We start from the raw sequence: 52198 nt of genomic DNA on the forward strand, positions 1-52198 counted from the left end.
GATTCTGACGCCGTCTTCGTGGGTGCTCAGGCGCACGTCCACCCGTCCAAAACGGGTAAATTTAAGGGCGTTGGAGAGCAGGTTGCTGACAATCTGCCGAACCCGCATCGGGTCGCCGAGCACCAGAGACGGGAACTGCGGATCAATCAGGCATGTCAGTTCGACGCTGGGCGCGGCGTTCTGTGACAGCAGGTTGGCGGTGTCTTCGATCAGTGAGCCGAGGTCGAACGGAATGCGCTCCAGCTCAAGCTGACCCGCATCGAACTTCGACAGGTCGAGAATATCGTTGAGCAGTTCCACCAGTACTTTGCCGGAGTCGTGGGCAATCGACAGTTGCTGGCGTTGTTCGGCATTTAGCGGACTGTCCAGCGAGAGCGCGATCATCCCCAGCAAGCCATTGAGCGGCGTACGGATTTCATGGCTCATGTTGGCCAGAAACACAGAGCGTGCCTGGGCCATGTCCAGAGCGGTCTGGCGCGCGATTTCCAATTCTTCGTTCGATACCGTCAATCGGCTATTGATCGCTTTCAGCTCACCGGTACGCGCCGAGACGATGTTTTCCAGTTGCCCGAGGTAGTCGGTCAGACGGTTTTCGGCATTGCGGCGTTGCTGGATTTCCGTGGTCATGTTTTCGAATTGCTGGTTGGCCACCGTGACCAGGACGCCGATCTCATCGTTTTCATGTGCTACCGGACACTCCAGCGGTGGCTGCTCTGAACTGCTCGGGTCACGTGCACTCAGTTCGCGAATTACCCGCACCAGCGGTTTGGTGAGCATCACGTAGAACAGCGCCAGCAAAATCCCGGTCAATATCAGGCTGCGGACAAAACCGTTGATCAGAGTGACTTCGGCCCGGCGCAGAAAGCGGCTGCCAAACGTGTAGGTGTCAATATCCAGTTGCAAGGTGCCGAGGGACTCATCGGGCAGGTGGTCGAGGAACAGGCGGTCCTTGAACTGTCGATTGGCGCCGAACAGAAAGTCGCTGATCACCCGATAGCCGCCGTTTTGCGGGTCCGGGCGTTTTACGCTGGCGAGGATCGTATTGTTGTTATCGCTCAGTTGCGCACTGATCACTGCGGGTGAGCGCAGCAGGCCGAGGGTCAGTTCCTGGGCCAGTTCGGCATCGATGTTGTAGGCGATCCGCGAAGCCGGGTTATGGCTGATTTCCAGCAGCGAGTGTATTTCCCGGTTGATGGAGGCGTCTTCGCTGGCATAATCGATGCCTATTTGCACCAGGCTGAGCAGGGTTCCCAGAATGAAACCGACCAGCACTGTGAGCCTGGCTTGCTTGTAAGACAGTCGGTTGGTGAACTTGATATCCATGGTGTGCTGAACCACTTTCGTTTCCCTTCTGGGCGAAGCATAGCCGATCATCGGTGGGTTTCGGCATGACTGACGGGTGAGCCATTATCGCGATAATCCCGGCATTACGCGCTGTGCCTGGTTTTCTGTCCCCCATCATTACTGTGAACGTGCCTGAGGAGAAGTCGTGGATTCGCGATTGAATGCATTTCTTGAACGCGCCGATGCGGTTCTGGCTCGTATCGAGCCGTTACTGCCCGCGCAACGCACAGCCATCGACTGGACGCAGTGCCTGGCGGCACGCTGGCAGCGCGAGGGTCGGAGCGGATTTCTGTTGCCACTTGAGGTCAGCCTGGACATGCGTCTGTCTGACCTGATCGGGGTCGACAAGCAGTTGGAACAGTTGGGGCGAAACACCCGGCAGTTTCTCGACGGCATGCCTGCCAACCACGCGCTGCTCTGGGGTTCGCGTGGCACCGGTAAATCGTCGCTGGTGCGGGCCTTGCTGGCCGAGCACGCCAAGGGCGGTTTGCGCCTGATCGAGATTGAACGCGATCACCTGGCGGACCTGCCACGCGTCGTCGAGCAAGTCGCCAAGCTGCCTCAGCGCTTTGTGCTGTTTTGCGACGATCTGTCGTTCGAGGCCGGTGAGGGCGATTACCGGGTGCTCAAAAGCGTGCTCGATGGCTCGCTGGAACAGGCGCCGGATAACGTACTGCTGTACGCCACCTCCAACCGTCGCCACCTGGTTCCGGAAAAAGAAAGCGATAACGAAAACTGGAAAATGGTCGACGGCGAGCTTCATCCCAACGAGGCGGTCGAAGACAAGATTGCGCTGTCGGATCGATTTGGCCTGTGGCTGTCGTTTTATCCTTTTACCCAGGAGCACTTCCTCAATGTGGTCGAGCATTGGGTGGGAGCGTTGGCAGGCAAGGCCGGTCTTGAGTGGAAACGTGATGAAGAACTGGAGATTCTCGCCGTTCGCTGGGCGACCGGGCGCGGTAATCGCAACGGCCGTTGCGCGTATCAATTTGCCCGGTATTGGGTTGGACTGAAGTTGTTGGAGCACAAGGCATGATCGATTTGCAAAAGAGCGGTGCGGGACTTGAGGGCTATGGCCTGCTCTGCGCGCAGTTGGAGTCGTTGCTGGCGGATGAGCGCGACTTTATCGCCAACGCCGCGCAGTTTTCGGCGTTCTTGTTCAATCAGCTCGATGACCTGAACTGGGCCGGGTTTTACCTCAATCGCAACGAGGAACTGGTGCTCGGGCCGTTTCAGGGGCAGATCGCCTGCGTGCGCATTCCGTTCGGCCGTGGCGTTTGCGGCGCAGCGGCCGCTACCCTTCGCACTCAACGGGTTGAAGATGTGCACGCGTTTGCCGGGCATATTGCCTGCGACAGTGCCTCGAACAGTGAATTGGTGGTGCCTTTGGTCAAGGATGGTCGGTTGATTGGCGTGCTGGATCTGGACAGTCCTTTGCTGGCGCGTTTCACCGTTGATGATCAGGCCGGCATTGAGCAGTTGGCGGAGATTTTCTTGCGTTTGACCGAGTGCTGATCAAACCCGTAGCCGCTGCCGAAGGCGGCTGCTACGAGTTGCTTCAGGGCAGGTTCTACACGTTGGCGTGATGACGGATCTGTCGTTGTAGCGCCTGCTCCAGCTCAAGCATGGCGTGCTCTACGCCTTTGCAGCGGGCCTCGAGTTGGTCCGCACCGATGTTCTCATGACATACGCGCTCAAGCGCTTCGCAGCCGTCGATAAGCTTTGAGGCCTGAACGATACGGGCCGCACCTTTGATTTTGTGCGCCATATCGATGAAGGCTTGCGGCCCGCTTGCAGGTGGCAGTGCGAGGAGTTCCTGGCGGTCGAGGCGATTGCTGTTGAGCAGTTCGGCGAGCAAGCGCTGAACCAGTTTTGGATCGCCGCCGGTGAGTAACTGCAAGCCGTCCAGGTTAAAGGCTTGATCGTCAATGATCGGCTTGAGTGCTTCCAGTCGCTGGCCCAGCGCGGGCAGGCTGATGGGTTTGAACAGGCAATCGTTCATGCCTGCCTGTCGGCATCGCTGTTTTTCCTCCGGTTGAGCATTGGCGGTAAAGCCAAGCACCGTACAGGGCGGGCGCTGCTCATCGTGCTCGGTCTTGCGGATGGCACGGGTGAGTTCGTAGCCATTCATCACTGGCATGTTGCAGTCTGCAATCACCAGGTCGAAATGGCCTTCTTTCCATGCCTGGAAACCTGCCTCACCGTTGTTGGCCGTGACGGACCGATGCCCCAGAAAGCCGAGTTGCTGGCACATGAGCAAGCGATTCGCGGGATGGTCGTCGACCACCAGCACGTTCAGGGTGATCGTGGCGTTCGCGATGACCGGTTGTGGGGTGTCCAGCATCAGGGCGTCTGGCAGCACGGCCATCGGCAATGAAATCCGGACCTGAGTGCCGATCCCGGGCGAACTGGTCAGTTGCACGCAACCACCCATCATTTCGCACAGGTTGCGGCTGATCACCAACCCCAATCCAGCGCCGCTTCTGGCCAAATGCCCGCTGTTATCGGCCTGACTGAAAGGTTCGAACAAGCGTCGCTGATCGTCTTCGCTGATGCCGATTCCGCTGTCATTGACCCACAACTCCATCTGGAGGCTGCCGGGCTCCGAGGCCGGTTGCAGATTGACCTTGATCGTCACCTGGCCGTGCTCGGTAAACTTGATGGCATTACTGATCAGGTTGGACAGTATCTGTTTGAAGCGCAGGGGGTCGATCAATACATCGGGCTGTTCAGCGCTGGTGGGGTGCTCCAGCACGAGACAGAGGTTTTTTTGCCGGGCCAATCCATCGAAAACCCGCACGACCGATTCAATCGTCTCGCCAAGGTTCACCCGCTCTGGCGCCAGGCTCAAATGGCCAGACTCGATTCGGGCAATATCGAGTATGTCGCCAATCAACTCCAGCATGTCCTTGGCCGAGCTATAGGCCACTTCGATAGCCGGCCGATCCAGATGACCCTGATCGGCCCGTTTCAATGTCAGTTCGAGCATGCCGATCACCGCATTCATCGGCGTGCGGATTTCATGACTCATGGTGGCCAGGAAGGTGCTCTTGGCGCGATTGGCTTTGTCCGCCTGTTCTTTGGCGGACCTGAGCTCATCAAAAAGCTGCCGTCGTTCGCTGATGTCGATCCAGCCTCCAATGATCCCCTGGACCTCACCCGTCGAGTCCCGATAGGGAAGAATCCAGTGATAGATCGTCAGCCTTTTCCGGCCAATGTGCAGGGGGCGGTCGAGAATCAACGGGACACCTTCGGCCACCACACGCTGGTAGTCGGCCAGGTATTCCCTGGCTTCGAACTCATTGCTCATGGCGCCCTGCATGAGGTTTTTGCCAATCACGTCTTCGCGTTTGGCACAAAAGGCCTCCAGATAGCTGTCGTTACAACTTTGCAGCAGTCCTTCACGGTCCCGTACGTAGATGGGGTGAGGTGTACCGTTGACCAGCGTGCGCATGAATTCGAACTGGTCGTTGAGTGCGCGTTCTGCCTTCTGGCGTTGCTTGATCTGCCTGCGCATGTGGGCATTCCAGGCCAGCGAAATCAGCAACAAAAGACCGCTGCCAATGACCAGTTGATAGAACAGGCGATGGTAGTTGCGCCAGGTGCTATTGGCGGTGCCCGTGTAGCCGCGCCAGCGGCTGTTGATTATTCCCAGCTCGTCCGGCGCAATGCTGAGCAGGGCTTTGTCGAGGATGGAGTGCAGTTCTGTAGCGCTGCGCGCGGTTGCCAGTGAAAACGCGGCTTGCTGTGTCCCGACAGTCGCGCTGATTTGCAATGCATCCTCGAACACTTGCGATGAAATGAAGTAGTTGGCAATCACCAATGAATTGACTGCGCCGTCGACCTGACCTTTGGCGAGTAACTCCACCGCGCTGAAACTGTCAGGCGTTTCAATCAACTGGATCGTCGGGTATGTGCGGTGCAGATAGTCGAGGAGCGGATTGCCCTGAGTGATGGCGAGGCTCTTTCCATTCAATTGCTCAAGACTGATTGGGCTGGAGCTGCTCTTTCGGGTCAGTAGTACAAATGAATTTTCCAGGTAGGGCCGAGTGAAGCTCAATTGTGCCTCGCGTTCGGGGCTAGGAATCATCGCGCCAATCAGGTCAGCCTGGTTCCCTTTGACCTGGCTGATCATCTCGCTGTCACTTTGGCTGCGGTGAATCTCGAAGCGCAAACCGGTTCGAAGCCTGATCAGTTCGAGCAAGTCGGCGGTTATTCCCCGAAAGCTCTCGTCGGCGTCAAAGAACGTCAGCGGGGCGAAGGCATCGTTGACGACCACGCGAACAACGGGGTGCTGCGCAAGCCAGCGTTCCTCACGGTTGGTCAATTGCAGTTTGTGGTCAGTCAGAAGGATGTCGCTGCCCGCGCTCCAGCGTTTGGCAATGTTTTCCCGCTCGCCCGCGGGCATTTCCTTGAGTACAGCGTTGATGATTGCCAGCAGGTCCGGATTGTCCTTGCTGACCGCGAAGCTGAAGCCATAGGCCTCATGTTTGCCGAAGTTGGCCATCCGTATATTTTTCAGATAGCCCTTGTTGATCATGAAGTGGGTGGAAATGGTATCGCCAAGGAATACGTCTGCCTGGTCGAAGGCAACGGCATTGATCGCATTCTGGTAGGACGGGTAAGAGGTGATGATGGCCTTGGGGTATTGCGCCTTTACCTCTTCCAGCGGCAGATAGTGATAGACCATGCTCAAACGCATGTCGGCAAGACCTTCGGTCAATGATCGGTTTTCTGCATTCCGAGTGACCAGAACCGGTTGATCTATGGCGTAGGGGGCAGACAGTACGATGCTGGAACGTCTTCCTTCAAAGCTATTGGCCGTTCCGAGCAGGTCGACGTCGCCGTTTTCGAGTGCTTCGATGGCGGCCTCTCGGGAGAGGTAACGACGGACCTTGATCGACAGGCCCAGGGATTGTGCTAGGACCCCTGCGTAATCAGCCGTGAAACCCTCATAGTCGTGACCGCTGATCGTTAAATCGAAAGGAGGGTAGTCAGGCGCGGAGGTCCCCAGGACCAGTTCGCGCTTGTTGTGCAGCCACAGCCGTTGTGATTTATCCAGTTGAACGTCCATGTAACCTGCCGTTGAGCGACTGAGCAGCGTGTAATTTCCGATTCCGCTGTCTGCTCCGGACACAGAGGTGCTCAGACATAAACCTGCACTCAAATACAATAAATAGTCCTTTAAACACCTGGGCATCCTGTCTCTCACACTAGCGCGTTACGTTTTGCCATCTCGATAAGTTCTACCAGGGATTTGGCCTTGAGTTTTTGCATGAGTCTTTTTTTGTAGGTGCTGACGGTCTTGTTGCTGAGGAACATGCCTTTGGCAATTTCCTTATTGGTACGACCCTGGGCGAACAGTTGCAGGACCATCAGTTCGCGATCATTGACGGACTTGAACAAATCCAGTTCAGCGCAGAGCGCTTCGTCCCCGCGAACCGGGTTCAAGGCCTGGCTGGGGAAGTAGTTGTAACCGGACAGCACGGCTTTGATGGCACTGAGCAGTTCGCTGAGATCTTCCTGCTTGCAGACATAACCGGAGGCCCCGGACTGCATACAGCGGATGGCGAACAGTGTTGGGCTCTGGGCCGTCAACACCAGTGTTTTCAGCGGGGTACTCATTGCATTGAAGCGGGAGAGAACTTCCAGCCCGTCGAGTTTAGGAATGCTGATGTCAAGAATAATCAGGTCGGGCATGCATTCGCGAACCATCTGCATCGCATCGACTCCGTTGTCGGCTTCACCGACTACTTTGTAACCTTCATGTTCCAGCAACATACGAACTGCAAGGCGAATGACGGGGTGATCGTCGACAATAAAAACTGAGTTCATAATCATGTCCCATACGTGCGCAAATAAAGCGAGCACCTTAGCTCAGATAAGTGCGTTGACACATGAACTGACGGGGCTGTAGGTGCAATATAGGACATGTCCTACATTAAAAGAGGCATCGGACTACGCATGAACTAGGTTTGTGAGGAAGAGCGAGAATATTAGTCGGGCATGTAGGTGCCCTTATTCAGGGTGGATATATGCTTTTGCAATAAGTGCCAGATCTCTGTTTTCTGGTGCGTGGTAATACTGAGGCTTCTCTGTTTGTCGTGAGGTGTCTGAAGGTTTTCCATTAATAGTGTTTGTTTGTAAGGTCGGGAAGGGTCAATAAGTTTATAAATTCAGATTGTTTCAGCGGTTTCGCCAAATAACCCAGTAATGGCAGTCGTTGCTCGTGTGCGTTTTTTTTCAAGGTGTCCAGTTCGATTGAGTCAAGGCTGCTCAGGATGATTGCCTGTTGTATCAGGTGCTGGTGGCTGGCAATACCAATCAGGTCAAGACCGGAGAGGTCTGGCAGGCATTGATCGCACAGCAGTATTTCGAAGGGGCGTTGCACTTGTATCATCGTCTGTAATGCATTTTCGGCGTTATCTACGGCGGTGACCTGAGTAAAACCGTAACTTTCAAGTAAGTATTGGGTTGCTTTCAGCTGAAAAGGATGGTCCTCCACCAGCATGATGCGCAGATCGTAGTTGAACATATAGCTTTCCATGAGGATGGTCGAACTGCGGTGTGCGTCAGAAACAACCTTGTCGATTTAATCAGTACTGTCTTGTTTGCCATTGCTGGAGTTCTATCAGCTGTAAGGCCCCCAATCCTGTTGTTCAGGATAGAGTGATTATTTCGTGTGTATATAGAGCAAACGATCAGTTTACTCTGCACAGGATGTAGGGGGATTCTCCCGGTACTACAAAGTATTGGGGGGATCAGCCGTCACGGAATATTCCGGGCGACTGATCGATTGATTTAGTGGTGGCTGGAGCGTCCGGTCATTTCCAGTGCCATTTCGCTGGCATAGCTGTCGGTCATGCCGGCGATGAAGTCGATCATGCGTAAAAACGAGTTATGCAAAGGGCCGTGCGGGTCGGGTGCATTATTGCCCAGCAGATCGAGTATGCGCTGGTTCTTGAACGAAGCCGTGCGACCACCGTGCTGTTCCAGTGCCGCCCCACAAAAGCCATTCAGCAGAATTTCCAGTGTGGTGTAAGCGCCGATTTCATGCAGGGTTTTGCGTTTGTCCTGGAAGATTTTTTTACGCGCCATGTCCTTGGCATTCAGTACGCAACGCTTGGCGGGCCCGTGCATGTGTTCTACCAGATCGCCGTGAAGGGTGCCGGCCAATAGCGCGTCCTGCTGCTCGACGAATGCTCGTGCTGCAGCGTTGGTCAGGTGCTCGATGGCTTTGCCGCGAAGAATTGCCAGTTTGCGGCGACGCGAGTCATCGGGGCCGAGTTGACGGTAGGTTTCCGGCAGATCATCACCGACCAGGCCGAGCAACAGGGATTCCACCTCGGCGTACTCCAGAAGCTCCATCTCCAGGCCATCTTCAAGGTCGATCAAGGCGTAGCAGATGTCGTCGGCGGCTTCCATCAGGTAGACCAGAGGATGTCGGGCCCAGCGCTGTTCCTCGAGTTGAGGCAGGCCGAGTTTCTGCGCAATCTGCTCCAGCAGGGGCAGTTCACTTTGATAGCAACCGAACTTGTGTTTTTTGTAACCCAGCGAATCGGCATGGCGCGCGGTCCACGGATATTTCAGATAGGTGCCCAGCGTTGCGTAAGTCAGGCGTGTGCCGCCGTCAAACTGGTGGTATTCCAGTTGGGTCAGGACCCTGAAGCCCTGGGCGTTGCCCTCGAAGTTGAGGAAATCGTTGCGTTCGACTTCGCTCATGGCGTCCAGCCAGCCTTTATCCGCGGCTTGTTGGAACCAGTAGCGGATGGCGTCTTCACCCGAGTGGCCAAAGGGTGGGTTGCCAATGTCGTGGGCCAGGCACGCGGACTGCACCACCATGCCCAGATCGCTAGGCTCGCACCAGTCGGGCAGGGCGCTGCGGATGGTTTCACCGACGCGCATACCCAATGAGCGCCCCACGCAACTGACTTCCAGTGAGTGGGTCAGGCGCGTGTGGATATGGTCATTGCTGGACACCGGGTGGACCTGGGTCTTGCGCCCAAGACGGCGGAAGGCTCCGGAGAAAATGACCCGGTCGTGGTCTTTATGGAAGGGGCTGCGACCGAGCTCTTCCGGGCTATGCAGCGGTTTTCCGAGGCGTTCACGATTAAGCAGGGTATGCCAATCCAAGGCAGGTTCTCCGTCAGGTGGCTGATTTGGGTCTGTTGGTCTATGGGTCTTTGCGCGAGGAGCCTTGCAGCACCAGCTTGATCAGTGGCAACAGGCTGGTGCCTAGCTGGACTAACCGAGTGACACTGCTGATGCCACCGCCCTTGGCGCCCTTTGCGGTGAGGAAGCCCAGCAAGGTTACGGCGGCGATGCCCCAGAGTGGCGCGTGCTTGATGCCCAGACCCTCCTGAAAACTTTGCGTCATCCCACGTACGCGTTGCAAGGGCTCCAACAACTGCCGGGACTCGTGGCGAATTTCCTGGCGATGCATTTCCATGCGCAAGCGTATCAACGCCTTGCGCATCTCTTGTCGGGAACTGTTTTTGGGTATTTCAGGCAGGTTCATGGCAGCAGGCGCTCCCTGTCGTTCGCCAACTCTTCAAGGGTGGCGTTGAAAGGCGATGTTTCATCGAAGATCGCCGCTTTCAAGCGCATGCCACAAAAGAGTGCCGCGAGCGCATAGAAGACGCATAGGCCGATGATCCCCGACAGGCGATAAGTGTCCCACAGCAGGATCAACACCAGCGCCGAAAGCCCGATCAGCAGCAGTAAAGCGAAAACCAGTGCCAGGCCTGCGAACAGCAACAGGCTTACGGTGCGGGCTTTTTGCTCCTGCAATTCGATACCGAACAACTCGACATGGCTGCGCAGTAACCCGAGAAAAGCGGCACTCAAGCGTCGCGATGAAGACCCAGTACCTGGTTCGGACGAGCCGGATTCACCGATAGCCATATCAGCGCCGCGTCGTCAGCAAGCCAATCAAAAAGCCTACGCCGGCCGCGATGCCAACCGCTTGCCAAGGGTTGGCCTGAACATAGTCTTCCGTGGCGGTGACAGCAGCCTGGCTGCGTTGGCGCAAGGAGTCTTCGGTCAGTTTCAGGGTTTCGCGAGCCCGCTGCAGGCTTTCGTGAATCTGGCTACGTAACTCATCGGCTTGATCACCAGCCAGTGTTGCAGTGTGTTCCAGCAACCGTTCGGTGTCGCTGACCAATGTCTGAAAATCTTCCATCAGGATTTCTTGAGCAGTCTTTGCCGTTTTGCTAGCCATGATGAACTCCATAATTGGCGTGTGAAATGTTCGAGTATGAGCCTTGTTCGAAGGTTCAGTGTCAGGGGGCGCTCTCAATTGGTTCCCCCACCGCGTTATCGCCTTAAAGCGGGACTGGTACAGCTTTTGCTATGTCGTGGTGCGTCAGCCAGTGCTGTTGTGCTGAAACTGGGCGTGCTTCGCGAAAACCTTAACCTAAATAATAGAAACTCGCGCAAACACCCGAGCAACGATCGACCTCAATGAGTTTTTTGCGCCAAAACGGTTCGCCGGAATAAGAATGGATGCCAAGGCTGGTGTCAACTTGGTGCGTAAATTGTCTCGGTGAACCGCTTTGGTGCTTTTGCGACTTTAAGGTCTGCCAACTCGATGGAAAATTTGCAAAGTGCTGTGGACAGCCTGGTCCATAGCTCCAATACGCTGTTCATTCTGATCGGCGCTGTCATGGTTCTGGCCATGCACGCCGGTTTCGCTTTTCTGGAAGTCGGCACGGTTCGGCAAAAAAACCAGGTCAACGCGTTATCGAAGATCCTCAGTGACTTTGCCATTTCAACGCTGGCCTACTTCTTTATAGGCTACTGGATTTCCTACGGTGTCACTTTCATGCACCCGGCCGTGGTGATCAGCGCTGATCACGGCTATGGGCTGGTGAAGTTTTTCTTCCTGCTGACCTTTGCTGCCGCCATTCCGGCAATCATTTCCGGAGGGATTGCCGAGCGCGCACGATTCGTTCCGCAGCTGTGTGCGACGGCGTTGATCGTGGCGTTCATTTATCCATTTTTTGAAGGCGTGGTCTGGAACGGAAACTTTGGCCTGCAAGCCTGGCTGTTGATGCACTTTGGTGCCGGCTTCCATGATTTTGCCGGTTCCGTGGTGGTGCATGCCATGGGCGGTTGGCTGGCGCTGGCGGCGGTATTGCTGCTCGGTCCGCGCAATGGCCGGTATCGCGACGGGCGTCTGGTGGCGTTTGCGCCGTCGAGCATTCCGTTTCTGGCATTGGGTTCGTGGATTCTCATCGTCGGCTGGTTCGGCTTTAACGTGATGAGCGCGCAAACCTTGCAAGGCGTCAGTGGTCTGGTGGCGGTGAACTCGTTGATGGCGATGGTCGGTGGCACGGTGGCGGCGTTGATTGTCGGCCGTAACGACCCGGGGTTCCTGCACAACGGTCCACTGGCCGGGCTGGTGGCGATCTGCGCTGGCTCCGACCTGATGCATCCGGTTGGCGCACTGGTGACCGGAGCCATTGCCGGGGCCTTGTTTGTCTGGTGTTTCATTGCGGCGCAAAGCCAATGGAAGATCGACGATGTGCTCGGCGTATGGCCGTTGCATGGTCTTTGTGGCGTTTGGGGCGGGATTGCCTGCGGAATTTTCGGTCAGAGCGCCTTGGGCGGGATCGGTGGCGTCAGCCTGATCAGCCAGTTGATTGGCACAGCACTCGGGGTGGCCGTGGCACTGATCGGAGGCTTTGCGGTGTATGGCACGATCAAGCTGTTGCATGGGCTGCGCCTGAGCCAGGAAGAGGAGTATTACGGGGCGGATCTGTCGATCCACAAGATCGGTGCAGTCAGCCAGGATTGATTGCCTTCAGCCAATTGGCCAAGCTCGCGCAGGATATTTTCGGTTCTGCGCGAGCAATGCGACCACGGCTCATTACCCCGCCAACAGCCGTGCTTCACAGGCCTCGATGGCAGACAAGGTGCCTGACATCAACACCCGATCGCCCGCCAGCAATCGGGTGGCGCCCTCAACTGCCAAATCAGCGCCATTGCGCTGAATGGCTTGAACGTCCGCCCCCAACTCTTCAAGTGCCAGCTCATTCAAGGGCCGGCCGCATGCATGGGCATCCATTGTCAGGTTGACGGCATACATCAATACTTTCGGCTGCCCACGATTGTCCAGCAGGTTGCTTTGCGCTCCGTGATAGAAGCCGTGCAGCAGGCGATAGCGCCCATGTCGCACTTCGTCGATACGCTCCTGGACCTGCGGATGGGGCAAACCCAGCATGATCAACGCGTGAGAAGCGAGCATAAGACTCGATTCCAACAGTTCCGGGACAACTTCATTGGCTCCGGCCGCCTTCAGTTCGGCCAACTGACTGTCGTCACGGGTTCGAACCAGTATCGGAACCTGTGCGTTTACCTGCCGTGCGGCCTTGAGCACGGTCATGGCTATATCGGTCTTGTCCACAGCGATCACCAACAGTCGTGCGCGTTCAAGTCCTACGGCACCCAGCAGTTCCACGCGACGGGAATCGCCATAGTGCACGCAGCTTTCACCCGCCGCGGCTTGATGAACACGAACCGGGTCATCGTCAAGCGCAACGAAGGGCTGACCTTCGCGGCGCAGAAAACGCCCGATGGACTGGCCTACTCGGCCGTAGCCGCAAATAACCACGTGCCCGTGCAACTCGGTATGCAATGCTGCGATCTGATCGTGCTGGGCTTCCTCATTGGGTTTACGGTGCAAGCGCGCAGCAATGCCAGGCGCTGCGCGCAGCAACAGTGGCGTCAGCAACATCGAGCAAAAAGTCGCGGCCAGCAATAGGCTGCTCAACTCGGCTGGCATCAGTTTGTTCTGTTGCATCTGTGCCATCAGCGCAAAGCAGAATTCACCGCCTTGTGCCAATGCCAGGCCGCTGCGCCAGGCGGTTTCGCTGTCGCTGCCGCGCCATTTGACCAGTGCCGCGACCACGCTGCCCTTGATCAGCAGCAACCCCAATGTCAGGCCGAGAATCAGCAGGCCATGGCTAGCGAACAGCTGCAGGTCGATCAACATGCCGATACTGACGAAAAACAGCCCGAGCAGAATGTCACGGAACGGGCGAATATCGGCTTCGATCTGGTGCCGGTAATGGCTCTCGCCCAGCAACATGCCGGCAAGGAAGGCACCGAGGGCGGGGGAGAGTCCGAGCAGATGCGTCAGCCATGCTGTCAGCAATACAATGACCAGGGCCAACAGGACGAACAGTTCCGCGGAGTGCGAGGCGGCGACTTCATGGAACAGTCGTGGCAGTAGCCAGCGACTGGTCAGTAACAGACCGAAAAACAACAGCAGGGTTTTGCCCAGCGTGATCGGCAGCGCCCAATACCAGCTTTGATCGCTGCTGCCGGCGAACACCGGGACGAGCGTCAGCAACAGCACCGCAACTAGATCCTGAAACAGCAGCACGCCAATTGCATTCTTGCCGTAACGGCTGAAGATCTCGCCGAGACTGTTCAACTCTTTACTGACAATCGCCGTGGACGATAGCGCCAGACCGGCGCCGAGCAACATGGCCGGGGTGGCGGGCATGCCAAGTAGCATCAGCAAGCCGCCCAGCAGCACACCCGAGCACAGCACTTGCAGGCTGCCGAGACCAAATACCACGCGCCGCAGCGCAAGCATTTTCGACAGCGAAAACTCCAGCCCCAGGGAGAACAGCAGAAAGACCACGCCCAACTCGGCGAGGTCCGGTAGGTCCTGGTTGTCATTCACCCAGCCGAATGCGCCCGGCCCAACCATCAGTCCGACGCACAGGTAGCCCAGCACGGGAGGCAGCTGAAGCCGCCGAAACAGTGCAATCACCACCAATGACGAGGCGAGGATGATCAACAAATTGGCAAACACAACATTCCCCGTTTCGGTGCCGGGACGTACCCAGCGTAGAGGCAAAGAGAGCCGCGAGCATTGCGCAGCTGGAGTCGAGGCCGAATGATTTGCATCAGGGTTTTACCAGGCAGCTTAAATTGGCTGTCGTCACGGGGATCCCGTTGCTCGACGACTTTTCATCGTGAGCCTAGAATAGTCACCCAATCCTTGTTGGTCTGTTTGTCATGACTCCTGAATGCCAGTTGTTCGGCACCCTTGGTTGCCATCTCTGTGAACTCGCAGAAGCAGAGCTGATGCCGCTGGTAGAGCATGGGTTGTTGGTGGAACTGGTCGACATCGCCGACAGTGAGGCGTTGTTTGAAGCCTACGGTTTACGCATTCCGGTGCTGCGCCGTGTTGATACGGGGGCCGAGTTGGGCTGGCCCTTCGACGCCGAACAGGTCGTGGCATTCCTGCGCTGAACCCCTTCTCGTTTTCGGCGACAGTCGTTCCGCCTGTCGCGATCCCCAGGTAATGCGTTGGCGTAACCCCGATTATTCGTTTACTGTATGTGCATACAGTAATTCGCGTTAGAGGGAAATGCATGGTCAATGTCGAACAATTGAAAGCCGGCGTGAATCGCATGTCGGCTGATGTGGTCCGTGAGGCAGTGCTGGAGTTACGCCTGGATGGCCTGGTTACGGAAGGGAAAACGCCATTCAACAAATTGCACTTCAATACGTGCTTCGCTGAAATCGAAGCCTTGTTTCAGCGCGCGGGTTACCACCGTCAACTGGATGTCGTGGGTTATCAAGGGTTGCTGTATGCGCTTTATGATCCCGGCCGTTGGGAGGCTGTCGATGTATTGCGCTGGCTGAAGGAGTTTACCGAAGCGGCGGCGCAGCGAGAGTCGCTGACCGCGTGATAATCATGCGGACGCCTCGCATGGAATCTGTCCTAGGATCGCCCGGGTCCTTGTTGGATAATGCACACCTGCATTAAGGGCCAGAGCTTTCGTATGTCCACCTCATCTTTTTCCGCCGCACAGAACCAGGCCAGCACGCTGTACCTGCCGCCTGGCGCCTGGTTGACCGTTCTCGATTGTCTGTGCGAGCACTTCAGCGCCATTGGTCGCGAACAATGGCTGGACAGGATTGCCCGCGGCCGTGTCCTGAATGGCCAAGGTCATGCGATTACCGTTGATCTTCCTTACAAGGAAGGGCTGCGGATTCACTATTTCCGGGAAGTCCCTGACGAAAAGACAATCCCGGTGCTCGAGACGATTCTGTATGCCGACGAGCATCTGGTGGTCGCGGACAAACCACACTTTTTGCCGGTTACCCCAGCAGGCGAATATGTCGAGCAGACGCTGCTGCGGCGTTTGATCCGTCGCCTGGATAACCCGCACCTGGTCCCGTTGCACCGCATCGACCGACATACGGCAGGGCTTGTGCTGTTTTCGGCCAACCCCCAGAGTCGTTCGGCGTATCAGTCGTTATTTCCGACTCGACAGATCGAAAAGTGCTACGAGGCAATCGCTCGCGCCTTGCCTGAGTTGTCGTTTCCACGGGTGCACAAAAGTCGCTTGATTGATGGTGAGCCCTTCTTTCGGATGCAAGAAGGTCCGGGTGCGAGCAATACCGAGACAGCAATTGAAATCGTAGAAAAAAATACCGATCTCTGGCGTTATGCGTTGTATCCGGTGACCGGCAAAAAGCACCAGTTAAGGGTCCACATGACGGCGTTGGGGGCGAGTATCTGTAATGACCCGTTTTATCCCGACGCATTGAAAGACGTTGAAGATGATTACGCCAATCCATTGAAGTTGCTGGCCAAAGGGCTGCGTTTTATTGATCCGGTGACGGGGCTGGAGCGAAGTTTTGAAAGCAAGATCACCCTGCAGTGGTGATTCTGGAACTCAAGCGCGGAGCTCAGTAAGTAGTAACCTGCGCTGAGCAGGAATTTCTTTTGCCACACACGATAAAGCCCGCACACTGGCGGGCTTTATATGTACCTGGCTGTTGCCGTGAGGCTTACAGGTCTTTAACGGTACGAATCTGATCTTTGTTGATGCGGGTTTGCTTGCCATCCAGTTGCTCGAATTCGTAAAAGCCCGACTTGGAATCGAATTGGGGGGTGTCGACCGACTGGATCTCGCGACCGTCATTCAAGGTGATCACCGCGGGCGATGAGCAACCGGCGAGGGTAGCGAGGCCCAGTGCGAGCATGAGAGTGGCGAGGGTCCGATGAGTCATGAGATTTCTCCGAATATGAATTCTTTTGATTGCCGAAGTTCAGACGTATGCCTGGTATGCAAGTTCCTTGGTTGGCTTCATTCTGGCACGCTACCGTGCAGGCTTAACAGTTCCGGTGTATTCAGGTTGGCCAGGCGTCGATCGTTTTCGGGGCATTGCAGTGCGATGGCGCCCAGGTTGCGCATGATGCGTCCGGGGCTGCGCTCACCCTCGTTCCAGGCATTTTCAAACTCGCCTGCCAGCGCCACAGGGATAATGCACAGCAACGGCTCCCAATGCTCGCCCTGGCGTAGCATCAAGGGTTTGTCCGGCTGTTGGCAGGCGGCTTTTCGCATGGCCGTGAGCAGTTCGGCGTCAATGCGCGGCACGTCGCAGGGCAGTACCATCAGATGGGGATGTCGCGCGACTGCCAACCCGGCGCGAATGCCAGCCAATGGGCCCGGGAAGTCGCTATTGTCGTCATGCACCAACTGGTCGGCGTAAAGCGCGTATTTTTCCAGATTGCGGTTGCAGGAAATGATCAGGTCATCGCTCAAACGGCGAGTCTGGTGATGCAGGTGCGCAATCAAAGGCAGGCCTTGCCACACCAGCAGCCCCTTGTCCTGACCGCCCATGCGCTGGCCACGTCCTCCCGCCAGAAGCAGGATGGAGCAGGGCGGCAACTGGAAGTTCGAGGTCATGGCGCATCTCCATCGGTGCGGTGAAAAAATGAGGCGCTGTGATATAACACCGGGCTGTTTCTCCTACAACTGGACGAGCCTATGAAAGCCAAGGCTGATGTACCTTTCGCCCCGCTTAACATTGCGGTGCTGACTGTCAGTGATACCCGCACGCTGGAAACCGATACCTCGGGACAGGTCTTCGTTGACCGCCTCAGTGCCGCCGGTCATAACCTGGCCGCACGTATTCTGCTTAAAGATGACCTCTACAAAATTCGTGCGCAAGTCGCGACCTGGATCGCCGACGACGTCGTGCAAGTGGTGCTGATTACTGGCGGTACGGGTTTTACCGGTCGTGACAGCACACCGGAAGCTGTCAGTTGCCTGCTGGATAAGCAGGTCGACGGATTTGGTGAGTTGTTTCGGCAGATATCGGTTGCGGACATTGGTACCTCGACGGTGCAATCCCGTGCGTTGGCAGGGTTGGCCAATGGCACGCTGGTCTGCTGTTTGCCGGGTTCTACCAATGCGGTGCGAACCGGTTGGGACGGGATTCTCGCGGAGCAACTGGATTCGCGGCATCGTCCGTGCAACTTCGTCGCTCACTTGAAACAGGCGGCATCCTGTGAATCCCGTGGGTAAGCCGGGCAGGACCGGCAGCTTGATGCCCGTCGAAGTGGCACTGGCACGCTTGCTGGAAATGGCTGAGGCGTCGCCAATCCTTGAGCGCGAACGATTGCCGTTGGCTGCGACCCAGGGCCGTGTTCTTGCCGAGAACCTGCTATCGACCCTTGATCTGCCGCCGTGGCCCAACAGCGCCATGGACGGTTATGCCTTGCGCCTGGCCGACTGGACTGGCGAGCCACTGGTGGTCAGCCAGAAGATCTTTGCCGGGCAAGCCCCGGAGCCATTGGCCCCCGGTACATGTGCACGGATCTTCACCGGTGCCCCGGTGCCAGCGGGTGCAGACTGCGTTGAAATGCAGGAAAACGCCGAGGTCCAGATGGACCAAAGGGTAAGTTTTACCGAGCAGATGCGCGCAGGGCAAAACATTCGCCCGCAAGGTCAGGAAACCACGGTGGGGGAACAGGTATTGACCGCCGGTACGCGCCTGGGTCCCATTGAACAAGGTTTGGCAGCCTCACTGGGGTGTGCAGAACTTGAAGTCGTGCGCAAGGTACGGGTTGCGGTGCTGTCCACCGGGGACGAGTTGGTCGAGCCTGGGCAAGCCCTCGGCCCGGGTCAGATCTATAACAGCAATCGGGTATTGCTGTGCAGTTGGTTGCAGCGTTTAGGTTGCGAAGTGATCGATGCGGGGATTCTGCCGGACGATTTGCAGGCCACTCGCAATCGGCTCGCCGAACTGGGTGATGTCGACCTGATCCTTTCTACGGGCGGTGTATCGGTAGGAGAGGCGGATTTTCTGGGTATTGCCTTGCGCGAAGAGGGCGAACTGGCATTGTGGAAATTGGCCATCAAGCCAGGGAAACCACTGACATTCGGGCATTTTCGAGGCGTACCGGTGATTGGGTTGCCCGGCAATCCGGCGTCGACACTGGTGACCTTCGCCTTGTTGGCACGCCCTTATCTGTTACGCCGTCAAGGCGTGAGAGAGGTTCGGCCTTTGCAGTTTCAGGTTCCGGCAGGATTTGTCTGGTCCAAGGCCGGCAACCGCCGGGAATACCTGCGCGGTCGTCTGGAGCATGGGCGGGCAATTATCTACAAGAATCAGAGCTCGGGTGTTTTGCGCAGTGCCGCTTGGGCCGAAGGGCTGGTTGAAGTGCTGGAAGAGCGCACTTTGGTCGAGGGTGATTGGGTGAACTTCATCCCGCTGAGTGAAGTGCTGGGGTAGGTCTTTGCGCACTACAGCCTCACCAGCACCAGGCCCGGTATGGATCACGTCGGGCCTGGCGTTTCGTGGTGCAGGTTATGCGTTAAGTAGCGTCACGAGTTGATCGAAGCGGCTGTTGGCAATCCAGCCGAGCAGGCTGACGATCACCGCCGCAGCGCCTGCCGAGTAGGCAAGCCTGTGCTTGATGGATTTGACGTCGATTCGGACCTCTTCCATATCTCTGCGGATGTACTTGAGGTGGGTCTCCAGCTCTACAACGCGTGGTTCCATGTCGTTCCCTCCAGGTGTGTTGATGGTGCAATTGCATTCAGTCGGGTGAGCGGTGTGGCCGGTGTTTGGAGGCGCACCCCGGTTCGCTGGAAATCGGAAGTCATGGCTTTGCATTAAGTGCATGGCTCCCTGCCTGATAGATCCTGGTCATATTGCGTGCACATCCTTGTGTGTTTTTTGCTGTTGCCTGATAACTGCCGTCACAAGGTGTACCAATACCCAATGACCGTCAATTGGGCCTATTCATCATGACTTGTAAGAAAAAAGCCGGCATGTAGGACTCTTCTGAATGCCTGAGGGATCGGCGCTACAAGGCGTTGCATCTGGCCTAGTCGTCGAGATTGATAATTTGCTCGCGCACGGCAAACAGCACCAGGCCCGCGACATCGTAGATCTGCAAGCGCTTCATGATCTGAGAGCGGTGGGTTTCCACTGTTTTGATGCTCAGGCCCAAACCACTGGCAATCTCGCGAGTGGATTTGCCACGCACGATCAAGCGCAGAATCTCTAATTGACGAGCCGTCAGATTATGTGTGTCGACGGGTTCTGGATGGCTTTTCTGGGCACGGACCAGCGCCTGATTGATCACGGTGTGAGCGATGGCCGGGCTCAGGTAGCGTTCGTTGTTGCGCAAGGCTTCAAGCGCGTGTTCCAGTTCCGTGGCGGTGGTGTCCTTGAGCAGGTAGCCGTGAGCGCCTGACTCCAGGGCTTGCATGATCAGCGTCGGGTCGGTGTGCATCGACAGGATCAGCACTTTGCTTTGTGGGTGTACGGCCTTGAGTCTTTTCAGAGCCTCAAGCCCGCCGGTTTCCTTCATGGATATATCCAGCAGGATGATGTCGGGGCTTAGCCTCTCGACCATTTCAAGCAGTTGTGCACCGTCATTGGCTTCACCAATGACGGCGTAGCCAGGAATATCCAGAACCAGCGCACGCACGCCGGCTCTGATCAACGAGTGGTCATCCACCAAAAGCAAGTTACAAGTCAATGTTGAACCTTATTCGTACTGGCTCGTTCGAGCGCGCGGGGTGCCCAAGGGAAAAGTACTTCGATCTGCGTACCCTTGCCGGGCTCGCTGATGACGCTCAGGGTGCCGCCCAGTTGTTCGACCCGCTCCGACATACCGGCCATTCCGCGTTGCCCTTCACGGCCAGGATGGGTGGCTGGAGAAAAACCCAGTCCGTCATCGCTGATAAACAGCGCCAGTCCTTGGGGTAGACGTTGCAGGCGAATCAGCAGATTTTTGGCTTGGGCATGGCGCAGCATATTGGTGACGGCTTCTTGAGAAATCCGAAACGCCGCCACCGCCATTTCTTCTGGTATGCCGGTCAGGCGCTGGTGGCATTCAAGGCTCCAGTTCACGGCAGTATTGGCCAGCGTTTTGAGCAGATGTGCACGCAAACTGGCTTCAAGGCCAAGGCTGGTGAGTTGTCTTGGATTCAGAATGGCCGAGACATCGCGAACTTTGGTCAGGGTTTCTTCAAGCGTGTCGCAGAGCAGGGCGCAATGGCTTTGCAGTTCTTCGGGTTGACGTCGCTTGAGCCATTCACTTTGAAGCCTGGCCGCCGTCAGCAATTGGCCGATATCGTCGTGGAGTTCACGGCTGAGCCGATGGCGTTCGTTTTCCTGTACTTCCAATAAGCGGTCGGCCAGTTCCTGGGGCTGGAACCTGATCGATTTTCGCGAATGGCAATGCTGCCCCCAGACGCTGGTGGCTGCCGCGAGATTCAGTATCAGCAGTGCTACTGGAAATTGGCTGGACAGGCAGTAAACCAGCAGGCTGCCCACCGCCGAGCACAGGCACAGCAGCAGTGTGAACCGGCGAACGCTTTTTCGGGAGGGCGGCCAAGAGGCGACTGACTTGAGGCTGGCGTACATAGCGGATGGAGCCAATGAATGTTCGCTGCGGGCAGACCGGTCATGATGGCTGACGGGTCTGTGTGTGGATAACGCTGGTGATTGAACCGTGGGCTTCAAGTTAGCGCAGTCTGATTGTCAAAATCGAGTGTTGCACTGTCCGGGGGATAGGCTCCCGCCTGAAGTCAGAGTGCCATAACCTGGAGCCAACTAATTGGGCCGCATAATACCACTTAACATACCGTTGGTCGCGTTCGCTATATATGTCCAGGGGGGCAGGATTTTTATCGTTTCTGGACCTCTGTTGCACGTTAGCAGGCATGGGTTGGTGACTGAGCATCCAGCGTGACTCATTACGTTCCCAAGCAGTTAGCAGCACTCTGGGCGGGGTGTTCAGGAGGTCGGAAGTCGACAACTAATAGTTGGGTTACTAATTTTATTCTGTCGTTAAAAGATATGAGATGTTCAATTGCGACGCGACGGCGTTGTTGCTGGAAGTGCTGAAAATTATCAAACGATCCCGTGCATTATTTGATGCAACTCAGGCATGCCTTGCCGGAAGTGGGGCGCATGCAAATGGTTGGGTGGGTAATGCCAGGCGCGTCGGGGCGCGGCCAATTTCCATCGCGAAGGCTTCGATCAACGATATCTGTTCGGCGTCATCAAGGCTGAGTTGGCCGGTAGTCAGGTCGACGAGTTCAAGTTGCCAGGCCATCAATGTGAAGCACTCTTTCAGGGCACACAGTGCCTGGTCGTTCAGATCGATTCGATTGCGTGCACCGCTGAGCAATGCGTGAATGCACATCGAGAACTCGGATACCGCCCGCAGTGTCAATGCATCGGCCCGGTTGGCCAGGGTAAACAGTGCGTTCAGCATGCAGTCGATGGCGTCCTGATCATTGTTGATCAGTTGCAAGTGGCTAAGGCATTCCTCGGATTTGGCCAGCAGGGTTTCTGCCTCGATCAAGAATTCGGGCAGTCGCTGATTCCAGTGTTTACGATCGTTCAGCATGCTTTTCTCCACGACATCAAGTCAGGTGATGCAATCAGCCATATGGCGAACGGGCGTAAGGTACTGCCGGACCACGACCGGAATCTGTAGGGCAGTTCTGATTTTTTGCAGCTGACGATGAACGGTCTGCTTGCGTTCGACGCGAATGCCCCGATGGAGCGAGCCAGATTTACAGCGTAACGAGGTGCCGAACTCATTAGCCGTGAGGCATGAGCGGCGTAACCCGGCAGGCTGAAAAAAGAGCTCGGCAGCGGTACTTCGATCGCAAACAAAAGCCTGACTCCATTCTTGCGGTGAGAATGGCATCACATTAATGGCTATTGGATATCGCGAATATCAGGCTGGACCCGATTGCGGCTAGGGGATTCCCTTATGTGACGGAACTTGACACGCAAAGACGGGGCGCGCGCAGAAGAGTTGTGCAGTGGACGAAATAGCCGCTTCAGTAGAGCATGATGTTAATGTGGCATCAATTCCTATGCGTGGCATTTTGTTTGCGGGTCAAGATTGCGTGAGAACCGCCGATAACTTTCTTTAGTGAATTCATCAGAAAAGCCCAGGAGTCATCAATGGCCGGCATTCTCGACACAGTAGATCAACGCACACAGCTGGTAGGTGAGAATCGCCTGGAAATTCTCATGTTTCGCCTGGCCGGTCGGCAGTTGTTTGCGATTAACGTCTTCAAGGTGCAGGAAGTCCTGCAGTTGCCAAAGCTGACCTTGATGCCGCAGCGTCACCCGTTTGTCTGTGGAGTAGTCAATCTGCGTGGCCAGACGTTGCCGGTGATCGACCTGTCCCAGGCCATCGGCATGCGGCCGCTGGTGCCGGGGCCCAACAGCACCATCATCGTGACCGAGTACAACCGCTCGGTGCAGGCCTTCCTGGTCGGTGGCGTCGATCGCATCGTCAACATGAACTGGGAAGCCATTCTGCCGCCGCCAACCAGTGCCGGCCGCCAGCATTACCTGACGGCCATCAGCAAGGTCGATGACCAGTTGGTGGAGATCATCGACGTCGAAAAAGTACTCGCCGAGATCGTGCCCTACAACGCCAAGGTTTCGCGTGACAAGCTCGAAGACCCGGTGCTGGAGCGTGCTCGCGGTCGTGAAGTGCTGTTGGTGGACGATTCCAATGTCGCGTTGTCCCAGTTGCGCGACACCCTGGGTCAGCTCGGGGTGAAAATGCACATCGCCAGCGACGGCCTGAAGGCACTGAACATGCTCAAGGCCTGGGCCGATACCGGCGTGGTCATGACCGACAAACTGCTGATGATCTTCACCGACGCGGAAATGCCCGAGATGGACGGCTATCGTCTGACCACCGAGATTCGCAACGATCCACGCCTGCGCGGCCTTTACGTCGTCCTGCATACTTCGCTGTCCGGCAGCTTCAACGATTCGATGGTGAAGAAGGTCGGTTGTGACAACTTCCTCTCGAAATTCCAGCCAGACAAACTGGTCGACGTGGTGCGCCATCGCCTGATGCTCGACGCAGTCCCGGCCTGACGGAGCATCGCGGGCAGGCAGGGTGTCTGCCCGCGATGTGCTTCTTTGAATCGTCAGCCGGCTCGTATATCGTGGCGCTTTTGCCCACCAGGGAGCTGGCCATGTTGCGTCTGAGCGCGCTTTACCGTTATCCACTCAAGTCCGGCAAGGGCGAAGTCCTGCAACAGGCCAGCCTGGACAAACTGGGGCTGGAGGGGGATCGGCGCTGGATGCTGGTGGACGAGGCCAGCGGACGTTTCCTGACGCAACGTGCGGAATCGGGCATGAGCCAGTTGTCGGCGTTGTGGAATACCTCCGGTGGCCTGACGCTCAGTGCGCCCGGTCACTCGTCGATCGATATTGCCCTGCCTGCCAGCGATGCTGAACGGCGTGGCGTGACCATCTGGCGCGATACCTTGCGGGTTCCCGATGCGGGGGATGCAGCCGGTGCCTGGGTCAGTGAGTTCATCGGCAAGCCTACCCGGCTGGTGCAGGTTCCCGAGGCGCTGGCCCGTACCACTCAGGCCGGCTATGGCAAGGATGACGATAAAGTCGCCTTTGCCGACGGTTTTCCGCTGTTGTTGATTGGTCAGGCTTCGCTTGAGGACTTGTCGCAACGGGTCGGCCGTCCACTGGAGATGCTGCGTTTTCGACCGAATCTGGTGATTGAGGGCAGTGAGGCATTTGCCGAGGACGGCTGGAAGCGCATTCGCATTGGCGATGTCGAGTTTCGCGTGGTCAAGTCGTGTGCACGCTGCATCCTCACCACCATTGACCCGCAGACCGGTGAGCGCAGCGACGACCGCGAACCCCTGGCGACGCTGCAGAAATACCGTGCGCAAGAGGATGGCGCGATGTTTGGCCAGAACCTGGTCAACGACGGCAAGGGTCGGCTCGAAGTCGGCATGCCGGTAGAGATTCTCGAATGACGCTGTAATGCCGGAATGAAAAATGCCCGTGTCTTTCGACACGGGCATTTTTATCGCGGTGAAACGCTTAGCCGCGGTATTCGCACAGGTAAGCGGTGTCGACGGCGACTTTCAGCTGGAACTTGCTGTTGGCCGGTACGTTGAACTGGCTGCCGGCGGCGAAAGTTTCCCAATCGCTGCTGTCAGGCAGTTTGACGGTCAGGGCACCGGAAACCACGTGCATGATTTCACGCTGGCTGGTACCGAATTCGTATTCGCCCGGTGCCATGACGCCGATGGTGGCCGGACCTTCAGCAGTGCCGAAGGCAATCGACTTGACGGTGCCGTCGAAGTACTCGTTGACTTTAAACATGGGCGATTCCTCGAAATGGGCTAAAAAGGCCGGCCAGTATGCACAAGGCCTTTTCGCCCGTCACCTGTACTTCAAGGATCAGACCGGAAGAATCAGCGGTAACAAGCGTGCGGTATTACGTGCATCTTCCAGTGCCCGGTGCTGTTGACCGGTAAATTGCAGGCCCGCCAGTTGCAGAGCGCCGTTGAGCCCCAGCGGGCGCTCGAGTCGGCGGGCCTTGGCAAAGCGCTGCTTCAGATTCATATGGGGGACTCGGCTCAGGGCACTGTCGAGTTGCAGGCGTTGCCATTCCTGAAGCAGTTGTTTGCGGTCGTAATCGCCCCAACTGGCCCAGCCTTCGAGGCGCGTGTGATGCTGGCCGAGCCAACGCTCGAACAGCGGCCAAACCTCGGTCAGTGGCTGGGCAGCATCGATATTGGCTTGGGTGATGTGGGTCAGCTGACGACAGAAAGGGGTTAGCAGCGGTCGTCGCAAGGGGCGAACGAAGCGCTGGAAGTAGTCCAGTTCGCGGCCTTCGCGATTGACCAGGGTGGCGCCGATTTCGATGATTTCCATCTCGGTTACCGGCCAGCCACCGTCATCAGTTGTCGCTTCGAGATCAATTACCAGCCAATGAGGCATCGCAGGTTTCCTGGTTTCCGCGTCCTGATGAGGCAGAGCGTAGCCAAACGCGGTGGATCCGCCTAGCGGCTTATTCAACCTCCAGCAAAATCTGACGATTTTTTACCTGATCGCCGAGACTGACCTGCAACCGCTTGATCACACCGTCGATGCCGGCCTTGAGCGGATGTTCCATTTTCATTGCCTCCAGCACCAGCAACAGCTGCCCCTTGCTCACCGATGAGCCTTCACTGATCAGTACGTCGACGATCGCACCATCCATCGGGGCTTTCAACGTGCCGGTACGGGTGCCGACCTGGCCGCTGACGGGCGCCAGCGTCTGGTCTTGCAGCAGCAGGCTGCCGGGGCGAGTGAACAACCACAGTTGTCCGGCGGTCAGTTGCCAGGCGTAGCGGCGGCGAATGCCGTTGATTTCCAGGTTGGCCCAGCGTTCGTTGATATCGAGTAGTTTCAGTTGCAGCGTTTCTCCGGCCACTTGAATGCGCAATTGCCTGTCGGGCAGGACGCTCACTTCGGTTGACCAGCGATCGCCATTGAGGCCGATCTGTTGCAGCAGCGGCACGTTGGCGTTGTTGCGCCAACCAGCGAGTCGTGGTGGATGCGCACCCGCGGACTGCTGATAGAACAGCGCCGTGGCAATAGCCAGCTCTTCGGCCGTGGGCGCGTGCGGGTGAAGGCTTGGGTGATCGGCGAAGTGTTGCGCGATGAACCCGGTATTGAAGTCCCGGGCGATGAACTGCGGATGCTCCAGCAAACCGGCGAGCAGACGCTGATTGGTCTGCAAGCCCAGCAAGGCACTGTCCTGGACTGCGCGCAGTAACTTGCGTCGAGCCTCTTCGCGGGTGGCACCGTAGGCGATGATTTTGCCGAGCAATGGATCGTAAAACGGGCTGACCTGCTGATCTTCAAGCAGGCCGTGGTCGATGCGCACCCCGTCCGCGAGGGCCGGTTCCCAGCGCGTAATGCGCCCGGTCTGGGGCAGGAAACCCTGCGCCGGATCTTCGGCGTAAAGGCGCGCCTCCATGGCATGGCCCTTGAGTTCGACCTGTTCCTGGCGCAGCGCAAGTGACAACCCGGCTGCGACATCCAGTTGCCAGGCCACCAGGTCCAGGCCGGTAATCAACTCGGTCACCGGGTGCTCGACCTGCAAGCGGGTGTTCATCTCCAGAAAGTAAAACTGGCCCCGCGCATCGAGCAGGAACTCCACGGTGCCGGCGCCGACGTAATTCACCGCGCGTCCGGCCTTCAGCGCAGCGTCGCCCATGGCCTGGCGCAGTTCGGCGGTCATCACCGGGCACGGCGCTTCTTCGATGACTTTTTGATGGCGACGCTGGATCGAGCAGTCGCGCTCGCCGAGGTAGATCAGGTTGCCGTGCTGGTCGCCGAACAGCTGAATCTCGATATGGCGCGGTTCGATCAGCGCTTGTTCGAGAATCAACTCGTCGCTGCCGAACGCGTGCAGGGCTTCGGAGCGTGCGGTGCGGATCTGCTCAAGCAATTTATCCGCACTGTGCACCAGACGCATGCCGCGCCCACCGCCGCCGGCGCTGGCCTTGATCATCAGCGGATAGCCGATGCGTTCGGCTTCGCGGCTGAGGGTGGCGTCATCCTGCTCCGCCCCTTGGTAACCGTTGATGCACGGTACGCCAGCGGCGAGCATGGCGATTTTCGACAGGCGTTTACTGCCCATCAGTTCGATAGCCGCAGGGCTTGGACCGATAAAGGTAATGCCGGCCTGGGCACAGGCCGTGGCGAATTCTGCGTTTTCCGAAAGGAAGCCGTAGCCGGGATGGATCGCGTCCGCGCCGCTGCGCAATGCAGCGTCGATAATCGCTGCGCTGTTCAGGTAGGACTGCGCAACGGCAGCGGGGCCGATGTTGACCGCTTCATCGGCCATCTGCACGTGCAGGGCGTCGGCGTCGGCATCGCTGAACACCGCCACCGTGCGATACCCCAGCGCTTGAGCGGTGCGCTGGATGCGACAGGCGATTTCACCGCGGTTGGCGATGAGGATTTTGCGCAGGGTGGGCATGGGGTGATCCTTTGTGTTGTGCGGTGTTTTTGAGGGCCTCATCGCGAGCAAGCCTTGCTCCTACGGGGCCCAACCCGGTTTGCGTTTCTGTACGAAGGCCATCGTCCCTTCGACACCTTCCGCTCCGGTCACGGCTTCACCGAACCATTCGGCTGCCTGGTCGAGCAACGGTCCCAGCGGCTGTTCGGTGCTGGCCAGCAACAAGGCCTTGGTCGTGGCATTGGCGCCAGGCGCGCAGCACAGAACATGGGCGAGCACCGCATCCAGACGCTCGGCGAGGGCTTGCGCATCGTGTTCGACAAAATGCACCAGCCCCAGACGCCGCGCTTCATGCCCGTCAAACCGCGCGGCGGTCAGCGCCAGGCGTCGTGCCTGAGTCAGGCCGATACGCTGGACCACGAACGGTGCGATTTGCGCCGGCAGCAGGCCGAGGCTGGTTTCCGGCAAGCCGAACTGGGCATTGTGATCGGTCAGCGCAATGTCGCTGACACACACCAGACCGAAGCCGCCGCCGAGCACGGCACCCTGCAACACTGTGATCAGCACTTGCGGCGCGTGCTGGGCTTCTTCGAGCAGGGCGCCAAACGCACGGTTCAACTCACGGTAGGCCTGCTGACCTTGAGCGCGAGCGTTGGCCATGTCTTTCAAATCGCCGCCCGCAGAAAAATGCCCGCCGGCACCGCCGAGCACTATCGCGCGGATGTCCCGGTCATCGCGCACCGCCGCGAGTACTGCGCGCAATTCGGCGACCATCTGCAAGCTCATGGCATTGCGGCAGTCTGGCCGGTTCAAGGTGATGTGCAGAACGCCGTTGTGCAGTTCCAGCAGCAGGGTCTGGCAAATGGGCAAGGAGGTCATTTTTTCTTCCCGGGCAGAATGCCCATCAATTTGCAGATGATCCCCAGCATGATTTCGTCGGCACCGCCGCCGATCGACACCAGCCGCACATCGCGGTAAGCGCGCGCCACCGGGTTGTCCCACATATAGCCCATGCCGCCCCAGTATTGCAGGCAACTGTCGCTGACTTCCCGGCCCAGTCGCCCGGCCTTGAGTTTGGCCATGGACGCCAGGCGCGTGACGTCCTGGCCTTTGACGTATTGCTCGGTGGCCTGGTAGACCAGCGCCCGCAGGCATTCGATTTCGGTTGCAAGCTCGGCGAGGCGGAAGTGAATCACCTGGTTGTCGATCAGTGCCGTGCCGAAGGTCTTGCGCTCCTTGCAGTACTCGATGGTGCTGTCGATGCAGTACTCCAGACCCTTGATCATGTTCGCCGCACCGAACAGGCGTTCTTCCTGAAACTGCAGCATTTGCATCATGAAGCCGGCGCCTTCGTGGCCGATGCGGTTGCGTTGCGGCACGCGCACGTTGTCGAAAAATACTTGGGCGGTTTCCGAACTGCGCATGCCGAGCTTGTCCAGAGGCGAACTGAGGCTGATGCCGGGGCTGTTCATCGGCACCATGATCAACGATTTGTTGATGTGCGCCTTGTCGTCCGAGGTGTTGGCCAGCAGGCAGATAAAGTCGGCGCTTGGCGAATTGGTGATCCACATTTTGCTGCCGTTGATCACGTAGTCGTCACCGTCCTTGCGCGCGGTGGTTTTCAGCCCGGCGACGTCAGAGCCGGCACCAATTTCCGAGACACCGATGCAGCCGACCTGTTCACCGGTGATCGCCGGGCGGAGGAATTCTTCACGCAGCTCATCGGAGCCGAAGCGGGCGAGGGCCGGGGTACACATGTCGGTCTGCACGCCAATCGACATCGGAATCCCGCCGCAATGAATGGTCCCGAACTCTTCAGCAGCGACAATCGAATAGCTGTAGTCCAGGCCCATGCCACCGAATTTTTCCGGTTTGGAAATCCCCAGCAGACCGAGCGCACCGGCCTTGCGGAAAATCTCGTGGATCGGAAAACGTCCGGCCTTTTCCCATTCATTGACGTACGGGTTGATTTCGCGGTCGACAAAATTGCGTACGGTACGGCGTAGTTCTTCGTGTTCCTGGGTGAAGATCATTTTTATTGTTCTCCCTAAACCTGGTGGTGATCAGAGCCTCAAAAACGTGCGATACCAAAACTGTTCGGTTGCAGCTGACGACCCTCGGCCTCATGGCAGATATCCAGCAGATAGCCGAGCAAGGTGCGCGTATCTCGTGGATCAATCAGCCCGTCGTCCCACAGGTTGGCGCTGCCGTACAGTGCGGTGGACTGGCTGTCGAGTTTTTGCGCGGTGACCTGTTCCAGTGTGTCGAGCATCTTCGGGTCCGGGGCCAAACCGTCCTTGGCCTGCCTGGCTTCGGTGACAATACGCAACACCTTGCCGGCCTGGGCGCCGCCCATCACGGCGGTGCGGCTGTTGGGCCAGGCGAAGATGAAACGCGGGTCGAGCCCACGGCCGCACATCGCATAGTTGCCGGCACCGTAAGAGCCGCCGACCACGATGGTCAGTTTCGGCACCCGCGCGTTGGCCACGGCCTGAATCATCTTCGCGCCGTGTTTGATCACCCCTTGCTGTTCCGACTCGGTGCCGACCATGAAACCGGTGGTGTTATGGAAAAACAGCAGCGGTGTCCGGCTCTGATCGCAGAGCTGGATGAACTGCGCGGCCTTGCTGGCACCTTGCGGGGTGATCGGACCGTTGTTGCCGATGAAACCGCAGGGCCGCCCCTGGATCTTCAAATGGCCGCACACCGTTTGCTGATCGAACTCGCCCTTGAACTCGAGAAAGCGCGAGCCATCAGCAATGCGCGCAATGATCTCACTCACGTCGTAGGGCTTTTTCGGATCGTCGGGAATCAGCCCCAGCAGTTCGTCGATGGGGTAGCGCGGCTCGTCCCAGTGTTCGGCGATGCGCTGCGGTAACTGCGTATTCCACGGCAACAGGCTGACGATTTCGCGTACCAGGCGCACACCGTCGGTATCGTTTTCGGCCAGGTATTCGGCAGTGCCGGCGATTTGCGCGTGCATCTCGGCGCCGCCGAGTGCTTCATCGGTGGCGACTTCGCCGGTAGCGGCCTTGAGCAGCGGGGGGCCGGCGAGAAACAGTTTGGCCTTGCCGCGCACCACCACCACGTAGTCCGAGAGCCCTGGCTGATACGCGCCGCCAGCGGTGGCCGAACCGTGCACCACGGTGATTTGCGGCAAGCCCATGGCCGACATCCGTGCCTGATTGGCGAAACTGCGCGCGCCCTCGACGAAAATCTCTGCAGCGTAATTGAGGTTGGCACCGCCGCTCTCGGCGAGGGTGATCACCGGCAGTTTGTTTTCCATGGCGATCTGTTGCAGGCGCAGGGACTTCTTCAGGCCGCTGGGGGAAATGGTGCCGCCCTTGATCGCGCTGTTGTTGGCGACCACCAGCACCCGCACACCGGACACATAACCAATCCCGGCGATCAACCCGCCACCGGCCTGGCTGCCGTCCTTGTCGTCGTGCAGTTTGTAGCCGGCCAGGCTCGCCAGCTCAAGAAACGGCGCGCCAGGATCGAGCAGCAGGTTCAGCCGTTCGCGAGGCAGGAGTTGCCCGCGCTTGTCGAATTTCGGCTTGGCGTCGGCAGCCTTGCTCAACAGGTTGCGTTCCAACTGGTGGAACTGCTCGATGCTGCTCAACATCGCCTCGCGGTTCTGCGCAAACTGCCGGCTGTGGATGTCGAGTTGTGACTCAATCTGCGGCATGGGTCAGTCCTCGCCCTTGAGCACGTCGGGTAAGCCCGCGCGGTGAAAGCCATTGAACGACGCACTGTGCTGCGCCTTATGCAGTGGCCAGGCGCGACTGCCGAGGCTCGCCGCACCGTCGATCCGCAGCGTGCTGCCACTGATGAAGGCCGCCGCCGGGCTCAGCAGGAAAACGATCGCCGCGCTGACTTCCGATTCGGTGCCAATGCGTTTGAGCGGCACGTGTTCGCGCAAGGTCGGGATCAGCGCCTTGAACGCCCCTTCGTAGGTGTCCATGCCGCTGGAGGCAATCCAGCCGGGCGCCACCGCGTTGACCCGGACCCCGGCGTAACCCCATTCGACCGCGGCGGTCTTGGTGAGGTTGTCCATGCCCGAACGCGCCGCGCCCGAGTGGCCCATGCCGGGCATGCCGCCCCACATGTCGGCGAGCATGTTGACGATGCTGCCACCGTGTTGGCTCATCGACTGATTGAACACCTCGCGGGCCATCAGGAACCCGCCCACCAGATTGGTCCGCAGCACGGTTTCGAAACCTTTCTGATTGATCGAGGCCAGGGGCGCCGGGTACTGGCCACCAGCATTATTGACCAGACCGTGAATCGGCCCGTGGTCCTTGATCAGTTGCCCGACCAGTTGCGTGACTGCTTCTTCATCGCGAATGTCGCAGGCCTGCCAACTCGCCTTACCGCCGTCCGCGATGATTTCCGCCGCGACTTTCTTTAGTTTTTCGGACTTACGTCCGACCAACAGCACGTGCGCGCCAAGGGCCGCCAGTTCGTGAGCGGTGCAACGGCCGATGCCACTGCCGCCGCCGGTAACAATAATCGTCTGGCCGGCAAACAGATCGGGTTTGAATATCGAATCAAAGGCCACGGCAACCGTCCTCTAGTTGACTTGATCAGCGATGCCTTGCGGCACCGGGATCTGGATTTCCAGTAGCTGCTGGGCGAACGCCTTGCCTTGCGGGTCGATCCGCAGGCTGGCCACGCCACCGCCACCGAGGGCGTTTTCCAGTAGAAAATTCAGGCTGTGAGTGCCCGGCAAGTACCAGCGCTCGACACGCCCGTGGATCGGGTCAAGCACGTGACTCATCCAGTCGACGACCACTGCAGGCGTCAGCGCTTCGGCGATCCATGGCAGGTATTCGGGGGCGCGGGCCATGACGCCGATGTTGCTGTGATTGCCCTTGTCACCGGAGCGCGCCACCGCGAGTTTCACCAGTGCCACACTGGCGTCGGCTCGAGCGTGGGGTTTGGGCGGATCAAGGGGCAGCGGCAGGTCAGCAACGTCGAGATGATCGAGGGCGGGCAGGGCGCAGGGATGTCGCTGGCCTTGCAGGTCGACTTCCAATACGCAGGTGTTTTTGTCGATCAGGAACGAAAACAGGCGGATCAACGGGTACACGGTCGGTCGGCCTCCGACGATTCCGGTCAACCCTGGTGCCATGCCGGTGGCGGCTTGGGCGATCTCGCGGGAAAACAGGATCAGCGCCTGCTTGTCCGGATGCCGCACGGCCAGTTTGATCACTACTTCGCGGCTGTCCTGACGTTGGCCATGCGGACCATAAGTCGCTTCGCTGCCGAGCAGCTCAATGTTCACTTCGCTGTAGGGCGCCCAGCCGCGTTGGCTGAGCATTTCCGAGGTCCTGGCGATGATCGCCTGGCTCACCCGACGTGCCTTGGCCACCGCGTCGATCCCGGCGATCAGGCAACTGGCGGTGCAGCGAAAACCGTCCGGCCAGGTCGCACAGACCTTGTATTGACGGGGCGGTGGCAAGCCTTTGGCGCCGTGAACGTGCACGGCGTTGTTGCCGTGTGGCTGGAGTTTGACCAGGCTGAAATCGCAGACCACATCGGGCAGCAGATAGGCGCGAGGGTTGCCGATTTCGTACAGCAGTTGCTCGCCGACGCTCAGCGGGGTGACCAAACCGCCGGTACCTTCAGGTTTGCTGACGATGAACTGGCCGTCGGCGCTGACCTCGACGATGGGAAAACCGATGTGCTCGTAGTCCGGCACCTCTTGCCAATCGGTGAAGTTGCCGCCGGTGCACTGTGCGCCGCATTCGATGATGTGCCCGGCCAGCGCGGCCTGGGCCAGTTTGTCGTAGTCCTGCCACGACCAGTCGAACTCATGCACCAATGCCGCACTGACCACCGCGCTGTCGACCACTCTGCCGGTGATGACGATGTCCGCACCCAGGCGCAGCGCCTCGACGATGCCGGGGGCGCCGAGGTAGGCGTTGGTCGACACGCACATCGGCGGTAGGGGCTCGCCGCTGAACATTTCCTTTACGTCGCAGCCAGCCAGTTGCTTGAACTGCGGTTGCAGGTCATCACCGAGCAGCACCGCGATCTTCAGTGGCACACCGGCTTTATCGCATGCCGCTTGCAGCGCTGCTGCGCAGGCGAGTGGATTGATCCCGCCGGCGTTGCTGATCACGCGGATGTTCTTTTCCAGGAGTTTCTTGAGGAGCGGGCTGAGGACCTCGACGAAGTCGGTCGCGTAACCGGCCTGGGGGTCTTTCATCCGTGCGCTGGCCAGCAACGACAGGGTGATTTCTGCCAGATAGTCGAACACCAGATAGTCCAGCTGGGCACCTTCAACCAACTGCGCGGCGGCGGTCGAGGTATCGCCCCAGAAGGCACTGGCGCAGCCGATACGAACGGTTTTGTTCATTGCTAGCCTCCGACAGAAGTGGTTCGAGACTACCAAGCAAGCGCTTGGTTTGTAAATGCTGGTTACATCTTCTTCCCAAGCGCTTGCTTGGTCGCCCCTGTCAGCTTAAATTGCCCGCGCAAACCCATTGCATTCGTGGTGTGATCGCACAATTGATTGAGCGACTGTAGGAGAGAACGGGTGGACGAGCAAAAAGCCCTGCTGGTAATGCGCGAGTTGGTCGACAAGGGGCAACTGACCGATCCCGACAGCGCTCGCGGCAAACTGCTGCAAATGGCCGCTCACCTGTTTCGCAACAAGGGGTACGAGCGCACCACGGTGCGTGATCTGGCCAGTGCGGTCGGGATTCAGTCGGGAAGCATTTTTCATCACTTCAAAAGCAAGGATGAAATCCTGCGGGCGGTGATGGAGGAAACCATTCGCTACAACACCGCATTGATGCGCGCCTCCCTGGCGCAAGCGACCAACGTGCGCGAGCGGGTGCTGGCGCTGATCCGCTGTGAGTTGCAGTCGATCATGGGCGGCAGTGGCGAAGCGATGGCGGTGCTGGTCTACGAATGGCGTTCGCTTTCGCAAGAAGGTCAGGCTCAGGTGTTGGCGCTGCGCGATATCTATGAGCAGATCTGGCTGCAAGTGCTGGGTGAGGCGAAAGACGCCGGTTTTATTCGTGGAGACGTGTTCATCACCCGACGTTTTCTAACCGGCGCGCTGTCCTGGACCACCACCTGGTTTCGGGCGGACGGCAGCATGAGCCTCGATCAATTGGCCGACGAAGCCTTGATTCTGGTGCTGGAGGAAAAGTGACCGTTTCGCTAAAAATTATTAAATAGCCATCACCAAGTTGTCTAAGTGGATAAAACCGCCTAGCTTGGTTGTAGTCGATATTTTTTTAGAGGTGGGTTTACTTTGATGTCCTCGCCCGTTCGGAAGGCTTTACGGATTTCACTGATGACGCTGGGTGCGCTGTTCGTACTGCCGGCTTCGGCTGCACAAGTGGTGCAGGTGGGCGCCGCGCATTTTCCGCCGTATACCGTTCGACCGGAGAATGGCGACGATACCGGGCTGCTACCGCAGTTGGTCGAGGCGCTGAACCACTCTCAAACCGACTATGAGTTCAAGCTCGTGCCGACCTCTTTGCAGCGCCGATTCGGTGATTTCCAGGACGGTCGGGTCGACATGGCGATCTTCGAGAACCCGGAGTGGGGCTGGAAGGATATCCCGCACAGCACCGTCGACATGGGCCTGGAAGATGCAGAAATCTTTGTCGCACAGAGCAAACCGGACCGTCAGCAGGGCTACTTCTCCGATTTGAAAGGTAAGCGTCTGGCGTTGTACAAGGATTACCACTACGAATTCGCCGGGTTCAATGCCGATCCGCAATATCTCAAGGACACTTACAACGCGACGCTCACGACTTCCCACGACAGCAATATTTTAATGATCCTTCGCAATCGCGCGGACATCGCACTGGTCACACGTTCGTACCTCTACGATTACCTGCTGCGCAATGAAAAGGTCAGGGCGCAGTTGCTGGTATCCCAGCGCATCGATCAGGTTTATCACCATTACGCACTGCTACGTCCGCAAGCGCCGATCAGCGCAGACACCTTCGGCAAGTTGCTGCAAGGTTTGCGGGACAACGGGCAGATGCTGAAGATTTTCGATCCGTACAAGATTGCCATCGTGCCGGTGCCCAAAAGCTGAAGTCAGGCCAGCAGTCGCCGATTTCATTCCACGCCTGAATTTCCTCCCCCGGCTCACGTCACCTCGTTGAACTTCGACGATTACCGTGAGCCCGACCCAAGTCCAATCTGAATGATCTGATTGCCCTGGCGCTGAAGCATAACGAGGCGATCATAGCCATGAAGGATCGCCTGAAGGCCAACGGCAAAGCCCCCAAGCAGATCATCTGTGCAGCAATGCGCAAGCTGCTGCATTTCGTTTTCGGAGTGCTCAAGCCGGGTCAGCCCTTTGACCCGAAACTTGCGCTTGCTCGGTGAGGTTCAAGACGGTATCTACACGATGTACGTTCGAGGAGCTGGCGCAGGCCGCGATCTTTTACTGATGCCGGGGCTGGAGGGGGTGTAGTTCTCGAGCGTCAGTCCAGTCATCGCACATAGCGCATTGACCGAAGAAACCGACCGGCTCAGGCTGGCTGCGCATTTTTTGATGGGCCCGATAGAAAGGAGACAGTTGATGCCCTTCGCTACAATTGATGGACAAGCGCTTCACTACGTTGACCAAGGCACTGGCCCCGCGGTGCTGTTGGCCGGCAGTTACTTGTGGGACCAGGCCATGTGGGCGCCGCAGATTGCGGCGTTGTCGCAACACTATCGGGTGATTGCCCTGGACCTGTGGGGGCACGGAGAGTCCGGGCCGTTGCCTGCGGGCATGACTTCGCTGGATGATCAGGCGCGGCAGGTACTGGCGCTGCTGGATCATCTGGATATTGATCGCATCAGCCTGGTCGGCCTTTCGGTCGGCGGTATGTGGGGCGTGCGTCTGGCGCTGTCGGCCCCGCAGCGCCTCAACGGCCTGGTGCTGATGGACACCTATGTCGGTGTCGAGCCCGAGCCGACTCGCCAGTACTATTTCTCGTTGTTCAAGCAGATCGAGGACAGCGGTGTCATCTCGCCGCAGTTACTGGATATCGTGGTGCCGATTTTCTTCCGCCCAGGCATTGACCCACAGTCGGCGCTTTATCAGGATTTCCGCACCAAGCTGGCCGCGCTGCCGCCTGAGCGTTTGCGTGAAAGCATTGTGCCGATGGGGTGCATTACGTTTGGTCGTGATGATCTGTTGCCGCGTCTGCGCGAGCTTAATCCTGAAACCACGCTGCTGATGTGCGGTGTTCAGGACAAACCGAGGCCACCGTCGGAAACCAGGGAAATGGCCGAGTTGATCGGTTGTCCTTATCTGTTGGTGCCGGAGGCAGGGCACATTTCGAACCTGGAGAATCCTGAATTCGTTACCGAGGCGCTGCTGAAGTTTTTGGCTGAGAGAACTTAGTCGATCATCCGGACGCCATCGCGAGCAAGCTCGCGATGGCGTCAGTGAATACAGCAGAAATCTGACGGCAAAAACTACTTCGGCCCGAGAATCTTCACCAGTTTGTCCGGCGACGGCGCGCCTTGCTGTTGTTGCAATTCACCTTTGTCGTCCATGTAGAAAATGGCCGGGGTGGCGGACAATTCGAGCTCTTCCATCAATTTCATGTTGGCGTCGAGTTTGGCCTGGATCGCGGCGGGAATGGTTGTCAGCGCTTTCAGCGAGCTTTGTTTGCCGGCCTTTTCGTGTTCCTCCAGGGCCTTGCTCGGGTCCTTGCTGGCCAACAGGGCAGCGGATTTGCCAGGGCTGTCTTCGCGGATGATCCCGACCATGATGTGCCGCAACTGTACTTTGCCGGCCTTTACCCACGGCCGGGCCTGCTCCCAGAACATGTTGCAGTAAGGGCAGTTCGGGTCGCTGAACAGGTAAACGGTGCGCGGTGCATCCTTGCTGCCGTCGGCAATCCAGTTGCTGGCGTTCATCTTCGCCCAGACTTCCTTGGCCATTGGTGCGTAGACCAGTTTTTGCAGCGGTTCGGCACTCAGGTCCTTGCCGTCGGCGTCGTACAGGTTACCAACCAGCACATGCTGGCCGTCGGGCGTCAGGTACAGGGTCATGCCGCGGTTCTGATACTGCGCCGCATAACCACGCAGACCATCGGGGGCATCGAAACTGCCGATGATTTTCGCGCCTTTCGCTTCGATCTTGCGGATCGCCGCAGGCAGTTCTTCGGCCTGCAGCATCGGGATTTGCAGCAGCGCTGCGCCCAGGGATAGCGTCAGCAGGTGGCAGAGGCGGGGCATGGCAGTTTCCTTGAAGGTGTGGCCTGTATGGCTGAAGTTGGGGAGTCGAAGTTTTCCAGGGCGCGGGCCAGGCTGGCTTCCGATAATTCACCCAGGTGGCTGCCGAGCATTCGGCCTTCGGCGCTGTAGAACAGCGTAGTCGGTAGCGCCATGGAGCCGACGGCCTGACTCAGTCGACCGCCGCCATCGAACAGCACGTTGGAAAGGCTCAGGCCTTGGGTTGCGAGGAAGGTGCTGACGCTTTGCATGCTTTCGGCTTGATTGACGAACAGAAAGGTCAGGTCGGGCCGATGTTGCTGGGCGTTCTCCAGCACCGGCATTTCGCGCCGGCAGGGCGGGCACCAGGTGGCCCACAAGTTGATCACCAAGGGGCCGCCCTGATAATCGGCCAGTTGCACGGTTTCGCCAGCGGCGTTGCGCAAGACGATGTCCGGCAGACGCGTGCCTTGTTCGTAAAGGCTCAGGGACAAACTCGCCAGCAACCAGAACAACAGACCGCTGCCGACGCCGAAGCCTAACGATTTGCGCAGCGCCGGTCGGCGCCAGCCCCGCAGCAGCGTTGCCAGCAGCAGGGCAATCACCCCGGGCCAGGCGAGGAAACCGCCATCGCGCAGGTCGATGATCTGCCACGGGTCCTCGCGGTAGTGAGCCCAGTAGGCGAGTACGAAACCGATCCGAGCAGCAAGCAAACCCAGCAGGAACAGGCTGAACAGCACCGACTCGGGGTTCTCGCCACCGCGCTTGGCCACCCGCCAGCCGACCAGGGTGGCCAGTGCCAGGGCACTGATCAGCAGCAGGTGGTTGAGCGCAATGGCAAAGGTGCCGAGGGTAAAGGTCAGCATCAACGAGCGTCCCGAGTCATGTTCCAGCGTTGGAGGAAACCGGCGGCATCGACCTCACCGGTGATGCGCTGGCTGCGGTGCTCGATGCCGTCGGTGCCGATCCACAACAGGCTTGGCGGCCCCGGCACTTTATAACGGTCGAGCAGTTCACGGCTGGCGGCATTGTCGGCGGTCACGTCCAGACGCAGCAAGCGCACATCTTTCAGCGCGTCCACTACCTGGGTTTTACCGAACACCTGTTTCTCCATGATCTTGCACGACACGCACCAGTCGGCGTAATAGTCCAGCAGCACCCACTGGCCTTGGGCACGAGCAGCGTCGAGTTCGCGTTGCAGCGCAGCGGGATCCTTGACGGTGATGAAGGCGTCGTCGGCCGCGGGGCCGGCGACGCGGGTCGACGCCTGAGCACTGTAAACCTGCAACGGATTGAACAGGTTATCGCTGCCACCCGCAGCACCGATCAACAGCAGGCTGCCCCACAACCCGCAAAGCAGCGCCGTGCCACCGAACACATGGGCGGCGCGGCCGAATCCGCCGGTCTGGCGCCAGGCGCTGTAAGCGATGATCAACAACAGCGCGCCCCACAGGCCGATCCACAGTGATTCATCAAGCACCGGGCGCACCATCACCAGCGCGGTGCCAAGGAACAGGAAACCGAAAATACCTTTGAGCAGGTTCATCCAGGTGCCGGGTTTGGGCAGGAAACGGTTGCCGACCGTCACCAGCAACAACAGCGGCAAACCGATGCCGATGCCCATGGCGAACAGGATCAGCCCACCGTGCAGTGCGTTGCCGCTCTGAGCGATGTACAGCAAGGCCCCGGCCAGCGGCGCAGTCATGCACGGGCCGACCAGCAATCCGGACAAGGCGCCGAGCACACCGGCACCGATCAGGCTGCCGCCGCCTTGCTTGCGACTGGCGTTTTCCAGACGGTCACGCAGCGCGACTGGCAGTTGCAGTTCGAAAAAACCGAACATTGGCAACGACAACAACACAAACACCACGGCGAAACTGCCGAGCAACCAGACGTTCTGCAGCAAGGCCTGCAAGTTCGCACCGAGCAATGCGGCCAGCACGCCCAGCGCCGAGTACACCAGCGCCATGCTGACCACGTAACTGCCGGCCAAAGCCAAACCACGCTTGGGACTGGCGCCGCTGCCGACGATCAAGCCGGCGAGAATCGGCAGCATCGGCAACGAGCAGGGTGCGAAAGCCAGCAACAGTCCCAGACCAAAGAACACCAGCAAACTCCAGCCCAGCGCCTGCTGTTGCAGGCCGCTGGCCAAGGCTTGATCCGGGGCTTGCGCGGCATTGATCGCCGCCGTGTTGCCACCGAGGTCGATCACCTGAGTTTGCGGGGGATAACACAAACCGGCATCGGCGCAGCCCTGGAACCCCACTTTGATCTGGCCACTGGCGCCGGCCGGGATCTTCAACTCCAGGCCCTGGCGATAAACCTGCTGATCACCAAAAAACTCGTCGCTGTGGGCTTCACCCACAGGCAGCGGCGGTTTATCCGCCTCGGGCAAACCGTCGAACTTCATCCGTTGCTGATACAGGTAGTAGCCGTCGGCGATTTGCCAGAAGAGCTGGGTTTCGCCGGACTCAAGGCGTTCGGAGGTAAAAACAAAGGCTTTGCCGACCGGCAGGAAATCCGGTTTGGTGTCGAACGGGTTCGACGCCGCCTGGGCCAGACCTGCGATGAAAAGAACAAAGAGTAGGAACAGACGACGCATGGGTAAGCCTTATCGCGGTGCAAGTAGGGTGCACGATGATGGGTGGCGATTAACCGATGATTAACCGCGTTATCCTTGTGGCAATGAGGCGTCGGGCATAATGTCCGCTTAATCCGGTGCCTTCTTAATCAATGCTTTTCTACAGGTCTCACCATGCACGTACTTGTCTGTGAAGATGATGAGCTGATCGCCAGCGGCATCGTTGCCGGTCTCACGGCCCAGGGCCTGACGGTGGAGCACGTTGCCACGGCCTCGGCCGCCCGGGCGATGCTCAAAGTTGCCGAGTTCGACGTGATGGTGCTCGACCTGGGTTTGCCGGACGAAGATGGTCTGAAGCTGCTTCAGCAGTTGCGCCATCACGGCCTGGAGATTCCGGTGCTGATTCTCACTGCACGCGACTCGGTGACCGACCGCGTCGATGGCCTGCAATCCGGCGCCGACGACTACCTGCTCAAGCCCTTTGACCTGCGCGAACTGGCCGCACGGCTGCACACCTTGTTGCGCCGGGTGGCGGGGCGTAGCGTCAATCTGATCGAGCATGGCGCCCTGACTTACGACCCCAGCAGCCGGGAAACCCTGCTGGCCGGTCAGCCGGTGGACTTGTCGCGCCGCGAGCAATCGCTGTTGCAGGCTTTGCTGCACAACCGTGGCCGGGTGCTGTCGACCGAGCAACTCAAGGACAGCGTCTACGGCTTCAACGATGAACTGGAAAGCAACGCCCTCAACGTTCATATCCATCACCTGCGGCGCAAACTTGGCAATGGCATCGTCGAAACCGTGCGCGGGCTGGGTTATCGCCTCGGGCCGGCGGATGGCGGAGAACACTCGAAGTGATGAGTTTGCGTTTGCGCTTGAGTCTGACCCTCGGCGCGGCCTTCGCGCTGATCTGGGCCCTGGCCGCGGCCTGGATGCTCAGCGACCTGCGCAATCAGATGATGTTTTCCCTCGACCAGCGGCTGGTGGCCTCGGCGCGCATGGTCGCCGGGTTGCTGGAGCAGTTGCCGGCCCTGCCGAGCAAGGGCGAAGGCACCCATTTCAGTGCCGAGCAATTGAATATTCCGGGGGGGATGGCTTGCCAGGTCAGCTCCTTGCGGGGCGAGATTCTTGCCCGCAGTCACAGCACTCCCGAGCAAACCCTGGAAGCCGAAAAGATGGGCTTCCATGACCAGATGATCAACGGTGCGCGCTGGCGCAGTTTCACCCTGGCTCGCGGTGATGTACGCATCACCACGGCTGACCGGCAAGTCGAGCGCGAGGCGCTGAACATGTCGGTGCTGCTGGCCGCGTCGGTGCCGGTGGGCGTCGCGTTGCTTGGTTGTCTGTGCCTGCTCTGGCTGGGGATCGGCCAAGGCCTGGCGCCGCTTAATCGCATGCGCGATGCCTTGATGCGCCGCAGTGCGGACTCCCTTGAACCGTTGCAGATCCAGCCGCTGCCGAGCGAACTGCAACCGTTGCTGGAAACCCAGAATCAGCTGCTCCAGCGAATCGGCAAGGCCATCGAGCGCGAGCGACGGCTGACTGGCGACGCGGCCCATGAGCTGCGCAGTCCGCTGACAGCGATCAAGACACACCTGCAAGTGGCGCGTATGACCGAAGGCGCCGCCCGCGATCAGTCCCTGGCCCACGCCGAGGAAGGCGCCGATCGCTTGCACCGCACGCTTGAGCAACTGCTGTTGCTGGCGCGGGTTGAAGGCAGTCTGTCGTTCGACGACGGCGTGCAGTGCAGCGCCGAAGAGGTGGCCCGGTTGGCGATTCAGGACGCGGCCAGCGGTGATCGTCAGCGGATCAAACTGCACTTGCCGACGAATTACTCACAGGCACCGGTGCAAATGCCCGCCGTACTGTCGATTGCCGCCTTGCGCAATCTGTTGGACAACGCCTTGCGCCACACCCCGACGGATGCAGCGGTGGAACTGAGCCTTGAAACCACGGGTAACCGCGTGCGTTTTAAGGTGCGCGACCATGGCCCCGGCATCGCCGCCGATGACCTGCAACACCTGACCCAGCGATTCTGGCGCAACGGCTCAAGCACCGGTTGCGGACTTGGGCTCGCGATTGTCCAGGCGATCGTCCAGCGCTGCGGCTGCGTGTTGCATTTCGACAGCCGTGCCGACGGCTTGCGGGTTGAACTGACGATGCCGTTGCAGTCAGCCTGACAAACACCACAGAACCCCTTGTGGGAGCGAGCCTGCTCGCGATGGCGGCGGCACATCCAGCATCGATGTGACTGACAGACCGCTATCGCGAGCAGGCTCGCTCCCACATGAGTTCGATGTCGCACATCAAATGTAACTTCTCTGCGTTAGCCACCCGGCCCTCGCGGCGCTATCGTCCCTCGCAGCTTTGACTCAATGGAATGAGGTGATAGCGCTATGGATGCCCCCCTACACATTTGCAAGGCCGGCCCCGCGGATGCGGGGATTATCAGCCGGATAATCGAGCGTTCAATCAAGGTCGGGTGCGCTGCGGATCATCGCAATGACCCGAAAGTCGTCGCGGCCTGGACCCACAACAAAACCGTTGAACATGTGCAGCCCTGGCTGGCAGATCCACGTCTGTACCTGAATCTCGCGCTGCTGGACGACAAACCGATTGGTGTGGCCATGGCCGCTGTCAGCGGTAAGGTCGCCTTTTGTTACGTTCTGCCCGAATGGTTTCGCCGGGGTGCCGGGCAGGCGTTGATCCAGGGCCTGGAAGGCTGGCTGCTCGAGCAGGGCTTCACTCAGACACGACTGAACAGCACCCGTACCGGCGAGGAGTTTTTCCAGCACCTTGGCTTTCGGCAATGTGCACAAACCTTCAGCATCGCCGGGCTTACGGCGATCCCTATGGAGAAATCGCTGACACTGCCCTCGTGGAAAGACGTCTAACGGTGTAAATCCTTGCGGCTCTGATGTGTTCCCAGAACAGGAAAACCCGTAAGTGCGCGCCTGAAACGGAGTGCGCACGTACGGGTGTGCAGTTTTGGTCACTATCATCAGAGCGCAGCCTTCGGCAGCTCAGACAGAGGCAAGGGGTTACTGCTGCTTGAACATTTCCTTCGCCCGCGCTTCGATTTGCGCCTGAGTCAGGTTTTCCTTGCGCGACGACAGGAACCACACATGGCCGAAGGGGTCCTTCAAGGTGCCCGAGCGGTCGCCGTAGAACTGATCTTTCACTTCCGAAACCACCGTGCCACCCGCCTTGATTGCCTGGGCGTAGCTTTTGTCCACATCCTCGACATACAGATGCAAGCCCACGGACGGTGATTTGTCGGGGTTGCTTAGCGGGCCTTGATCGCACGGTGTACCGAGCATGATGGCGCAGTCGCCAATGCGCAGTTCGGCATGGCCGACGCTGCCATCGGGCATCGCCAGACGCATGACTTCCGTGGCGCCAAAGGCTTTTTTGTAAAAGTCGATCGCCTCGGCTGATTTCTGGATTCCCAAGTAGGGCGTGACGCTGTGATAACCCTCGGGAATGGGTTTAACGCTCATGACCGTTCTCCATATTCTTGTGGGTGGATGTTGCAAATCCTTCGCCGATTTCCGGTCGATTCACTATAGGTCAGCCCCATCAAGGCAACCGAGTGGCCGACGGGTTGCAGCATCGCCACTGTTGCGCCATCAATCATGAACCGGCGGTTTGTTTCGATGGCCGTTCAAAACGGCAACAAGCCACGCATCGATCAATAGCGACTATCGAGAGCGATGATTTTTGTCGCTCAAGGGGCGGGAGTAGCCTGTGTCCATTGCTCAAGACCAGCTCGCAGGAAGCCTCCCCATGAACCATTTGCTCGCCACCTCATTGTTGTTGGTTGCCTCGGTGCTCGCCGGTTGTGCCAGTCATCCTGCCCCCGAATTGCGCCCGTACACCGCCGAAGAAACCCGAGAGCTGGCGATGGAAGCCTTGAATCGTCGCGGTTTGTCGTTTGATGAATACCAGGCCAAAAAAGCCGAATTGCTTGGCCAGCCGCAGAAGACGTTCGGTTACGACCAGCGTGGCGAGATGAACGCCGAGCGCGCTGTGGCGATTCACGGCCACGCCAGCTAAGCGACTGTACTGCTCGAAGTTTCACGTAACTGTCCGTGGGTTTCACGCGGGGGCTGCGATAGGGTCAATACCTAACGACCCTGATGGAATCGCCCCCATGACACTCTCGCTGGATTTACTGCTGGGTTTTGCCCTGTTCGCCCTGGTAACTTCGATCACCCCCGGTCCGAACAACACAATGTTGCTGGCCTCGGGCGTCAATTTCGGTTTCAACCGCTCTATCCCACACATGCTCGGCATCACCTGCGGCTTCTTCATCCTTGTGCTCGCCGTCGGTTTTGGCTTGGGCGCGGTGTTTCAAACCTATCCTGTGCTGTACAGCGTGCTGCGTTATGTCGGCGCGGGCTATTTGCTGTATCTGGCGTGGAAAATCGCCCATTCAGGTCCGGTCTCCGAAGCTGAACAAGGTCATGCCAAGCCCATCAGTTACTGGGGCGCGGCAGCGTTTCAATGGGTCAACCCGAAGGCCTGGATCATGGCAATTGGTGCCATCAGCACCTATACACCGCTGCAGGGCTATTTCACCAATGTGATCGTCATCGCCGCGGTGTTCGCCATCATCAACCTGCCGAGCGTCAGTGTCTGGGTGGCCTGCGGCAGCCTGTTGCGCAATGTCCTGCGTGATCGGCGCTGGTTGCGGGTGTTCAACTGGGGCATGGCCCTGCTGCTGGTCGCTTCGCTGTATCCGATGCTGCACGAAAGCTTCAGCTGACTTGCGCTTCAACCCGGTGTCCGATGCCTGTTAAGCTCGACTTCAGGAGCGTTCCTACGCACTTTGAAATGAAGTCGTACTTCTTTAACGGCATCCGATCAGGTATTGCTGATTTCCCGCAGCTTTTACACCACCTCCAGTGCGGCGCTTTCAGCGGATACACCTGATCCCGGAACAAGCTCTGCGAGTCTTTTTATGAATGAACGTCCTTTGTATTTTGATTACGCCGCCACCACCCCGGTGGATGAGCGGGTCATTCAGGTGATGGTCGACTGCCTGGGGTTCAGCGGTAACTTCGGCAATCCGGCCTCCAGCTCCCACGCCTATGGCCAGCAGGCCAGGCGCTCGGTCGAGCAGGCACGCCAGCAAGTCGCCGATCTGGTGGGCGCGCAAGCGCAGCAGATCGTCTGGACGTCCGGCGCCACCGAATCCAACAACCTCGCCCTCAAAGGCGTGGCCCAGGCCCGCGGCCAGTCCGGCGGGCACATCATCACCAGCCAGATCGAGCACAAGGCGATCCTCGATACCGCCAGGCAATTGCAGGATGCCGGGGTCGCCGTGACGTATCTGCTGCCGGACGCCGAAGGCCTGATCACTGCGCAAGCGGTCAGCGAGGCACTGCGCGAAGACACCTTTCTGGTGTCGCTGATGCTGGTCAACAACGAACTCGGTACCGTCAACGACATCCCGGCCATCGGTCAGCGGGTGCGTGAGCACGGCGCGTTGTTTCACGTCGACGCCGCACAGGGTGCAGGCAAGGTAGCGATTGATCTGGCCCAATGGCCGGTGGACCTGATGTCGTTTTCCGCACACAAGATCTACGGTCCCAAGGGGATCGGTGCGCTCTACGTCGGCCCGCGTGCCCAGCAGCGCTTGCAGGCGCAGATCCATGGCGGCGGGCACGAAGGCGGTTTACGCTCCGGGACCCTGGCCACGCATCAGATCGCAGCCATGGGCGCAGCCTTTGCGCTGGCGGCAGAACACTTTGCCGAAGAGGCGGCGACTATTGCCCGCTTGCGCGAGCGCTTGCTTGGGCAACTCAGCGGTATTACCGGTCTACGCTTGAACGGCAGTCCGACCCAACGCATTCCCCATACCCTGAGCCTGACCTTCAATGAGGGTGAGTTCAATTCCCAGGCCTTGAGTGCTTCGATCGCCTTTTCGGCGACGTCGGCCTGCAACTCCGCGAGCAATGCGCCTTCCCATGTACTGCTGGCCCTGGGGCATGACGCGCGGGCAGCGGGGCGGACCATTCGCTTGAGTCTCGGGCGTTTCACCACCGAGCAGGACGTCGATCAGGCCGCACAATTGATTAAAGCAGCAACCGCCAGTGCACCGGCGTTCTGGGCTACCGCCCAATCCTGATGCGCAGACCAAAAGTCAGCGCCCTATAACAAAATTAAAGTGGTTAGCAGGAGACATGATGAGTACGCAGCCTTTGACCCATGGAACGGTTCCCCAGCGCCTGGCGCATACCCGCGAGCTGATGAGCCGGGAGGGCATCCACGCCCTGCTGGTGCCGTCGGCCGACCCGCATTTGTCGGAGTACCTGCCGGGTTACTGGCAGGGGCGGCAATGGTTGTCGGGCTTTCATGGCTCGGTCGGTACGTTGATCGTTACCCAGGACTTCGCTGGCGTTTGGGCCGACAGTCGCTACTGGGAACAGGCGACCAAGGAGCTCCAGGGCAGCGGCATCGAGTTGGTAAAACTGCAACCAGGTCAACCCGGCCCGCTGGACTGGCTGGCCGAGCAAACTCCGGAAGGGGGTGTGGTTGCGGTCGATGGTGCGGTGATGGCCGTGGCGTCGGCACGCTCACTGAGCAGCAAGCTTGAGGAGCGGGGCGCTCGGCTGCGCACCGATATCGATCTGTTGAACGAAGTCTGGAGCGATCGCCCAAGCCTGCCGAACCAACCGATCTATCAGCACTTGCCGCCGCAGGCCACCGTCAGCCGTGGCGAGAAACTCGCCAAACTGCGTGAAAGCCTGAAAGCGCGCGGTGCCGATTGGCACTTTATCGCCACCCTCGACGACATCGCCTGGCTGTTCAACCTGCGCGGCGGTGATGTGTCGTTCAACCCGGTATTCGTGTCCTTCGCCCTGATCGGTCAGCAGCAGGCAACCTTGTTTGTCGCGCTGAGCAAGGTCGATGCGCCATTGCGCGCGATCCTCGAACAGGACGGCGTCACCCTGCGCGACTACAGCGAAGTGGCCTCGGCGCTGGCTGCCGTGCCAAATGGCGCAAGCCTGCAAGTCGATCCAGCACGGGTGACTAGCGGTTTGCTGAATAACCTCGGCAGCGGCGTGAAGCTGATTGAAGGTCTGAACCCGACCACCCTCGCCAAGTCGCAGAAAAGTCTCGCCGATGCCGAACACATCCGTCAGGCCATGGAACAGGACGGCGCGGCGCTCTGCGAGTTTTTCACCTGGCTCGACAGCGCCCTCGGTCGTGAACGCATCACCGAACTGACCATCGACGAACACCTGACCGCTGCCCGTACCCGTCGTCCGGGGTATGTATCGCTGAGTTTCAACACCATTGCCGCCTTCAACGCCAACGGTGCGATGCCGCACTACCACGCGACCGAAGAAGAACACGCGGTGATCGAAGGCGACGGCCTGTTGCTGATCGACTCCGGTGGCCAGTACCTGGGCGGCACCACCGACATTACGCGGATGGTGCCGGTGGGCACGCCGACTGCCGAGCAGAAACGCGACTGTACGCGCGTACTCAAGGGCGTGATTGCCTTGTCCCGTGCGCAGTTCCCGCGCGGCATTCTTTCGCCGTTGCTCGACGCCATTGCGCGTGCGCCGATCTGGGCGGAGGGCGTCGATTATGGTCACGGCACCGGGCATGGCGTCGGCTACTTCCTGAACGTTCACGAAGGCCCGCAAGTGATTGCCTACCAAGCCGCACCGGCGCCGCAAACCGCGATGCAGCCGGGGATGATCACCTCGATCGAGCCGGGCACTTATCGTTCAGGTCGCTGGGGCGTGCGGATCGAGAACCTGGTGTTGAACCGCGAAGCAGGCAGCAGTGAGTTTGGCGAGTTTCTCAAATTTGAAACCCTGACCTTGTGCCCGATCGACACCCGTTGCCTGGAGTCTTCACTGCTGACTCAGGACGAGCGCGAGTGGCTTAACGCTTACCACGCGCAAGTTCGTGAACGTTTGAGCCCTTTGCTTGACGGTGCTGCGCTCGCGTGGCTGAACACCCGAACTGCCGCAATCTGAGTCGGTGGTGCGCCGTCAGTCTTCGGACGGCGGCGCAAGCTCCGGCGCGTGGGCGAGTGCTGCGCTCATGTAGTCTACGAATGCCTTGACCCTGGCCGACTGGCGACGATTGGCCGGGGACACTGCATGGATCGGCAACGGTTGTGCGCGGTAATCCTGCAAGATCGCGGTCACCCGCCCAGCCTTCAAATCCTCGCTGAACAACCACACCGGCGACAGCGCAATACCCAGCCCGCCCAACACCATCTCGCGTATGGCCTCCGAACTGTTGCTCTGGGCGTTGCCTTTGATCCGCACGCTGTGGCGCTGAGCGTTTTTTTCGTAGATCCACTGATTCTGGCTGCTCAGCAGGTTGAACAGCAGGCAGTTATGCTGGCTCAGTTCTTCCGGTGTGTGTGGTCGGCCACGGCGAGCCAGGTAGTCGGGGCTGGCGACAGTGACTCGATGGGTGGTGCCGATCTGCCGGGCGATCAAACCGCTATCGCTCAATTCGCCGATGCGTAACGTGACGTCCAGGCCTTCGCTGACCAGATCCTGATTCTGATCGCTGAGTTGTAAATCTATTTCTACGTGTGGATAGCGCTCAAGGAAATCCGGCAGTCGCGCGGCAATCTGTAATCGCCCGAAACTGACGGAGGAGCCCACTCGCAAAGGCCCGGCGACGGCTTCCCGTCCGGACTGAAAACTGTGTTCGGCCGCGTCGACCGCCGCAAGAATCTGTCGGCATTCGTTGTAGTAACGCTGGCCTTCGTCGGTCAGCGAAAGCTGGCGAGTACTGCGGGCAATCAGCTTGCCTCCAAGCTCTGTTTCCAGTGCCCGGAGGATTTTGCTGATGGTCGGTTGGCTGGTCTGCAGTTCCCGAGCGACAGCAGAGAAACTGCCGCGCTCGACTACTCTTACGAAAACCGCCATTGCATTGAGTTTGTCCAAGGGTTTTCACATTGATTCCAAATAGGCATGATCACTATAGCTATATAGCGTCTTATCGGCATGAGTGGGTGGGCGGATGATCAACGCAACTCTCCACTGACATGAGATTGCGAAATGACTGACTCACTTGAAATGCTTGCCCTGATCGTCGACTCGGCCAATGCACCGCTTCGTTTAGCGTCTATCCCTAAGCCCGTGCCTGAAGCGGGACAGGTGTTGGTCAGAATCATCGCCAGTGGGGTGAATCCATTGGATGGGAAAATCCGCGCCGGGGAGGCAGCTCACGCCCGTCAGCCATTACCGGCAGTGTTGGGGATGGATCTGGCGGGGATTGTCGAAGCACTCGGGGCCGGGGTCAGCGATTGGCAGGTCGGCGATGAGGTGTATGGCATGGCGACCGGGATTGGCGGTCAGCAAGGCTCACTGGCGCAATTCGCCGCCGTTGATACGCGACTACTGGCGCGCAAACCGATCAATCTTAGTATGACTGAGGCGGCAGCGCTGCCATTGGTATTGATCACCGCATGGGAAGGCTTGCTGGATCGCGCCCGGGTTCAGACTGACCACAAGGTATTGATTCAGGGTGGCGCTGGTGGCGTCGGGCATGTGGCGGTGCAGTTGGCTCGGGCATTCGGTGCCGAGGTCTTCGCCACAGGGTCGGCGAGGCATCAGGCGATTATCGAAAGCCTCGGTGCAACCTTTATCGACTACCGTCAGCAGTCGGTTGAACAGTATGTCGAGCAACATACGGCGGGGGAGGGTTTCGATATCGTTTATGACACGGTTGGAGGCGAGACGCTGGATGCGTCGTTCAAGGCTGTGCGCACTTATCAGGGGCACGTGTTGAGTTGTCTCGGCTGGGGGCAACACAGTCTGGCGCCATTGTCGTTTCGGGCGGCGAGTTACTCGGGAGTCTTCACATTGCTGCCTTTGCTGACCGGCAGAGGTCGCGAGCGTCACGGGCAGATACTCGGCGAAGCCGCGAAGTTGATTGAAGCAGGCTTATTGAAGCCTTTGCTTGATCCCCGGCGGTTCACGCTGCAAACCGCCGAGGCAGCCTATGACCTGCAAGCCTCGGGTGAGGCGCAGGGCCGACTGGTTATCGAGATCTAGTCCAAGGCCTCGCGGACAAAGTCCAGGCGATCCTGACCGAAGAACAATTCGTTATCGACAAACATGCTCGGCGCACCGAACACACCCCCGCTGGATCGCCTGCTCGGTTTTGTCCTTGAGTGCGGCTTTGACTTCCTCATCGGCGGTCAAGGCGCTGAATAAGGGCGCGCCTGGTTACTTGCAGATGACGATCATGCTGCGGCTGGTATAGCCGGCAGGGTTGAGTCCAAACGGATAGTCACCCGGGTCTTCCACGGCGTCTCCGGATTTGGCGATCACCTTGTAGCCATTTGGCCCGCATGAGTTGGCCGCACTGGTGTAGCACTTGTCCCAGGAAGAAGAGAGGCCTGAGCAGTTAATGTGCAGGCCTTTTTTTCCGCGTTTGACCTCAGTCCTGGAGGTCGCAGCGCAACCTGCAATGGCCAGTACAACAAGCAATACCAAAAATCGTTTCATTCCAATCCCTATTACGGTCTCGGGTCTGGTGCCCGAGTCTGGCAGCATGTGCTTTCGTTTTTATCGTTAGTGATATCCCTATCCGAAAAAGTCCATGTCTGACATTGAGTTGTGGCTAAACATGGCTCAATTGAGCGGTAAATACCAGACCTTCGTAAAAGCGCGTATCAATCTACTGCTACCAACGGCTTGGACTCACTGCGCATGGTCATGGTCGCGCCTACGGACGCCAGAATGATGCAAGTGATGGCCATCCACTGTGCCAGGGACAAGTATTCGTGCAGAAACAGCAGCCCGGACAATGCGCCGAATGCGGGCTCGATGCTCATCAGTGTGCCGAAGGTTCGCGCCGGCATTCGGGTGAGGGCGATCATCTCAAGGGTATACGGAAGGGCAGTGGACAGAACGGCGACGCCGATAGCGATGGGGATCAGCGACGGTGCAAGCAACGCGGCTCCGGCATGGACGATACCAATAGGCGCAACGAAGAGTGCGGCAATCATGACGCCCAGCGCGGCGGTCTGGACGCCGTTATCTGCTCCGGCTTTCTGACCGAATAGAATGTACAGCGCCCAACATACCCCGGCGCCGAGAGCATAACCGGCGCCTATTAGGTCGATGCTCGTGTTTGTTGCGTCTGTAGGTATAAGCAGCAACAAACCGACGATGGCCAGACCGATCCACAGAAAGTCGATCGCCTTGCGTGAGGCATAAATTGCCACTGCTAGCGGGCCCGTGAACTCCAGAGCAACGGCAATTCCGAGTGGGACAGTCCTGAGGGACATATAGAAGAGGAAGTTCATGCCGCCCAGCGCCATGCCGTAGACGATGACGGTGCGTAAGGACTTGGCAGTGAGCCTGGCCTTCCAGGGGCGCAGTAGCAGCAACATGATCACGCTGGCGAAAACCAGTCGCAGGGTGGTCGTCCCTTGTGCCCCGACTATAGGGAACATGCTTTTTGCCAGGGAGGCTCCAGACTGGATCGACGCCATGGCTATTAAAAGCAGGCCAACCGGGAACAGAGTCGATGCAAGGCTGCGGGGCTGGTCATTCATTGCGTGGTGTCGTCCAAAGTGAGAGGCAAGAGAGTGTACGGCTGGCATATCAAGCTTAGCTACTAGATGCTGAGCAATATACTGCGCACTCTATGTTGGCGCTTCTATATATAGGGCGTAACGAGTACCGTTTTTCGATTTCTGATAGAAAAAACAAATTAGGTGTTGACGGCAGATTCTGGAAGTCTATAATTCGCCCCACTTCCGGCGCAGTCGAAACGGAAAACTCCTTGGTAAACAAAGAGTTACGCAGTTTTCGACAGCGGTTACGCTTCAGTTCATCGAGGCCCGAAGGAGTTGAAAGAGCGGTGTTGTTTGGCTCTTTTAACGGTTCGATCGTCTCGGTCGAAAGCGGAGAAAAAGAGGTGTTGACAGCAGCGAGTAACGCTGTAGAATTCGCCTCCCGCTAACGAGAGATCGGAAGCGCAAGTGGTTGAAGTTG

The 52198-nt window shown here is 58.6% G+C and carries 52 protein-coding genes and 1 pseudogene (1 of these 53 cut by a window edge); 22 read left to right on the forward strand and 31 right to left on the reverse strand.

Annotated features, from left to right (window positions below):
• Positions 1 to 1323 carry the 5' portion of a hybrid sensor histidine kinase/response regulator gene (locus HK44_RS20550; protein ID WP_031319604.1) on the reverse strand. 1005 nt of this gene lie to the left of the window's left edge, so only the first 1323 of its 2328 coding nucleotides appear in the window; the start codon lies at positions 1321 to 1323; the stop codon falls past the left edge of the window.
• A gap of 166 nt (positions 1324 to 1489) precedes the next feature.
• Between HK44_RS20550 and HK44_RS20555 the strand changes: the two genes are divergently transcribed.
• Together HK44_RS20555 and HK44_RS20560 are read left to right on the forward strand one after the other, a co-directional pair.
• Entirely contained in the window at positions 1490 to 2380 is an 891-nt protein-coding gene (locus HK44_RS20555) for an ATP-binding protein (protein WP_019692905.1), read from the forward strand.
• Entirely contained in the window at positions 2377 to 2859 is a 483-nt protein-coding gene (locus HK44_RS20560; protein ID WP_019692904.1) for a GAF domain-containing protein, read from the forward strand. The genes HK44_RS20555 and HK44_RS20560 overlap by 4 nt, the downstream gene beginning before the upstream one ends.
• Positions 2860 to 2914: 55 nt before the next feature.
• Here HK44_RS20560 and HK44_RS20565 read toward each other — a convergent pair whose 3' ends face one another.
• The 7 genes from HK44_RS20565 to HK44_RS20595 form a co-directional block, all read right to left on the reverse strand.
• A complete protein-coding gene (locus HK44_RS20565) occupies positions 2915 to 6544 on the reverse strand; it encodes a transporter substrate-binding domain-containing protein (RefSeq protein ID WP_031319607.1) in 3630 nt (1209 codons plus the stop codon).
• An 8-nt stretch (positions 6545 to 6552) separates the two neighbouring features.
• A complete protein-coding gene (locus tag HK44_RS20570; protein ID WP_019692902.1) occupies positions 6553 to 7179 on the reverse strand; it encodes a response regulator transcription factor in 627 nt (208 codons plus the stop codon).
• Positions 7180 to 7471: 292 nt separating this feature from the next.
• Positions 7472 to 7879 carry a response regulator gene (locus tag HK44_RS20575; RefSeq protein WP_019692901.1) on the reverse strand — a complete coding sequence of 136 codons (408 nt, stop codon included), beginning with the start codon at positions 7877 to 7879 and terminating at the stop codon, positions 7472 to 7474.
• A 266-nt stretch (positions 7880 to 8145) separates the two neighbouring features.
• Positions 8146 to 9477, reverse strand: coding sequence for a deoxyguanosinetriphosphate triphosphohydrolase (locus HK44_RS20580; protein ID WP_019692900.1), 1332 nt, complete (start codon positions 9475 to 9477; stop codon positions 8146 to 8148).
• Positions 9478 to 9517: 40 nt separating this feature from the next.
• A complete protein-coding gene (locus HK44_RS20585; protein ID WP_019692899.1) occupies positions 9518 to 9862 on the reverse strand; it encodes a hypothetical protein in 345 nt (114 codons plus the stop codon).
• Positions 9859 to 10248, reverse strand: coding sequence for a phage holin family protein (locus HK44_RS20590; RefSeq protein WP_019692898.1), 390 nt, complete (start codon positions 10246 to 10248; stop codon positions 9859 to 9861). The genes HK44_RS20585 and HK44_RS20590 overlap by 4 nt, the downstream gene beginning before the upstream one ends.
• A 1-nt stretch (position 10249) precedes the next feature.
• The gene (locus HK44_RS20595; protein ID WP_019692897.1) at positions 10250 to 10564 is read right to left on the reverse strand and encodes a DUF883 family protein; all 315 of its coding nucleotides are present in this window, start codon (positions 10562 to 10564) and stop codon (positions 10250 to 10252) included.
• A gap of 369 nt (positions 10565 to 10933) precedes the next feature.
• On the opposite strand from HK44_RS20595, the gene HK44_RS20600 reads away from it, so the two are divergent.
• Positions 10934 to 12142, forward strand: coding sequence for an ammonium transporter (locus HK44_RS20600; RefSeq protein WP_019692896.1), 1209 nt, complete (start codon positions 10934 to 10936; stop codon positions 12140 to 12142).
• A 72-nt stretch (positions 12143 to 12214) separates the two neighbouring features.
• Here the strand turns inward: HK44_RS20600 and HK44_RS20605 are convergent, their stop codons facing one another.
• Complete coding sequence (locus HK44_RS20605) at positions 12215 to 14170, reverse strand: monovalent cation:proton antiporter family protein (RefSeq protein ID WP_019692895.1); 1956 nt, start codon at positions 14168 to 14170, stop codon at positions 12215 to 12217.
• A 206-nt stretch (positions 14171 to 14376) separates the two neighbouring features.
• Between HK44_RS20605 and HK44_RS20610 the strand changes: the two genes are divergently transcribed.
• The 3 genes from HK44_RS20610 to HK44_RS20620 all read left to right on the forward strand — a co-directional run bounded on the left by HK44_RS20610 (position 14377) and on the right by HK44_RS20620 (position 16040).
• The gene (locus HK44_RS20610; protein WP_019692894.1) at positions 14377 to 14613 is read left to right on the forward strand and encodes a glutaredoxin family protein; all 237 of its coding nucleotides are present in this window, start codon (positions 14377 to 14379) and stop codon (positions 14611 to 14613) included.
• Between the two features lie 122 nt (positions 14614 to 14735).
• On the forward strand, positions 14736 to 15056 hold the full coding sequence (locus tag HK44_RS20615; RefSeq protein WP_019692893.1) for a hypothetical protein: 321 nt from the start codon (positions 14736 to 14738) through the stop codon (positions 15054 to 15056).
• 93 nt (positions 15057 to 15149) lie between these two features.
• The gene (locus HK44_RS20620) at positions 15150 to 16040 is read left to right on the forward strand and encodes a pseudouridine synthase (protein ID WP_024265101.1); all 891 of its coding nucleotides are present in this window, start codon (positions 15150 to 15152) and stop codon (positions 16038 to 16040) included.
• Positions 16041 to 16164: 124 nt separating this feature from the next.
• Here HK44_RS20620 and HK44_RS20625 read toward each other — a convergent pair whose 3' ends face one another.
• Positions 16165 to 16386 carry a YgdI/YgdR family lipoprotein gene (locus HK44_RS20625; RefSeq protein ID WP_019692891.1) on the reverse strand — a complete coding sequence of 74 codons (222 nt, stop codon included), beginning with the start codon at positions 16384 to 16386 and terminating at the stop codon, positions 16165 to 16167.
• Positions 16387 to 16463: 77 nt separating this feature from the next.
• Positions 16464 to 17066 (reverse strand): molybdenum cofactor guanylyltransferase MobA, encoded by a 603-nt coding sequence (gene mobA, locus HK44_RS20630; protein ID WP_019692890.1) that lies wholly within the window; start codon positions 17064 to 17066, stop codon positions 16464 to 16466.
• 81 nt (positions 17067 to 17147) lie between these two features.
• Between mobA and moaB the strand changes: the two genes are divergently transcribed.
• A complete protein-coding gene (gene moaB / locus HK44_RS20635) occupies positions 17148 to 17687 on the forward strand; it encodes a molybdenum cofactor biosynthesis protein B (protein WP_019692889.1) in 540 nt (179 codons plus the stop codon).
• A 22-nt stretch (positions 17688 to 17709) separates the two neighbouring features.
• Entirely contained in the window at positions 17710 to 18897 is a 1188-nt protein-coding gene (locus HK44_RS20640; RefSeq protein ID WP_024265102.1) for a molybdopterin molybdotransferase MoeA, read from the forward strand.
• A 75-nt stretch (positions 18898 to 18972) separates the two neighbouring features.
• Here HK44_RS20640 and HK44_RS29890 read toward each other — a convergent pair whose 3' ends face one another.
• The 4 genes from HK44_RS29890 to HK44_RS20660 all read right to left on the reverse strand — a co-directional run bounded on the left by HK44_RS29890 (position 18973) and on the right by HK44_RS20660 (position 22036).
• A complete protein-coding gene (locus HK44_RS29890; protein WP_242031582.1) occupies positions 18973 to 19281 on the reverse strand; it encodes a hypothetical protein in 309 nt (102 codons plus the stop codon).
• Positions 19282 to 19495: 214 nt separating this feature from the next.
• On the reverse strand, positions 19496 to 20155 hold the full coding sequence (locus tag HK44_RS20650) for a response regulator (protein WP_019692886.1): 660 nt from the start codon (positions 20153 to 20155) through the stop codon (positions 19496 to 19498).
• Positions 20152 to 21045, reverse strand: a complete 894-nt coding sequence (locus HK44_RS20655) for a sensor histidine kinase (protein WP_019692885.1) — start codon at positions 21043 to 21045, stop codon at positions 20152 to 20154. The genes HK44_RS20650 and HK44_RS20655 overlap by 4 nt, the downstream gene beginning before the upstream one ends.
• 520 nt (positions 21046 to 21565) lie before the next feature.
• Positions 21566 to 22036, reverse strand: a complete 471-nt coding sequence (locus tag HK44_RS20660) for a hypothetical protein (protein WP_019692884.1) — start codon at positions 22034 to 22036, stop codon at positions 21566 to 21568.
• A 569-nt stretch (positions 22037 to 22605) separates the two neighbouring features.
• On the opposite strand from HK44_RS20660, the gene HK44_RS20665 reads away from it, so the two are divergent.
• Both HK44_RS20665 and HK44_RS20670 read left to right on the forward strand, forming a co-directional pair.
• Positions 22606 to 23541 carry a chemotaxis protein CheV gene (locus HK44_RS20665; protein WP_019692883.1) on the forward strand — a complete coding sequence of 312 codons (936 nt, stop codon included), beginning with the start codon at positions 22606 to 22608 and terminating at the stop codon, positions 23539 to 23541.
• A 101-nt stretch (positions 23542 to 23642) separates the two neighbouring features.
• The gene (locus tag HK44_RS20670) at positions 23643 to 24449 is read left to right on the forward strand and encodes an MOSC domain-containing protein (protein ID WP_031319610.1); all 807 of its coding nucleotides are present in this window, start codon (positions 23643 to 23645) and stop codon (positions 24447 to 24449) included.
• Between the two features lie 67 nt (positions 24450 to 24516).
• Here the strand turns inward: HK44_RS20670 and HK44_RS20675 are convergent, their stop codons facing one another.
• The 8 genes from HK44_RS20675 to HK44_RS20710 all read right to left on the reverse strand — a co-directional run bounded on the left by HK44_RS20675 (position 24517) and on the right by HK44_RS20710 (position 33797).
• Complete coding sequence (locus tag HK44_RS20675; RefSeq protein ID WP_007940055.1) at positions 24517 to 24801, reverse strand: pyrimidine/purine nucleoside phosphorylase; 285 nt, start codon at positions 24799 to 24801, stop codon at positions 24517 to 24519.
• A 78-nt stretch (positions 24802 to 24879) separates the two neighbouring features.
• Positions 24880 to 25422, reverse strand: a complete 543-nt coding sequence (locus HK44_RS20680; RefSeq protein WP_019692881.1) for an exonuclease domain-containing protein — start codon at positions 25420 to 25422, stop codon at positions 24880 to 24882.
• 70 nt (positions 25423 to 25492) lie between these two features.
• A complete protein-coding gene (locus HK44_RS20685; RefSeq protein WP_019692880.1) occupies positions 25493 to 27454 on the reverse strand; it encodes an acetyl/propionyl/methylcrotonyl-CoA carboxylase subunit alpha in 1962 nt (653 codons plus the stop codon).
• 60 nt (positions 27455 to 27514) lie between these two features.
• The gene (locus HK44_RS20690; RefSeq protein WP_019692879.1) at positions 27515 to 28312 is read right to left on the reverse strand and encodes an enoyl-CoA hydratase/isomerase family protein; all 798 of its coding nucleotides are present in this window, start codon (positions 28310 to 28312) and stop codon (positions 27515 to 27517) included.
• Entirely contained in the window at positions 28309 to 29466 is a 1158-nt protein-coding gene (gene atuD / locus HK44_RS20695; protein WP_019692878.1) for a citronellyl-CoA dehydrogenase, read from the reverse strand. Before atuD ends, HK44_RS20690 begins: the two co-directional genes overlap by 4 nt.
• 38 nt (positions 29467 to 29504) lie before the next feature.
• Entirely contained in the window at positions 29505 to 31121 is a 1617-nt protein-coding gene (gene atuC, locus HK44_RS20700) for a geranyl-CoA carboxylase subunit beta (RefSeq protein ID WP_019692877.1), read from the reverse strand.
• 3 nt (positions 31122 to 31124) lie between these two features.
• Positions 31125 to 31994, reverse strand: a complete 870-nt coding sequence (locus HK44_RS20705) for an SDR family oxidoreductase (protein ID WP_019692876.1) — start codon at positions 31992 to 31994, stop codon at positions 31125 to 31127.
• A gap of 12 nt (positions 31995 to 32006) precedes the next feature.
• Positions 32007 to 33797 carry an acyclic terpene utilization AtuA family protein gene (locus tag HK44_RS20710; RefSeq protein WP_019692875.1) on the reverse strand — a complete coding sequence of 597 codons (1791 nt, stop codon included), beginning with the start codon at positions 33795 to 33797 and terminating at the stop codon, positions 32007 to 32009.
• A gap of 180 nt (positions 33798 to 33977) precedes the next feature.
• Here HK44_RS20710 and HK44_RS20715 point away from each other — a divergent pair, with 180 nt between their 5' ends.
• From HK44_RS20715 to HK44_RS20730, 4 genes are all read left to right on the forward strand, one after another.
• On the forward strand, positions 33978 to 34601 hold the full coding sequence (locus HK44_RS20715; protein ID WP_019692874.1) for a TetR/AcrR family transcriptional regulator: 624 nt from the start codon (positions 33978 to 33980) through the stop codon (positions 34599 to 34601).
• Between the two features lie 105 nt (positions 34602 to 34706).
• Entirely contained in the window at positions 34707 to 35501 is a 795-nt protein-coding gene (locus HK44_RS20720) for a substrate-binding periplasmic protein (protein WP_031319611.1), read from the forward strand.
• A gap of 158 nt (positions 35502 to 35659) precedes the next feature.
• Complete coding sequence (locus HK44_RS20725) at positions 35660 to 35797, forward strand: hypothetical protein (RefSeq protein ID WP_019692872.1); 138 nt, start codon at positions 35660 to 35662, stop codon at positions 35795 to 35797.
• A 196-nt stretch (positions 35798 to 35993) separates the two neighbouring features.
• Positions 35994 to 36806: an alpha/beta fold hydrolase gene (locus HK44_RS20730; RefSeq protein WP_019692871.1), complete on the forward strand. Its 813-nt coding sequence runs from the start codon at positions 35994 to 35996 to the stop codon at positions 36804 to 36806.
• A 74-nt stretch (positions 36807 to 36880) separates the two neighbouring features.
• Here HK44_RS20730 and dsbG read toward each other — a convergent pair whose 3' ends face one another.
• From dsbG to dsbD, 3 genes are read right to left on the reverse strand one after another with little or no spacing between them, the layout of a single operon-like run.
• The gene (dsbG, locus tag HK44_RS20735; RefSeq protein WP_019692870.1) at positions 36881 to 37648 is read right to left on the reverse strand and encodes a thiol:disulfide interchange protein DsbG; all 768 of its coding nucleotides are present in this window, start codon (positions 37646 to 37648) and stop codon (positions 36881 to 36883) included.
• On the reverse strand, positions 37624 to 38490 hold the full coding sequence (locus HK44_RS20740) for a TlpA disulfide reductase family protein (RefSeq protein WP_019692869.1): 867 nt from the start codon (positions 38488 to 38490) through the stop codon (positions 37624 to 37626). Before HK44_RS20740 ends, dsbG begins: the two co-directional genes overlap by 25 nt.
• Positions 38490 to 40226, reverse strand: a complete 1737-nt coding sequence (gene dsbD, locus HK44_RS20745) for a protein-disulfide reductase DsbD (protein ID WP_019692868.1) — start codon at positions 40224 to 40226, stop codon at positions 38490 to 38492. The genes HK44_RS20740 and dsbD overlap by 1 nt, the downstream gene beginning before the upstream one ends.
• Before the next feature lie 153 nt (positions 40227 to 40379).
• Between dsbD and HK44_RS20750 the strand changes: the two genes are divergently transcribed.
• The 3 genes from HK44_RS20750 to HK44_RS20760 all read left to right on the forward strand — a co-directional run bounded on the left by HK44_RS20750 (position 40380) and on the right by HK44_RS20760 (position 43096).
• Positions 40380 to 41060 (forward strand): response regulator, encoded by a 681-nt coding sequence (locus HK44_RS20750; RefSeq protein ID WP_019692867.1) that lies wholly within the window; start codon positions 40380 to 40382, stop codon positions 41058 to 41060.
• A complete protein-coding gene (locus HK44_RS20755) occupies positions 41057 to 42382 on the forward strand; it encodes an ATP-binding protein (RefSeq protein WP_033865572.1) in 1326 nt (441 codons plus the stop codon). Before HK44_RS20750 ends, HK44_RS20755 begins: the two co-directional genes overlap by 4 nt.
• 216 nt (positions 42383 to 42598) lie before the next feature.
• The gene (locus HK44_RS20760; RefSeq protein ID WP_019692865.1) at positions 42599 to 43096 is read left to right on the forward strand and encodes a GNAT family N-acetyltransferase; all 498 of its coding nucleotides are present in this window, start codon (positions 42599 to 42601) and stop codon (positions 43094 to 43096) included.
• A 147-nt stretch (positions 43097 to 43243) separates the two neighbouring features.
• Here the strand turns inward: HK44_RS20760 and HK44_RS20765 are convergent, their stop codons facing one another.
• Positions 43244 to 43702: a VOC family protein gene (locus HK44_RS20765; protein WP_019692864.1), complete on the reverse strand. Its 459-nt coding sequence runs from the start codon at positions 43700 to 43702 to the stop codon at positions 43244 to 43246.
• 286 nt (positions 43703 to 43988) lie between these two features.
• On the opposite strand from HK44_RS20765, the gene HK44_RS20770 reads away from it, so the two are divergent.
• The 4 genes from HK44_RS20770 (at position 43989) to HK44_RS20785 (ending at position 48202) form a co-directional block, all read left to right on the forward strand.
• Positions 43989 to 44258, forward strand: coding sequence for a hypothetical protein (locus HK44_RS20770; RefSeq protein ID WP_019692863.1), 270 nt, complete (start codon positions 43989 to 43991; stop codon positions 44256 to 44258).
• A gap of 97 nt (positions 44259 to 44355) precedes the next feature.
• A complete protein-coding gene (locus tag HK44_RS20775) occupies positions 44356 to 44970 on the forward strand; it encodes a LysE family translocator (RefSeq protein WP_019692862.1) in 615 nt (204 codons plus the stop codon).
• 195 nt (positions 44971 to 45165) lie between these two features.
• A complete protein-coding gene (locus tag HK44_RS20780; protein WP_019692861.1) occupies positions 45166 to 46335 on the forward strand; it encodes an aminotransferase class V-fold PLP-dependent enzyme in 1170 nt (389 codons plus the stop codon).
• 58 nt (positions 46336 to 46393) lie between these two features.
• On the forward strand, positions 46394 to 48202 hold the full coding sequence (locus HK44_RS20785) for an aminopeptidase P family protein (protein WP_019692860.1): 1809 nt from the start codon (positions 46394 to 46396) through the stop codon (positions 48200 to 48202).
• 15 nt (positions 48203 to 48217) lie between these two features.
• Here HK44_RS20785 and HK44_RS20790 read toward each other — a convergent pair whose 3' ends face one another.
• Entirely contained in the window at positions 48218 to 49132 is a 915-nt protein-coding gene (locus tag HK44_RS20790; protein ID WP_080690664.1) for a LysR family transcriptional regulator, read from the reverse strand.
• Between the two features lie 114 nt (positions 49133 to 49246).
• Between HK44_RS20790 and HK44_RS20795 the strand changes: the two genes are divergently transcribed.
• Complete coding sequence (locus tag HK44_RS20795; protein WP_019692858.1) at positions 49247 to 50245, forward strand: zinc-dependent alcohol dehydrogenase family protein; 999 nt, start codon at positions 49247 to 49249, stop codon at positions 50243 to 50245.
• On the opposite strand, the pseudogene HK44_RS20800 reads toward HK44_RS20795, so the two are convergent.
• The 3 genes and pseudogenes from HK44_RS20800 to rhtA form a co-directional block, all read right to left on the reverse strand.
• Positions 50242 to 50398: pseudogene (locus HK44_RS20800) on the reverse strand (DsbA family protein); the annotation flags it as partial. The gene HK44_RS20795 and the pseudogene HK44_RS20800 overlap by 4 nt on opposite strands.
• A 21-nt stretch (positions 50399 to 50419) precedes the next feature.
• Positions 50420 to 50701: a hypothetical protein gene (locus tag HK44_RS20805; RefSeq protein ID WP_019692857.1), complete on the reverse strand. Its 282-nt coding sequence runs from the start codon at positions 50699 to 50701 to the stop codon at positions 50420 to 50422.
• Positions 50702 to 50868: 167 nt separating this feature from the next.
• Positions 50869 to 51756 carry a threonine/homoserine exporter RhtA gene (rhtA, locus tag HK44_RS20810; RefSeq protein ID WP_019692856.1) on the reverse strand — a complete coding sequence of 296 codons (888 nt, stop codon included), beginning with the start codon at positions 51754 to 51756 and terminating at the stop codon, positions 50869 to 50871.
• Positions 51757 to 52198: the final 442 nt, after the last annotated feature.

It is taken from the genome of Pseudomonas fluorescens HK44 (assembly GCF_000217955.3).
Lineage (GTDB): Bacteria > Pseudomonadota > Gammaproteobacteria > Pseudomonadales > Pseudomonadaceae > Aquipseudomonas > Aquipseudomonas fluorescens_AQ.

Coding starts and splice junctions, on each gene's coding strand:
- HK44_RS20560 (WP_019692904.1), top strand. CDS start 2,377: ATGATCGATTTGCAAAAGAGCGGTGCGGGACTTGAGGGCTATGGCCTG.
- HK44_RS20565 (WP_031319607.1), bottom strand. CDS start 6,544: ATGCCCAGGTGTTTAAAGGACTATTTATTGTATTTGAGTGCAGGTTTA.
- HK44_RS20570 (WP_019692902.1), bottom strand. CDS start 7,179: ATGAACTCAGTTTTTATTGTCGACGATCACCCCGTCATTCGCCTTGCA.
- HK44_RS20575 (WP_019692901.1), bottom strand. CDS start 7,879: ATGTTCAACTACGATCTGCGCATCATGCTGGTGGAGGACCATCCTTTT.
- HK44_RS20585 (WP_019692899.1), bottom strand. CDS start 9,862: ATGAACCTGCCTGAAATACCCAAAAACAGTTCCCGACAAGAGATGCGC.
- HK44_RS20590 (WP_019692898.1), bottom strand. CDS start 10,248: ATGGCTATCGGTGAATCCGGCTCGTCCGAACCAGGTACTGGGTCTTCA.
- HK44_RS20595 (WP_019692897.1), bottom strand. CDS start 10,564: ATGGCTAGCAAAACGGCAAAGACTGCTCAAGAAATCCTGATGGAAGAT.
- HK44_RS20600 (WP_019692896.1), top strand. CDS start 10,934: ATGGAAAATTTGCAAAGTGCTGTGGACAGCCTGGTCCATAGCTCCAAT.
- HK44_RS20610 (WP_019692894.1), top strand. CDS start 14,377: ATGACTCCTGAATGCCAGTTGTTCGGCACCCTTGGTTGCCATCTCTGT.
- HK44_RS20615 (WP_019692893.1), top strand. CDS start 14,736: ATGGTCAATGTCGAACAATTGAAAGCCGGCGTGAATCGCATGTCGGCT.
- HK44_RS20620 (WP_024265101.1), top strand. CDS start 15,150: ATGTCCACCTCATCTTTTTCCGCCGCACAGAACCAGGCCAGCACGCTG.
- HK44_RS20625 (WP_019692891.1), bottom strand. CDS start 16,386: ATGACTCATCGGACCCTCGCCACTCTCATGCTCGCACTGGGCCTCGCT.
- mobA (WP_019692890.1), bottom strand. CDS start 17,066: ATGACCTCGAACTTCCAGTTGCCGCCCTGCTCCATCCTGCTTCTGGCG.
- moaB (WP_019692889.1), top strand. CDS start 17,148: ATGAAAGCCAAGGCTGATGTACCTTTCGCCCCGCTTAACATTGCGGTG.
- HK44_RS20640 (WP_024265102.1), top strand. CDS start 17,710: ATGCCCGTCGAAGTGGCACTGGCACGCTTGCTGGAAATGGCTGAGGCG.
- HK44_RS29890 (WP_242031582.1), bottom strand. CDS start 19,281: ATGCAAAGCCATGACTTCCGATTTCCAGCGAACCGGGGTGCGCCTCCA.
- HK44_RS20655 (WP_019692885.1), bottom strand. CDS start 21,045: ATGTACGCCAGCCTCAAGTCAGTCGCCTCTTGGCCGCCCTCCCGAAAA.
- HK44_RS20660 (WP_019692884.1), bottom strand. CDS start 22,036: ATGCTGAACGATCGTAAACACTGGAATCAGCGACTGCCCGAATTCTTG.
- HK44_RS20665 (WP_019692883.1), top strand. CDS start 22,606: ATGGCCGGCATTCTCGACACAGTAGATCAACGCACACAGCTGGTAGGT.
- HK44_RS20670 (WP_031319610.1), top strand. CDS start 23,643: ATGTTGCGTCTGAGCGCGCTTTACCGTTATCCACTCAAGTCCGGCAAG.
- HK44_RS20675 (WP_007940055.1), bottom strand. CDS start 24,801: ATGTTTAAAGTCAACGAGTACTTCGACGGCACCGTCAAGTCGATTGCC.
- HK44_RS20680 (WP_019692881.1), bottom strand. CDS start 25,422: ATGCCTCATTGGCTGGTAATTGATCTCGAAGCGACAACTGATGACGGT.
- HK44_RS20685 (WP_019692880.1), bottom strand. CDS start 27,454: ATGCCCACCCTGCGCAAAATCCTCATCGCCAACCGCGGTGAAATCGCC.
- HK44_RS20690 (WP_019692879.1), bottom strand. CDS start 28,312: ATGACCTCCTTGCCCATTTGCCAGACCCTGCTGCTGGAACTGCACAAC.
- atuD (WP_019692878.1), bottom strand. CDS start 29,466: ATGATCTTCACCCAGGAACACGAAGAACTACGCCGTACCGTACGCAAT.
- atuC (WP_019692877.1), bottom strand. CDS start 31,121: ATGCCGCAGATTGAGTCACAACTCGACATCCACAGCCGGCAGTTTGCG.
- HK44_RS20710 (WP_019692875.1), bottom strand. CDS start 33,797: ATGAACAAAACCGTTCGTATCGGCTGCGCCAGTGCCTTCTGGGGCGAT.
- HK44_RS20720 (WP_031319611.1), top strand. CDS start 34,707: ATGTCCTCGCCCGTTCGGAAGGCTTTACGGATTTCACTGATGACGCTG.
- HK44_RS20725 (WP_019692872.1), top strand. CDS start 35,660: ATGAAGGATCGCCTGAAGGCCAACGGCAAAGCCCCCAAGCAGATCATC.
- HK44_RS20730 (WP_019692871.1), top strand. CDS start 35,994: ATGCCCTTCGCTACAATTGATGGACAAGCGCTTCACTACGTTGACCAA.
- dsbG (WP_019692870.1), bottom strand. CDS start 37,648: ATGCCCCGCCTCTGCCACCTGCTGACGCTATCCCTGGGCGCAGCGCTG.
- HK44_RS20740 (WP_019692869.1), bottom strand. CDS start 38,490: ATGCTGACCTTTACCCTCGGCACCTTTGCCATTGCGCTCAACCACCTG.
- dsbD (WP_019692868.1), bottom strand. CDS start 40,226: ATGCGTCGTCTGTTCCTACTCTTTGTTCTTTTCATCGCAGGTCTGGCC.
- HK44_RS20750 (WP_019692867.1), top strand. CDS start 40,380: ATGCACGTACTTGTCTGTGAAGATGATGAGCTGATCGCCAGCGGCATC.
- HK44_RS20760 (WP_019692865.1), top strand. CDS start 42,599: ATGGATGCCCCCCTACACATTTGCAAGGCCGGCCCCGCGGATGCGGGG.
- HK44_RS20765 (WP_019692864.1), bottom strand. CDS start 43,702: ATGAGCGTTAAACCCATTCCCGAGGGTTATCACAGCGTCACGCCCTAC.
- HK44_RS20770 (WP_019692863.1), top strand. CDS start 43,989: ATGAACCATTTGCTCGCCACCTCATTGTTGTTGGTTGCCTCGGTGCTC.
- HK44_RS20775 (WP_019692862.1), top strand. CDS start 44,356: ATGACACTCTCGCTGGATTTACTGCTGGGTTTTGCCCTGTTCGCCCTG.
- HK44_RS20780 (WP_019692861.1), top strand. CDS start 45,166: ATGAATGAACGTCCTTTGTATTTTGATTACGCCGCCACCACCCCGGTG.
- HK44_RS20785 (WP_019692860.1), top strand. CDS start 46,394: ATGAGTACGCAGCCTTTGACCCATGGAACGGTTCCCCAGCGCCTGGCG.
- HK44_RS20795 (WP_019692858.1), top strand. CDS start 49,247: ATGACTGACTCACTTGAAATGCTTGCCCTGATCGTCGACTCGGCCAAT.
- HK44_RS20805 (WP_019692857.1), bottom strand. CDS start 50,701: ATGAAACGATTTTTGGTATTGCTTGTTGTACTGGCCATTGCAGGTTGC.
- rhtA (WP_019692856.1), bottom strand. CDS start 51,756: ATGAATGACCAGCCCCGCAGCCTTGCATCGACTCTGTTCCCGGTTGGC.